Genomic DNA, 57671 nt, shown 5'->3' with positions numbered 1-57671 from the left:
GCGGTAAAATTTTCAAACGGATTTTGAATGACTTTTACCTTAGGGTTACTCTTTAAATATTCATAAGTGCCATCGGTACTAAAAGAATCAACTACAATAATTTCATCGACAAAAGAGATAGACTCTATACATTTTTTAATGTAACCAATTTCGTTATAGGTAATAATTAATGCGGTAAGTTGATTTTTTTTGGTAATCATACAATCCAATTTGATAGGTTTGCTCTAATCGGAGCGAACAAAGTTATAACAAAAAAAGAATTAAAAAATTGTGTTAAGAAGTAAATTTCTTACACAACGACTATCCTGTTAAGTACACTTCTTCTGGGTATAAGAGTTTATGTTTAAAAATGGTTGCGTTTAATTCCTAAAAAAAAGAAATAAAAAAACCTTTCTAAGGCATTTTAATTTATAAAATACCCTAGAAAGGAAATGGAGTGAAAATGAAGAGTTTTATACAGCTACATCATACTCTCTAAGTGCATCATTTAAAGATGTCTTTTTGTTCGTGCTTTCTTTTCTTTTTCCGATTATCAATGCACACGGTACTTGAAATTCACCTGCTGGGAATTTTTTAGTGTAGCTACCAGGTATTACTACTGAACGCGCGGGTACAACACCTTTTGTTTCAACTGGGGTTTCCCCTGTAACGTCGATGATCTTTGTGCTCATTGTTAAAACAACATTAGCACCCAGTACCGCTTCTTTTTCAACTCTAACACCTTCGACAACTATACAGCGAGAACCAATAAAGGCACCGTCTTCTATAATTACCGGTGAAGCTTGTAAGGGTTCTAGAACACCACCAATACCAACACCACCACTTAGGTGAACATTTTTACCTATCTGTGCACAGCTACCAACTGTTGCCCAAGTGTCTACCATGGTACCCTCATCTACATAGGCACCGATATTTACATAACTAGGCATTAAGATGGTACCTGCAGAAATATAGGCACCATGTCTTGCTACGGCATTTGGTACCACTCTAATTCCTTTTTCTTTATACCCTCTTTTTAACGGCATTTTGTCGTGGTACTCAAAAATACCAGCTTCTAATGTTTCCATTTTTTGAATAGGGAAATACATTACTACCGCTTTCTTCACCCATTCATTGATTTGCCATCCGTCTGCAGTTGGTTCGGCACACCTCAATTTTCCTAAGTCTAAAAGGTTTACCACCTCTTTAATACTATCTTGGGTAGCAGACTCTTTTAAAAGGTCTCTATTTTCCCATGCTTTTTCTATTTGTGCTCTTAATTCTGTCATTTTCATAAAATTTCCTCAAATATAAGTTGAAGTACAGTAATTACCCGAGCGCAAAGGCACATATAACAAATTATCCTTTATTTTTGCCAAAAATTAAGTTTGGGAAAAATTCTTGCAATTGATTATGGAGAAAAGCGTATTGGGCTAGCGGTAACCGATGATATGAAAATGATAGCATTCGGTTTAACTACGGTCAATACTTCAGAAATCTTCACCTATTTATCTGACTATATACCTCGTGAAAATGTGGATACCATTGTAGTAGGTGAGCCCAAGCAAATGAATAATACCGCTTCTGAATCTGAAGTACATATTGCACCATTTTTAGTAAAGATGGCAGAGACGTTCCCAAAAATTCCTATTAAAAGGCATGATGAGCGTTTTACATCTAAAATGGCTTTTCAGACCATGTTGGATAGCGGATTAAAAAAGAAACAAAGAAAGAACAAGGCACTGATCGATGAAATCAGCGCAACGATTATTTTACAAGACTTTTTAAAAACAGTATAAATGATTTTACCCATTATTGCATACGGTGACCCCGTATTAAGAAAGGTAGCGGATGATATCGATAAAGATTATCCAAAACTGAATGATTTGATCGCTAACATGTGGGAGACCATGTATAATGCCAGTGGTGTAGGTCTTGCTGCACCACAAATAGGACTACCAATTCGTATTTTCTTGGTAGATACTACGCCGTTTTCTGGTGATGAGGATTTAACTGAAGATGAGCAAAAACAGTTAGACGGATTTAAACGAGTTTTTATCAATGCCACCATTGAAGAAGAAACTGGTGATGAATGGGCTTTTAACGAAGGCTGCCTTAGCATACCCGATGTTCGCGAAGATGTAAGTAGAAAAGATACTATTAAAATCACTTATTTAGATGAAAATTTTAAAGAGCACCAAGAAACCTTTGATGGTCTCTTAGCTCGTGTTATTCAACACGAATATGATCATATAGAGGGAGTGTTATTTACCGATAAACTATCTTCTTTAAAGAAGAGAATGTTAAAGAGTAGATTGACCAATATTTCTAAAGGAAAAATCAATGTAGAGTATCGTATGAAATTTCCTGCTATGAAAAAAGGACGTTAAAATGCCATTATAATTAATAGAAAAGTGTAATATTTGTCTACTGAAAATTTAAAATAGTATATGGGGTTAGAGAAAATTTTATCCGTTGCGGGAAAACCAGGTTTATATAAATTGATTACCCAAACCAGAACAGGTTTTGTAGCAGAGTCTTTGTTAGATGGAAAAAGAATAACGGTAAGTTTGCGTAGTAGTGTTAGTGTGTTGTCTGAAATAGCTATTTATACTCTAGAGGAGGAAGTGCCTTTAAGAGACGTATTCAAGAAAATGCATGAAAAGGAAAATGGTGGTAAAACATCTATCGGTCACAAAGAAGAAAAAATAAAATTAGAAGAGTATTTCTTTGAAGTATTACCTAATTATGATGAAGATCGTGTTTACGTTAGTGATATTAAAAAAGTTATACAATGGTATAATATTTTAATTGAAAATAAGATAACCGACTTCAATAGTCTAGAAAACGAAGAAGCAGAAACTGCTGAAGAAGAGTAAATTATAGTATTTTATTGAATAGGGCGTTAATTCTTGAAAAATAGAGTTAGCGCCCTTTTTCGTTTACAACCTTTTAGATATTACTATTTATAAAGTCTTTGATTATCGTTCGTCTATAGTAAACGTTTATTCGTCTTGAGAAAACAACCTGCCGTCTTCTGATCATATAAGTTTTGTTCGTGTTATTACATCTTTGCCTAGAAATACAATACAATTTTCAAAAAAAATGGATAACGTAATAACAAATTTAAGCAGCGAAATAAAGGGTGCCTTTTTCGATAATTCATATTCCCCTTTTGTTATCCTTGATAAGAATCTCATATTCGTTGATATAAATTTGGCTGCTGAAACCAAACTAGGTATATCTAGGGAAAAAATGATCGGCAAAAGTTTATTGGATATTTTTCCTTATCTAAAAAATAGTGAAAGATATGCAGCTTACAAAAATGTTTTAGTGACCGGTGTGCCTATAGGTTTTGATGAACTAACGTTCAGTAATGGAGTTAGTGAGCATAAATTTATGATAAGAGCCTTTAAAGTAGGTGAATATTTAGGTTTTACTTCTTTAGATGTAACCAACCTTATAACTACGGTAGAGAAACTCAGGGAAACTAAAGATGATTTAAAGAACGTAAACGCAAACCTTAAACGTAAAAATCAAGAATTAGAAGAATTCTCTTATGTTGCGGCACATGATTTAAGGGCACCATTAACCAATATTAAAAGTTTGTTAATGATGATTTCGAACAGCAATGCTTTACCATTAGAACTTGAACCGATTTTTACAAAACTCAATGAGGCAGGACAAAGTATGTGCGATAAGGTTAGAGCATTAAATACGATAATTTCGGTAAAATCTAACTTTGGTGGTGAAGTTGAGAAAGTAAGCTTTTCTAAGCTATTGGATAAGATTAAAAATGATCATTCACAGGTAATCATCAAGAATAGAATCATTATTAAACAAAATTTCAGCAATTGCCAACAAGTAGAGTATAACCGAGATCAATTGAATTTGATATTAGAAAATTTAATTTCAAATGCCATTAAATTCAGGTGTGAGAAGCGAAAATTAATCATAAAAGTGGGTATCAAAGAAATTGAAGGTAAATGCCACATTGAAATAGCTGATAACGGTATCGGTTTCGATAGTTGTAACAACAAAGAAAAGATATTTGGTCTTTTTAAAAGAATGCATGACCATGTAGATGGTCTTGGAATAGGTCTCTACTTAGTAAATAGTATTATTAGGGAAAATGGTGGTAGTATTTCTGTAGAGAGTAAAGTTAATCAAGGTAGCACCTTCAAAATAATTTTATAATGAACTATAATTTTAATAAAATGATATATTTAAATAATATTTTAATTGTCGATGATGACGATATTACCAATTTCATCACCAAATCTCATTTGGGAAAATTAGGGTTTAAAAACTTTAAATCTGTTTCAAATGGCAGAGAAGCCATTGAGTATATAACGACAAACCAAGATCCAGATATTATTCTGCTAGACCTTAACATGCCGGTTATGGACGGGTGGGAATTTCTAGAGGAAAGAAAGCGACTTAATTTATGTCCTAATGCTAAAATTTATTTGGTAACCTCATCAGGTAGAACCGAAGACAGGATGAAAGCTGCACAATATGATAATGTAAAAGATTATGTTGAAAAACCATTAAATTGTGATCAATTAAGCCAAACATTTATCAAGATAAACAGTTGCCTTGAAGATTGATCAAGGCAACTTGTTTAAAGTTTTGATTAATCTTTTGTTATGGTTTTATAACTATAATCGCTTTTTTTCCAGTCTATTAAATTAGATTGGTAGTACTTTACATCCATTCTATCAAGAAATGGAGCTTGGTCTGCCAACCTTACTTTGTAATTTTCCCAGTCTCTATTTTCTTTAATACTCCAGCTTAATTCAGAATACCCAATTATTCTTGGGAAAGCCAAATACTCAAGTTCATCAATATTGCTGATGGTTTCTGACCAAAGTGGGGCTTCGACCCCAAGTATATTCTTCATTGGTACGCCGTACTCTTCGGGTGTCCAATTATAAGCGGTGTCTACAGGTATATATGCTGCCCAATGAAGTCCAAATTTAGATAAGGTGTCGTACTCCATGTCTAAATATGCCTTCTTAGCCGGAGAAACAATAATTTGCATTCCCTTATCAACTGCTTTTTGGGCATTCTCTTCACTTGCCCACCATTGAGAAATTGATGTAGCGTCTATATCGGCAATGGCAACTTCGTCCCAACCGATCATGCGTTTGCCATGTTTTTGAACTATTTTTTCAACTTTATTGATAAAGTATATGTAGTCTTTCTTTTTGGTGACATGACTTTCATCACCGCCCACATGAAAATACGGGCCGGGCGTAATGGCTGCTATTTCTTCTACTACATCGTCTATAAATGCATACACCGTATCTTTCCTTGTGTCAAAAGTGCTAAAACCGACACGCATACCCTCATATAATTTAGGGGTTTTTCCGTTGCCATTCAAGAATGGGTACGAAACAGACGCTGCATTGGTATGACCGGGCATATCGATCTCAGGGATAATGGTCATATACCTTTCTGCTGCGTAACGTACTATTTCTTTATAATCTTCTTGTGTATAGAACCCGCCAGATTCTCCACCAACTTCTGTGCTACCACCAACTTCCGTTAACTTGGGCCATGATTTAATTTCAATTCTCCAACCTTGGTCGTCACTTAGGTGCAAGTGAAGCATATTTATTTTGTAATATGATAACAGGTCAATATACTTTTTAACATCATCAACGCTAAAAAAATGTCGAGCCACATCTAACATCGAGCCTCTATATTCAAAATTAGGACTGTCGATAATTTTACCCGAAGGTACTGGCCATATTTTTTGAGGTGCTAAGGTGTCATTACTTTTCAATGGCACTAATTGTCTTAGGGTTTGTATACCTCTAAACGCTCCTTCGGCCGTATTGGAGTTAATGATGATAGAATCTTGATTAATGTACAGTTGATATGCTTCAGTTGAGGCTAAATCCGTACTATCGCTCTGGTTGATATAAATTACTCTTTCTACCGTATTGGCACCTTGACTATTTACCGGAATGGTAAGATTAATTTTATCTTTTATTTTGCTGGCTAAAAATGTACCTACTTCTTCAAAACCAGTAGCATTTTTAGAAGTGTAGATAGCTGTAAACTGATCTAAAGCAAACGCAGAGTTGGTTGGTATCGTTTTTAAAGGTTTTGGTATTAGGCTTTCATCAGACAAATCTGTAATGGGCATTACAATGCGTTCTTTCTTTTCTTCGGTACATGCTATTAAAAGTAGGGTCAAGCTTGCAAAAAATAGACTTCGAATGCAAAAGGTCTTCATCATGTAATTTAATTAAGGTTGGTTTACTAAATCTTTCATGGCATCGTACCAAATATCATAGCCTTTTTGGTTCATATGCAAACCGTCTTCAATAAATATATCGGTTTTTAGTTTTCTTTTGTTCAACATAGGCTTCCAGACGTCTACGTAAAATAGGGTTGGGTCACTTTTTGCAAAACGATTCATTTTTCTATTTAACCTTCTATATTTATTTCTGATTTTCCATCGGCTGATACTTGGTTTTGCCGATATTAAAATAACTTGTGTAGACGCATTTTTTGCTTTTATTCGACGGATGATCTCTGTGGTGGTATTAAGAACGTCAGTAGGACTTTTTTTTGCCCATAAATCATTATCACCTTCGTAGATAAATACTTTTTTAGGATTGTAGGATAATATTAATTCATCTATAAAAAACAACAGATCTGATGCTTGCGAACCCCCAAAACCACTATTTACAATTTGATGTTCGGGGAATTTTTCTTTTAGATCTCCCCATAGCCGTACACTAGAACTACCGGTAAAAACAATGGTCTCTTTATTGGAGTCCCAAATACTGTCATATTTAACGGTGATATCTTTTACCTCATTTGTAAATACATTTTCCGTTTGGGCAAAGCTTTGTAGCGAAGCTATTAATGCAAAAATGGTAAGTATTTTAATTTTTTTGATGCTATTGAAAAGAGGTGTTGTCATAAGCATGTTTATTGTGTTTTAACTACGGTAAACCCTTCCGTCAATGCCCATTCGTGAAATCTTGCTATCCAATTGTCCGATGCCAGGTTTTGAACCTTCATTCCAAATCCGTGTCCGCCTTTAGAGTACATGTGCATTCCTGTATTTTTTCCGTTTGTTAACCAGGCAGAATATAAATCGGTACTTGGCTTAGCTAACCCTAGTGGATCATCAGATGCACAAATCACTAACATTGGCGGTGCATCTTGGGGTACGGTATATTCAGATATTACCGTCATCCAAGGATATATTGGTACTATGAAATTAGGTTTATTAGCTTCGGTATAATTAAAGGTTACCCCCATTGTTACCGCTCCACCAGCAGAGAAACCCATAAACCCTATTTTGTTAGGGTCTAATTTCATTTTGGTAGCATTTGTTCTCACATACGTAATTGCAGCAAGCCCATCTGCTATAGATAATGGTAAAACTGGTGTAACCCGCTCACCGATCTTAGCTGGGTTCGTTTCAGCTTCATTCGAAATTTCTTGAATACCATCAACACCGGTTGGCACTAATCTATATTTTAGTACAAAAGCGGTAATACCATGTTTGTTCAGCCATTTAGCGACAGCTCTACCTTCACTTTCAATGCTTAAGCCGTAAAGTCCGCCACCTGGCGCTATAATAACGCTGGTACCATTTGGCGTGTCTGCCTCAGAAACTTCTAATCTAGGTACCGAAACATTGGTAATAACTTCATTTTCCCAAATGTCAGAGTAATACTCCCTTTCTGCTGTAGACCATTTTACAGTGGGACTTTCTTCATAAGGCAGGTCTACCGTTTTTTGGGCAAGTACATTCATAGATATAAAAATACAGGTAAGTAGTATAAAATGCTTCATTTTCTTTAATTTATTGCATGGTTTCGATAAACATGTATAATAGTGCAGCCAATACTCCGCCAATGATAGGACCAACAATTGGCACCCATGCATAGCCCCAGTTACTATTACCTTTATTTTTTATAGGAAGAATAGCATGTAATAATCGCGGACCAAAATCACGTGCAGGATTAATAGCGTAACCCGTAGGTCCGCCCAGACCAAAGCCAATTCCCATTACTAATAGTGCAACCGGTAAGGCATCTAATGACCCTAATGATACTGCACTGTCACCCATGCTTCCTCCGGCAATATAAAACACTCCAAAAACAAGGGCAAAAGCGCCAATGATTTCGGTAACCAAGTTCCAAAACGGACTTTTAATTGCTGGTGAAGTGGAGAAGGTGGCTAAAATTGCATCGGTATCTTCTGTAGCTTCATATTGTTTTTTGTAATTGAACCATACTAAAAGGTTACCCATCATGGCTCCTAAAATTTGGGCAACAACATAGCCAGGTACCAATGTCCATGAAAATTTTCCGGCAACGGCAAGCGCAACGGTAACCGCAGGGTTCAAATGAGCACCGCTGGCATCGGCAGAAATAAAGACACCAATGAACACCGCAATACCCCAGGCAAGTGAAATACCTGTCCATCCGGCATCAGCTCCTTTTGTTCCTTTTAAAACGAGGTTGGCAACTATGCCATTTCCTATTAGAATTAACATTGCGGTGCCAATAAATTCAAAAATATACGTAATCATAATTTGGTTGGATTTTAAGTCGTTTAAGATAATTAAAATCGAGGAATTATGAATATTTAAATGTGTTTGTTGCGTAATTAACAATTTACAACCCCGAATTGTGTGAATATCAATGATTCATGATTTGTTTTCCTTCAATTGAGGCCTTTAAAAACGTGATTTAAGAATTTTTCGAGTCAATGAAAAAGACTTTTATAGGGTATTTTCAATACCTGACCCCATGAACATTCATTGGTAAGGTATAAATGGCTCCCATTGCGGTAATGAATAATATATTTTGATTTTTACCGCCAAAAGTTATGTTAGCTGTCCAATTCTCATTTATGGGTATATTCTTCAGTAATTTTCCTTCAGAATTAAAAACCGTAACACCTTTTCCGGTTAAATAAACATTTCCTTTATTATCGATAGTCATACCATCTGAGCCCATGTTTGTAAAAAGTTTGCGATCGCTTAATTCACCATCTTCAAGAATGGCGTAGGAGTAGATTTTTTTATCGCCAATATCTGCAATATAAAGTGTTTTTCCGTCGGCAGTGCCAATTATTCCGTTAGGCTGAACAAAACCGGTGGCAATTACTGAAACTTCTTTTGTATTTGGAGATATATAGTATACGTTTTTTTCTGTTAGATCAGCTTTGGTTCTTGACCAATATTCCCTTTGGTAGTAAGGGTCTGTAAAATATATGCCTCCTTTTAAGTCTACCCAAATATCATTAGGTCCGTTTAATTTTTTGCCTTTATAAGTTGTAATCAAGGTGTCGACGTTTCCATTTTTATCAATACGCCATAATTCATTTTTTTCATCGGCAGCCGCCAACAAATGGCCATTATGGTCAAAGTACAATCCATTTGCCCTACCTGCCGGTTCTTTGAATACGGTAAATGAATTGTCAGTGGCGTTCCATTTTATAATTTTATCATTAGGTTGATCTGTAAAGTATACATTTCCGTCCTTATCAGCAGCAGGGCCTTCTGTAAAGCTATATTCATTAGAGATTCGAACCGGTTTTGCATTGTTTTGTATTAAAGGCAATTGTTGCGATTTGCAAGAGAATGTTAATATTGCTAAGCTGATTATATTCAAAAATTTATAGTTGCTTTTCATTATTCTAGCTTATATGTTGTTTAAATATTTCATATTATACTGCATACTTTTAAATGGGTTATTTGCATATTCTTCTTGTTCAATATAAATATGCTTTACGCCAGATAATTCTTTGTTTTTCAGCATTAAGTCAATATCAAGAATACCTTTGCCAAATTCTGTACTTACCTTTTCATGCATATTCATATCCTTCAAATGCCATAAGGGAAATCTACCTGGATATTTTTTGAAGTAGTATAAAGGATCTTTTTCTGCCACTACCACCCAGCCCAAATCTAGCTCCATATGCACTAAATCCTCTTGTGTATTATCCATAAGAACATCGTAAAGTACTTCTCCATTTTCAGATTCAAATTCATACTCATGGTTATGATAACCAAATTTCAATCCTCGCTTTTTACAAGCTTCGCCGGCAATATTAAACTGCTCTGCTACGCTTTTGTAATTATCTATTGTTTGCCCTTCTGTTGGCAATGATGAACATATTAAATATTCTTGTCCAGAGGCTACGGCGTCTTCCATTGTTTGTTCAAATTTATCATCTAAATGTACATGGCCACTAGTTAGAGACATTCCTAATTGCTTACATGTTGATGCCATTTCAGAAGGTGTAAGTCCGTAGTAATACCCTTTTGATGAACCTGCACTTTCTATCTCTTTAAAGCCTAAACTTGCAATTTGCTCTAAAGTTTTTTTGGGGTCTGCTAGCATGCCATCTCTAAAAGAATAAAGTTGCACACCATAACCTGATTTTTTGGTCGTGGCTAAACCGATTTGTGGCATTAAAAGCGTGGCGGTACTAAATAACCATAGGTTTTTTAAAAAATCTCTACGTGTCTTCATTCTTGTTGTGTTGTTAGTTGTTGTACTTTAAAAAGATAATTTAAAATATGATGGCTGCCTGAGTAGGGCAAATTGTCAAATAAATTATATGTTTTTAAATGTACGAAAACAAAACAGGATTTTTAGCGAGTCGATCTATGGTTATGTACTTTTGTGAAAAGCACATTTATGAATAGCAGAAAGGAACAATTAGAGGCAATAGATAGGTTGTTGACCATTATGGACGAGTTACGAGAGCAGTGCCCGTGGGATAAAAAGCAGACCATGCAATCTTTACGACATTTAACTATTGAAGAAACCTATGAATTGGGAGATGCTATTTTAGATAACGACCTCAATGGGGTAAAGATGGAACTGGGTGATGTACTTTTACATATCATTTTCTATGCTAAAATCGGCTCTGAAACCAATGATTTCGATATTGCCGATGTGGCTAACGCCATTTGTGATAAACTTGTAAATAGACACCCACATATTTATGGCGATGTAAAGGTTATAGATGCTGAAGACGTAAAACGAAACTGGGAACAGATTAAATTAAAGGAAGGCAAAAAAAGTGTTCTAGAAGGGGTGCCCAAAAGTTTGCCTGCTTTGGTGAAAGCCAATAGAATACAAGATAAAGTTTCTGGTGTTGGGTTTGATTGGGAAGAGCCACAACAAGTTTTTGAAAAAGTACAAGAAGAACTTGGTGAGCTGCAAATTGAGGTAGCGGCCGGTAATAAGGAGAAAATCGAGGCCGAGTTTGGCGACGTGCTTTTCTCTATGATCAATTATGCCAGATTTTTGGGTGTTAACCCAGAGAACGCTTTGGAGCGCACCAATAAAAAATTTATAAAACGTTTTCAATACCTTGAAACTAAGGCAAAAGAAAATGGAAAGGAAATGAATGATATGTCATTGGAAGAAATGGATGTGTATTGGAACGAGGCGAAAGCTAAAGAGTAATAATTGCTATTTTAGTTCTACTTTCATGATTCTTGCCAAATCTTTATATTTTATAGGTTTAATGAAATAATCGGTTATTTCCGTATAAGATTTAGCATGTTCAACATCTTCGGTATTTATCGATGAGGTAAGCATGACGATATTAATTTTTTTTCCAATTTTATCTGCAAGTATTTTATAGTCTTCAATAAAATCAAAGCCATTAAGAATGGGCATATGCAGATCTAAGAAAATGATATCGGGTAATTTATCTACTGAGCTGTAGTTATCTTGAATTAACTTTAGCGGTTGAACTGAATCTGGAAAATCGATAACATTCGTTATCGATAACTGATTAAGATATCGCTTCATTACATATTTAGATATATCGTCATCATCGATAATCCAAACCATGGGATCAAGGTTCATAATACTTATAATTAATGGTAGTTGATATTTATAACGACTAGCTACAAGGTATTAGTATTTATTTAACTAATAGATTAATGATTAATTGTGTTTTCAAAAATATTTAGTGAGATTAACCTTATGGTCTTCTACACAATTATTCGTTTTCAATGTGCCAACTGGTACTTTGGAGTGGAAGCTTGCAATTAGTAAAATGATTTGTTTTCACTGCTCAACAGCTAATTTTAAAAATACTATATCGTAAGTTTTATAACGCATAATTCGTACAAATAACGGTACCTTTGACAAAATTTTTGTTTAGGTTTTGTTTAAAAATTACACTAAAGAATTTCGTTATAATGTTAAGCTCTCGGTTCCTGTTATTTTAGGAATGTTGGGTCATACTTTTGTGCAGTTGGCAGATAATATTATGGTGGGGCAATTAGGCACGGCCGAATTGGCAGCGGTATCATTAGGCAATAGTTTTGTTTTTATAGCGATGTCTTTGGGTATTGGTTTTTCAACTGCAATTACACCTTTAGTGGCTGAAGCGGATGGAGCAGGAAATAAGGAAAATGCAAAAAGCGCTTTAAAGCATGGTCTAGTTTTATGTACTGTGCTAGGGTTAACCCTGTTTGGGCTTATTTTACTGGCAAAGCCAATTATGTATGCCATGAAACAGCCTTTAGAAGTTGTAGAACTGGCATTGCCCTATTTGGATCTAGTTGCTTTTTCATTAGTACCGTTAATCATATTTCAAGCATTTAAGCAGTTTTCTGAAGGGTTGTCTCAGACCAAATACCCGATGTATGCTACCGTTGTGGCTAATATCATTAATATTATCTTAAACTATCTTTTGATTTTCGGTAATTTCGGATTTCCAGAAATGGGAATTGTTGGTGCCGCCATAGGTACTTTTGTCTCTAGATTTTTTATGGTAATATACCTTTGGTTCATTTTAAAAACTAAAGAGAAGTTCAAGTATTACGTTACCGGTTTCAATTTTTCTAGAATCGAAAAAGCCGTAATGAAGAAGATTATTGAACTTGGTTTCCCCTCTGCTTTGCAAATGTTTTTTGAAGTCGGTATTTTTACCTCGGCAATTTGGTTAAGTGGTGTTTTAGGTAAGAATGCACAAGCCGCAAACCAAATTGCACTGAATTTGAGTAGTATGACCTTTATGTTCGGTATGGGTCTAGGGGTTACCGCCATGATCAGGGTGGGGAACCAGAAAGGATTGGCTAATTTTAAAGAATTAAGGCGAATTGCGCAATCTATATTTTTCTTGACTTTTTTATTGGAAATAATTTTTGCAGCTTTATTCTTGATCGGTAGACATTGGTTTCCGTCCTTATATTTGGACATTGAAGATATGACCAATTTGACCGATAATACAGAAGTATTGGTAATTGCAGCAGAATTGTTGTTAGTAGCCGCATTTTTTCAAATTTCTGACGGAGTACAAGTGGTTGTATTAGGTGCTTTACGTGGTTTACAAGATGTTAAAATACCTACTCTGATAACTTTTATTTCATATTGGCTTATCGGTTTTCCTGTTAGCTATTATTTATGTCTACATACAGATTTAAAAAGTACTGGAATTTGGATTGGTTTGCTCACAGGACTAACGGCATCGGCTATTATGTTGTATATTCGATTTGATTATTTAACTAAAAAACTAATTGCCGCATAAGGGTGTTTGTATCATTGGCGGGAATGAATTTTCAATTAATAGATTATAATTTTTATGGAATTTCCAAAATTTTTATTGGGTGATAATACAGATTATCCTACTGCAATATTTGTAGTGCATACAGAGTTCCCAAGGTTTATTATCAACCTTGAAGATGATGAAGTTGAATGGCTCGAAGAATTTTCTAAGGAAGATGAAAAAGAATTGGAAGAAGAGGCAGAAAACTTAATAAAAGCGGCCACCGCTTTTTATGATCGTGAGGTGTCTAGATACGAAGATTAACTATTATGCTTGAAGAGCTATTACAGTTAGATAAAGACTTTTTTTTATATCTCAACGGGCTAGGTACGCCGCAATGGGATAATTTTTTTCAATTCGTATCCCATAAATTTAGTGCCATACCATTGTATCTTTTTTTACTGATACTTTCGTTTCAGAAATATGGTGCTAAAAAGACCTTATTGCTCTTAGTTTCTGTTGCTTTAATGATAACTGTAACGGATCAATTAGGAAATTTTTTTAAGTACGGAGTTGCTCGATTAAGACCTTGTCATGATTCAGAAGTTGAACCCTATATGAGATTGGTGAAAAGTTATTGTGGGGGTAAATTTGGTTACTTTTCTGCGCATGCATCAAACTCCTTTGCGCTGGCTGTATTTTTTGGTAGCATTTTAAAATCTAAAATGAAATACATAGGCTTCTTTTTAGTGCTTTGGGCAGCATTGGTTGCCTATAGTCGGGTTTACATTGGGGTACACTTTCCACTAGATATAATTACCGGTGCGGTTATAGGCTCGTTATTCGGTTGGTTGTTTGTAAAGTTATTTATATTTGCACTTCGCAAATTCTCCCTATGATATCTAATCTAAGGTACTGGTTTTTAATAGCTTTGATTTTTTTGGTATACGTCGCAGGTATGTTCGTGACGTTATTTGAAAATGATTCTGCACAGTTTTCCGTAATGGCCATGAGAATGGTTCAGGAAAATGATTTTTTTAGTCTTTTTAAAGGACCTGAAGAGTATTTGGATAAGCCGCATATGCATTACTGGTTGGCAGCCTTATCTTATAAAATATTCGGTATTCATGATTGGTCTTATCGTATTCCCGGAATACTAGCTACGTTATTGGCTGCATATAGTTGTTATGGATTAGGTAGTCTGCTATATAACAAACATGTTGGTAAACTTTCGGCATTAATTTTTATGACCGCCCAAACCATTGTATTGGGTGCAATAGACGTTCGTACCGATGCCGTACTAACGGGGTTCAGTATTTTAGCTATTTGGCAACTTGCAAAGTATATTGAAAAGGGTAGTGTATCGGCAATTGTTATAGGAGCTTTTGCAGCCGGTATAGCATTCTCTACCAAAGGGCAGATTGCTCTTTTGGTTATAGGTCTGCCTATTTTATGTCATTTATTCTATACAGGAAAATGGAAATCGTTTTTAAGTTGGAAAGTGCTATTGGCACTTTTGGTATTTGCAGTGACGATTACTCCTATGTTATATGCCTATTACTTGCAATTTGACTTACATCCAGAAAAGGTAATTCGTGGCAAGGACAATCGTAGTGGTATATTCTTTATTTTTTGGGAGCAAAGTTTTGAACGTTTAAGTGGTGAAGGTATTGGAAAAAATAGTAGCGATTACTTTTTCTTTTTTCATACGTTTATTTGGGTATTTCTACCTTGGACAATATTGGGTATTGCCGCATTTTACACTAAAATACAGGCATTTATAAAACATAAATTTAAAAACGTTCAAGAATCGGAATTCTTAACCGTTGGTGGTATAACATTAATATTCATAATCATCAGTTTTGCGCAGTTTAAATTACCACATTATCTAAATATTACTATTCCTCTTTTTGCAATTATCACTGCAGCATATGTTTATAATTTATATGCTAACAGTAAGTTGCAAACTGTAAAGAGATTAATGATTGGGCAATATTTTGTATTAAGTATTGTATTTATTGCTTCTGCCTTAATTTGCTTTTATGTTTTTAAATTACATAGTGTTTTGGCTTACATCTGTTTGGTTGTTGCGGCAATAATGGTGGTATACTATGCTTTAAAGCAGGAAAATGTATATGCAAAACTAATAACGATATCAGTTTGTGCATCCTTACTTTTAAACGCTGTTTTAAATCTCCACTTTTATCCAAATCTTTTGGATTACCAAGGGGGGTCTTCAATGTCTAAAGTTATCGCTGAGAAAGATATTCCGGTAGAGCGTATTTACAAAGTAGGTAGTGATCATACATGGTCTTTAGATTTCTATAATCAATTTCCAGTTCAAATTACTACACCAGAGGTCTTAAAGAATAAAAAAGATGTTTGGGTATATGTGAACGATGATGAGATGGCTATGCTAGAGAAAAAAGGTTTTGATTGGGATTCCCAACTCTCCGTAGATCAATTTAGAATTACACGTTTGCAAGGCAAATTCTTAAACCCTAATACCCGAAAGAAGGTGACACGTAAAATGCACCTACTGCATATTTACTAAAAGCGCTATTCTGTGGAGTCAGTAGTTATTTGCGCTAGTTCCAATTTAATAGTCTTAAAGTGGTAAATTACTCCCAATAGAGAAACTAAAGCGGTTATTAAAAAGAAAAGGACACTTACCCCAACCGATACATTTTGGTCTAACCCCAAAAATTGGGCTCCATAAAAAAAGGTTACTTCGCGACTTCCAATTCCTCCTAAAGTTAAGGGAACAACTGCTACAATCGATGAAATTAAAAATATGATGAGGTACGAAACCTGATTAGTTTCAATATTCAACGCTAATAATATAAACCAAATACTTGCCAGTTGTGCTAATTGTACCAATGCGGATAGTGCCGTAGTTTTCCAAAAAATGGGAAGTACATAATTAAAGAATTTCTTGTTCAATAACCAAAAGACGATTACTGACAAGGGTATGGCTGTAATAAACAACCAACGGTATCCATTTAATATTTCTAATTCAATAAAAGCAAGTAGGGTACAAGCGTAAATGAACAATAGTAACAAACCACCTAAACGATCTAATACCAGAACACTTACCATTCTTTTGGTTTTGACATCAAAGGTTTTCTTTAAAATATAACCTTTGTAGGCATCGCCACCAATACCACCTGGCAAGAATAGGTTGTAGAACATACCTAGTAAATACAACTTAAAATTGCTTTTATGCGTAAGCATAATAGTAAGTTGGTGAAAATAGAGATTAAGGCGAATAGCCCCAATGAACTTAGATAGTATGAAGAATATGGCTGCTAATATCAAGTAAAACGGATTACTGGTAATCAGTATGTCTTTTATCTCACTTACATTTATTTTTGTAAAAATGAAATAAATTAAAACGGCACTGATCAGTACTTTTAATCCGGTGGTTACTTTCTTATTTAACTTCGCCACCTACACTTACTTTTTTAATGCGGTAAGGTCTTTTGTTCTGAGATTCATAATAAGTACGTATTAATAATTCCATTACAATACCAATTGTGAATAATTGAATACCTGCAAAAATAAACATCATACCAACCGTTAATAAAGGTCTTGTGCCAATATCTTCGCCTAAACCAAACTTCACTATCATTAGATAAATGTTGATAAAAATACCTACAAGTATCATTAAAGAGCCGGAAATACCGAATAGGTGAATTGGGCGTTGAAAGTATTTGCGAATAAAGAGTAATAGCATCATATCTGCAACTACTTTAAAGACACGTTCCAATCCGTATTTAGAAACCCCAGCATGGCGTGCATGGTGTTTTACGGGAACTTGCTTTATTTGTCCGCCTTCTAGAAATGCTAGCAGGGTTATAAATCGGTGCATTTCTCCATATAGATTTAAATCTTTGGCAATATCTTTTGTAAAAACCTTTAATGCACACCCATTATCTTTAATATCTAATTTAGTCACGCGGCGTACCAAAAAATTAGCGATTTTAGAAGGTATTTTTTTTACAAGAGAATCTTTTCGCTTTTGACGAATACCGGTTACAACATCATACTCACCGCTAACGGCATAGGTCAGCATTTGTGGAATATCGGACGGGTCGTTCTGCAAATCGCCATCCATGGTAATAATATATTCTCCTTCAGCATAATCAAGGCCTGCAGCCAAGGCTAAACTCTGACCGTAATTTTTCTTTAATTCAATTAAATGAACCTTATCATCTTTTAAATCTTTAACCACCTTTTTAGTCCTATCCTTAGAAAAATCATCTATATAAATGATTTGATAATCATAGCCTACCAAGCTTTCGTGGATTTTTTGTGTCAAAAGAGTCACATTATCTTCCTCGTTATATAAAGGGACAACGACCGAAAGAAGGGAAGTGGTAACAGGTTGCATTGAGTTGTTTTTTACAATCGCTGCAAAGTTATGTTTTTTATCCTTAAGATAATCTACATGTACAGTAGTATCATCTTAAAGCGTTTACTACTCTTTTAAAGCCTTCAACAGCTTTTCTGCAGCTAAAAAAGGAGAGGTATTACCGCTAATTACTTCCTTTTTTAATTGTGGTAACATTTCTTTAGTTTTTGGATGATGGTAGAATTCAGACAATAGCTCCTGTTCTAAGTATTGAATCAACCAATTTTCATTTTGTTGTTGTCTGTTGGTAGTAAAGAATTCGGATGATTGCATGTTTTTGCAATACTTATCAATCAATTCCCATACCTTATTTAATCCTCTATTTTCTATGGCAGAACAAGTTAAAACTTCTGGAGTCCAACCATTTTCTTTGGGCGGAAACATATGTAATGCCCGTGCAAATTCCATTTTGGCAAGCTTTGTACGTTGAATATTATCACCGTCCGCTTTTGTGATAACAATGGCATCTGCCATTTCAATGATACCTCTTTTTATACCTTGTAATTCATCTCCCGCACCCGCCAATTTTAATAATAGAAAGAAATCTACCATATCGTGAACAGCAGTTTCACTTTGCCCCACACCAATAGTTTCGATTAAAATGCAGTTGAAACCCGCCGCTTCTAATATGACGATACTCTCTCTTGTTTTACGGGTTACGCCACCTAATGAAGAACCAGAAGCTGATGGTCTTATGTATGCATTTGGGTTTTTAACCAATTCTTCCATACGGGTCTTATCGCCTAGTATGCTTCCTTTAGTTCTACTGCTAGAAGGGTCTACGGTAAGAACGGCAACCTTTTTACCAAGTTTGGTAAGCATACCGCCAAATTGTTCTATAAATGTGCTTTTACCAGCCCCTGGGACTCCTGTAATGCCAATTCTAATTGATTCCTGTTTCTTTGAAATACAACCTGATATGATCTCATTAGCAATAATACGATGCTCTGGTTTTGTACTTTCTACAATGGTAATAGCTTTACTTACTATGGCAACATTATTTGCAAAGATGCCTTCAAGAAATTCTGATGTGGTAAGATTGGCTAAATTCATGTCAATTACTTAAATCAATTTAAGTGATATAAAGATACTATTTGTGGATAGGAACAATAATTTTAGCAGTATTTCATACTATAATTAGCTTTTAGAATCAATATCGAATTTAAAGATAGATATGTTATTATAGATATCCCCAGGTCTTAAAACACTTTTGGGAAAATCTGGTTGATTGGGAGCATCTGGGTAATTCTGTGCTTCAAAACAAATACTGGGAAAATCTGGCGGAGTGTACACTACTAATGCTGGTTGATTAGTATATACTTTCATGTTAATCCCAGATGTTTTTGAGTATAACTCCGCAACTTTTTCATTGCCAATATCCTTAATGTAAATGGTATCGAACCTTTGTAATCCTATTTTTTTAGGCAAAAGAAAATCGAATTCTGTTTTACGAACCGGCATGATATCTCCTGTTGGTAACAAGTTTTCTTTAGTTTCTAATCGGTACGGACAATTTAATTGCAAATCATACTCATCTATATACGGATTGTCATCTAATTTAAAATAGGCATGGTTAGTAAGGTTAATGACCGTACTTCTATCTGTCATTCCCTCATAAATTACCTGCAAAGCGTTGTTCATTAATTTATAAGTAACGCTCACGGTTAAATTACCTGGGTACCCTTCTTCTAAATGCTTACTGGTATAGCTTAGTTTTATAAAAGGTTTGTCACTATTATCTACCTCATCAATAGTCCAATATTTTTGATGAAATCCTTCTTTGCCACCATGTAAATGCACCCCGTCTTCTTGGTACAAATGATATCTTTCTCGATCTAAAACAAATCCGCCTTCAGATATTCTCCCTGCGTAACGTCCTATACTTGCACCTAAAGCATTGTCATCTAATCTATATCTACTTGGGTGGTTGTACCCAACAACGACATTGGTATATTCACCATCTTCACCTTTTACAAGTAATTTTTGAATGGTAGCGCCATAATCAAGCACCATAAGGGTTAAATAGGCATTGGAAATTGTAACTTGTTTCAAAGGCAAAATTTAATAGTGTAGTGTAAAAATAAAAATTTTTGCAACATTCTAATTTTTATGTCGTCCTTATTATAACAACAAACTAAAACCAATCAATTTAACCGATGTTTCAAAGCAATGTCGTAGAGAAATGTAAAGCAAACGACCGGGCTGCCCAGTTGCAGTTGTATAGGAAGTATTGCGACGGAATGTACATTGTTGCAATGCGATTTGTGAAAAATGCAGATGATGCCGAAGACATTTTACAAGAATCTTTCATAAAGGCATTTGAAAAACTTCATCAATTTAAAGGCGATGTCACTTTTGGTGCTTGGTTAAAAAGAATAGTGGTGAATAAGAGTATCGATTTTCTGAAATCTAAAAAAGATAAAGAGGTTTCGTTAGATGATAGTTATATGCAGGTTGTTGCAGAAAATGATAATTGGAATGTACCGGCAACAATTACAATAGAACAAGTAAGATCTGCCATTAATGAATTACAGGATAAATATAAATACGTGGTACTCATGTTTTTAGTAGAAGGGTATGATCACCAAGAAATTGCTGAGGTTTTAGATATTTCTGCATCTGCCTGTAGAACCAGATTGTCTAGAGGAAAAGTACATTTAAAAGAACTATTAAAAGGAAAAAATTATGGAACAGGATCTTAGGGAAATGTTCAAAAAAGATAGGGAAAAGCAAAAGCATACCATTAAAAATGGTCATGAAGAACGCTTTTTAAAAAAACTGGAAGAAGCCATGCCAGTAGAGCATAATCCCGTGGGAGGTTGGTTGAAGATCGCAGCTTCTGTAGCAGTAATTATGTGTTTAGGAATGGGGTTCCTATACTTTAATAATAATGATGGTAATACACAAACTGTGGTTGATGCCGACACTATTGAGGAACAGAAATCTGAATTTACTTTCGGTGATCTTTCACCAGATTTAAAAAAGGTAGAGAATTATTACGTTGCCCATATTAATATGGAATTGGCAAAGCTAGAAGTATCACCAGACACCAAAGAGTTGGTAGACAGTTTTATGGAGCAGCTTAATAATTTGAATATAGAATACAAGATGTTGAATACAGAGTTAAAAGAATTAGGTCCTAATGATCAAACCATTACGGCACTGATAGAGAATTTACAATTGCGATTACAATTATTACAGAAATTAAAAAGAAAGTTAAACGAATTAAAATTATCAAAAAATGAACAGATCATGGACAACAGTATCTAAGCAACTCATCATTGCATTAGGTCTATTAACTTCTACGTCGTTTTTGGCGCAAGAAGAAAGCAAAACATTTCAAGAACGATTTATTGTGGCAGAAGATGCTGTGGTAAATATCAATACCAGCTATGCCGATATTGAATTTGAAACTTGGGATAAGGATGAGGTGGCCATTTTGGCCACTATCACCCTAGAAGGTGCAACTAAAGAGGAAGCTGAAAATTACTTTAAAAATAGCCCTATTGAAATATTAGGCAATAGTAAGGAAATTAAGATTTCTTCCAAGTCAAAGAATAACGACTTTTTTGCCAGTTTTGATTCAGATCACGTTTTTGATCATGGCGGTATGCGCATAGAGGTTCCGGAGATTGCATCATTTGTGGTAACTGTTCCAGAGATAGCTCCCTTTCCAGAAATGCCACCGCTGCCATTAACGGATGCCTTTACATTTGATTATGAAGCATATCAAAAAGATGGTGATGACTACATGAAAAAATGGCAAAAGAAATTTGAAAAGAGTTTTGATAAAAAACATCAAAAGCGATTAGAGGAATGGGCGGAGCGTATGGAGGAATATGCAAATAAGGGAGAAAAAACAATTGAGAGGCTTAATGAACAGCGAGCTGAATTAGTAGAGAAGAAATCCGAATTACTTGAAAAACGTCATGAAGATTTACAACATCGATTAGAAGAGTTGGAAGAGAAACGTGCTCATGCAGAGAAAAAAAAAGATGAGCTTCGGTCTTTTATTAGTACTTCTAGAGTAAACGGAGCGGATGTACCGAATATATTTTATTACGCTAACGAAGGCGAACAAAAGAATTTTAAGATTAAGAAAACCATTAAAATTAGCTTACCTAAATCCACTAGAATTAAGATGGACGTACGCCATGGTGAGGTTAAATTAGCTGAAAATACCAAAAACTTGAATGCGAACCTTTCGCATTCAAGCCTTTGGGCAGTTACAATTGATGGAGAAGAAACGACTGTTTCTGCAGCATATACACCAGTTAGTGTTCAAAAATGGAACTATGGGCAGTTAAGTACTTCGTACTCGGAAGAAATTTCATTGTCAGAAGTAGTTCAATTACAATTGCAGGCAACATCATCTGATGTTACTATAGAAAAATTGTTCAACAAAGCATTTATAAAAAATGATTTTGGTGCTGTACACGTTCTTGAATTGGGTAACGATTTTAAAGAGTTGGATGTTAGTGTGAAAAATGGCGAGTTGAATGTTACCGTACCAAAAGTAGCTACCAATATTTATGTAAAAGGTAATGCTTCAACATTAAAGATGCCAGAAGGTTTACAGATGATAGAAACTAAAAATGGAAACACTACAATCTATAAGGGGCATCAATTAAAAAGTAATAGTAATAAATCTATTATAATAACATCAGATTATAGCGAAGTAGTACTGCAGTAGTTATTTTACCAATTGTAGAGTCCCAAAAACATTTGCATCTATCCACCCCATATTTTTATTTTCTCCTGCTACAAATACGGATCCTATAAGATTCTCACGTTCTTCGCTACTATCGTTATCTGCATAAGCTAGGGCAAAACCAATTTTCTTATTTTCTTTAAGCACAACCGGCTTTATGTTAGGCTCATCATTATAGATACCAGGGTAGACCTTTACAAACATTTCCCAATAGGAAGTATTACCCTCCGTTAGGTGTTTAGAAGTAATATGATTATTGTACAAAGTAGGTTTTTCATCAACTCCTAAATCTACAACATTCCCATCTAAAGCTACATAGTAAGTAAATGCATTATGATTAAATCTATGCTGACCTCCAGAGTTATCTTCATCTACGTAAACAATAACACAGTCATCGTTCCACCAAAGTGTTAATGGATCTTTCGTTTTGTCTAAAATGGTATCATCAACGATTTCCAATAAAATATAGAGTCCGTTTTCGTTCCATGCAATCTTGTATCTACCGTTGTAATCGTCATGGTCAAAAGGACCGCCAATCCAATTTTGATCTATGGGTTTCCAATCCAATAAATTCCAATAGTTTTCTATAGCTCTACCATCTAGGGTAGGAGAATCATTAATATAAGAGACCGGCGTTACTTGAGAATTTTTCTTACTATTCCCCTCTTTACAAGACGCTAGGCTTAAAAGAAGTAAAAGATAAATAGTCCATTTCATAATAAATAGTTGGTATCTATGATGTAAACACACTATTTTCTTAAATATTGTAAGATTAATAGTACTTCGTTTCAGGGAACAAGATATGATAAAATTAAAACAAGCATGTAATTACTGTATTGACCAATAGAATGTGTGATTTATAAAATTGACCGGTGCATAAAAAAAGCGCCCCTTTTGGGGCGCTTGTCTATAGAAATTTCTTGGGAGATCTTTTAATGGGCACTCTTCTTCAGATAATCTCCAAAGTTTGCTTTAAATCGATTTAATCTCGGTATAGATACATTTCTTATATATGAGTTGTTAGGATTGTTCTTTTCATAATCCTGATGATATGACTCGGCTTTATAAAATACAGTATAAGGTACAACTTCTGTGGTAATTGGATCGTTATCGTACACTTTATTATCTGTAAGTGCCTTCATATAACTTTCAATAATCTGTTTTTGCTCATCGTTCTTATAAAAAGCAATAGAGCGGTATTGCCTACCACGATCTGGACCTTGTCTATTTAATTGTGTAGGATCATGAGAACCAAAAAATACTTGCACCAATTGAGTAAAAGATATTTCATTGGGATCATAGTAAACTTCTACAGCTTCTGCATGATCTGTTTTTCCATAACCAACTTCTTCATATGTGGGGTTCTTTTGTTCACCACCGGCATAGCCAGAGATTACTTCTTTTACTCCTTTCACACTTTCAAAAATAGCCTCAACGCACCAAAAACAGCCACTGGCAAAATAGGCCGTTTCATATTTGCTTAATTGTTGCGGACTCAATTTTACCTCTTCTTCTATTTCTTCATGTTCGGTTTCCATAACTTCCGAGTTTTCAGAAATGGTATTTTTCTTGACTTTAGACTGGCAACTGGTGGCAATAAAGGTCGCGCAGGCCAATAAAGTGATTTGTAATAATTTCATAACAATTTTCTTTTAGCAATTTGTAGGTAATTTACAAAGACCTTACGAGGAAAACGGTTAAAAAATGTTAACGCCATTAAAGGAAATTATATTTTTGATATATGAACACATTACTTCACGCTCTTGAATCTTACTCGACAGAAACTATCTGTATTTTAGATGCTGCTATTCCTGCAGACGCCTACGTGACTCTTGATCTTTCTAAACAGAACAAAGATTTGTCGGATTTAGATATTACCGATTATACTATTTGTCAAAATTATATAGACAATGTGCTTACAAACAAAAAAGGTGTTATTGCCTACGGCGGATATTTAGAACATAGAAACCTATATAGTGATAAAGAAGGTTTTACTTCTAGTAGTAAACCTATAAGAAATATTCATTTGGGTATGGACTTCTGGTGTGCTACGGGTACAAAGGTATTGGTGCCTATAGATGGAAAAGTTCATAGTTTTAAAAATAATGCTACTGTTGGTGATTATGGACCAACTATTATTCTAGAACATGTTTTAAATGATATTACTTTCTATTCTTTATACGGTCACTTAGCCGTGGATTCCTTATTAGGACTATATATAGGAAAAGACTTTAAAGCTGGAGAAGTACTTGCAACTTTAGGTACTCCAGATATTAATGTGAACTATGCCCCACATTTGCATTTTCAAATTATAAAAGATTTAGAAAGTATCGAAGGTGACTACCCGGGTGTATGTGCAGAAGCAAGATTATCTTTTTATAAAGAGAATTGCCCTGATCCTAATGTGTTATTGAAGTTAGATTTAAGTAGGGAGTAATTAGTTTTAAGTACAGAGTACAGAGTACAGAGTACAGAGTACAAAGTACAAAGTACGAAGTACGAAGTCTGAAGTCTGAAATATAGAGAATAGAAAATAGAAAATAGAGAATAGACTTTTTTCGGTATTGTTATTGAAGAAAATTTAGCGAAGCTAAATTTATCTTCAACCAACAACCAACAACCAACAACCAACAACCAACAACCAACAACCAACAACCAACAACCAACAACCAACAACCAACAACCAACAACCAACAACCAACAACCAACAACCAACAACCAACAACCAACAACCAACAACCAACAACCAACAACCAACAACCAACAACCAACAACCAACAACCAACAACCAACAACCAGCAACCAACAACCAACAACCAACAACCAACAACCAACAACCAGCAACCAACCTCTATATTCTCTATTCTTTACTCTCTTTTCTATTTTTTAAAAGTCAAATTCTCGGTTAACGACACCTAATATCGATAAGGTGATTTTGGGGCTTGTGTCATTTATCGATGCGATTTTACACTTAAACCGAACTTGTGTCAACTAACGAGAATTAGGGGTTTTTCAGCGATTCATCACCTAGTAAAACAAGGCCTGCCGCGTTCTATTATTGTAACAAACGCAAGTCATGAAAACAATAATCGCAACAATCTTCATCATCTTTTTAAGCTTCACCGCTCAAGCACAGAACTCTACTGAAGAAGTAAAGGTTGAAACTATTGAAATGAGCATTGTTACTGATACAGCATTTGAAGTAAAAGCAAATACAAATACTGAAGTAGCTAGATTGTACAAATTCAAAAACTCAAGAATTAAAAGAGATTTGAATTTCTTAACGAAAGCGAACAAACCTAAAATGGCTTAAAATTTTAGTATTAAGTATTAAGTACAAAGTAAAAGGTTGAAAGTTATAGGTGGCAAAATAGGTCATTGGGTTTAAATGATAAGTACAATAAAAATTTAGCGAAGCTAAATTTTTATTGTTTCTAACAACTAACAACTAACAACTAACAACTAACAACTAACAACTAACAACTAACAACTAACAACTAACAACTAACAACTAACAACTAACAACTAACAACTAACAACTAACAACTAACAACTAAAGTCAATTGTCATTTTTGAACTCACCTCTTGTAGTCCTATTATAGGATACAAATTTTTTTTGTAGGAAAAAGCTTATTAAGTCGGTGAACTGCACAAATTCGGTGTCTAATGGAAGAAAATTTTGTAGGAAAACGGACTACAAAAATTGGTAATACATCGAAAAGCAAACTTTTCATCGTAAAAACTGTACCTCTTGTCGAATTCGAAATACGTTTACTTACGAGTAGCTGGTTATCTATAAACCAAATTTACCTACTTTATTATGCGTACAATTATTTTTTTATTCCTTGTTATCTGTTTGGGAACCAAGTCCCAAGCACAATCGAAGTCACCAGACACGAAAGTACAGACCATTGTTATGCCCATGGCAGATGTAACAATTAAGTCTAACATAAACACTCATGGTTTCCAAACAGCTGCAAGGTTTTACAAAGTCAAAAATGCAAGGATTAAACGTGCCTTACTTTTTAAGGTAAGGGTAAGAACTGTTTCTTTCGCCTGGTTAATTCTTCTACAAGTTTTTCGGTTACCTCCATTCCCCCTTGAGGTAAAACGATAGTTTTTAAAACCTCCCATACATTTTCAGTAACTATTTTCTGTCCTTCTGCAGTTGGGTGAATTCCATCTTCTAAGTTCAATTCAGAAATACCGGCTACACCTTCCAATAAAAAGGGAATCAACGCTATATCATTAGATTTAGCTAATGCAGGGTACATCATCTTAAATTGCGAAGCATAATCTGCACCCATATTTGGTGGTATTTGCATACCTGCCAATATAATTTGCGTTTCAGGATTTTTTTCTTTGACCATATCGATCATCGATTGTAAATTATTCATCGATTCTGTAATCGGTATACCTCGCAATCCGTCATTAGCGCCTAACTCCAATACAAAAATATCTACTGGCTGATTTAGTACCCAATCCAAACGGTTTAATCCTCCAGAGGTGGTTTCTCCGCTTAATCCGGAGTTAATTACTTTATAATCTAGACCCAAAGAATCTAGTTTTAATTGTATTCTATTTGGGAACCCTTCCTTGGTATCTAAGCCATACGCAGCGGTAAGACTGTTTCCGTAGAACAAAATCACTTTGTCATCGGCAGAAATTGCTTCTTTTTCCGGGCTACTAACTTCTTCGGTTTGGGTGTTAGTTTGCTTTTTTTCTGGTGTTTCTCCACAACCAACGAACAACAACACCAATAAAAAATAACGAAACTTTAATACTTTCAACATAGTCTTAACTTATTAGATTCCAAATCATTTGTTTATTTTGTTGTCTTGTACCAAAATGATTTATGACAAAGATATTAAACGTACGTAATCTAAAGAAAACGTATACCAGCGGATCTAAGAATTTGACAGTTATTGATGATATTTCTTTTTCAATAGAAGAAGGTGACACTTTTGCAATAGTTGGTCCGTCTGGTAGTGGAAAAACCACTCTTCTAGGACTATGCGCCGGATTAGATGAAATAAACGAAGGAACCATAGAATTATGTGGGGAAGATTTAAGTGCTCTAAATGAGGATCAACGTGCACTCTTAAGAAATGAAAAGGTAGGATTCATTTTTCAAGACTTTCAATTGCTACCCACTTTAACGGCTTTAGAAAATGTTAGTGTTCCTTTAGAATTACAAGGGGCTGCCAATGCTTCTAAAGATGCAATGGAACTTTTAAACAAGGTTGGTTTGGGTGATCGTCATGATCATTATCCATCTCAATTATCTGGCGGTGAACAGCAACGAGTTGCTTTGGCAAGGGCATTTTCAAACAAACCTTCTATACTTTTTGCTGATGAACCTACAGGTAACTTAGATGAAGAAACCGGGGAAAAGGTCATTAAGCTTTTATTTGATTTGAATAAAGAAATGGGCACTACCTTGGTTATTGTTACCCATGATTTAGAGTTGGCTAATCTAAATAAACATGTATTGCGACTTAAAGGTGGTAAAATAGTAATCAACGAAACCACGGCAAAATCTTGAGTACAACATATAGAACATCAAAGGCACCATTCAATTGGTTATTAAAAATGGCTTGGCGCGATGGAAAAGCTAGCGGTAAACGTTTGCTATTATTCATGGCTTCCATAATTCTTGGTATTGCCGCTGTGGTGTCAATTCAATCTTTTAGTGATAACCTAAAAGATAATATTGGTCTACAGTCTAAAGCACTTATGGGTGCAGATTTTCTTATCGATAGCAATCAGCCGGCAAATGCAAAAGTAATGGAATTGATGGATTCTTTAGGTGGATATAATGCACGAGAAGTCAATTTTGCTTCCATGGCGGCTTTCCCTAAAAGTCTGACAACAAAATTGGTTCAGGTGCGTGCCATTGAGGGCGCTTTTCCTTTTTATGGAGCTTTAGAAACAGAACCGCTCACGGCTGCACAAGAATATTTGGAAAAAGGTGGGGCGCTTGTTGATGCTACTGCAATGTTGCAATACAATTTAAAACCTGGCGATAGTGTAAAACTTGGTAATGTTACTTTCCCTATTGTTGGCTCATTAATTACCGCTCCAGGAAGTACAGGCATTGGTGCCACTGCTGCGCCACCCATCATAGTCCCTTTTCGTTTTATGGAACAAAGCGGACTCTTACAACGTGGTAGTCGTTTAAAGTATAATTATTACTTTAATAATGATAAAGCGGATTTAGAGGCTTTAAGTAAAGATGTTGATCCGTTATTAGATGCTGAAAATGCAGATATGGATACCCATACAGATACTAGCGAGCGCTTGGGTCGTAGGTATGATAATGTAGGTCGTTTTCTAAACCTAGTAGCATTTATAGCACTTCTCTTAGGCTGCGTTGGGATAGCCAGCTCTGTACATATTTATATTAAAGAGAAATTAAAAGCGGTAGCAGTGCTAAAATGTTTGGGTGCTACAAGAAAACAAACCTTTTTAATATACCTGATTCAAATTGCAGGTATGGGATTGTTGGGCGGACTCATAGGTACTATTATAGGATTGTTGTTGCAACAGACCTTTCCACTTATATTACAAGAGTTTTTACCTTTTCAAGTTGAGATATCTACCTCATTTCAAGCCATATTCGTTGGGTTGTTACTTGGTGTTTGTATGTCCGTATTATTTGCTTTATCACCATTAATACATACTTGGTTTGTATCTCCATTACAAGTGTTACGTGTGCAAGAAGATACTGGTAAGAAAGCTAGACCTTACCAAATTTGGGTAATCGTTGCTGTAGTCCTTTTTATATTTTTATTCGCCTTTTGGTTATTGGGTAGATGGGTGTTTGCATTGAGTTTTGTTGCGGGTATATTGGTGACATTTTCAATTTTGGCGGGAGTGTCGGTTCTATTTATGCGATTGATAAAACGCTACTTTCCTAAATCTTGGAGTTTTGCCGCAAGACAAAGTTTGTTGAATTTATACCGACCAAATAATCAGACCGTAGTGTTGATTTTAGCCATTGGTATTGGAACATTTTTAATTAGTACTTTATACTTTACGAAAGATTTTCTACTTGCCAAAACCTCTTTTGAGGCAAGTGCAGAAAGTCCGAATTTAATTTTGTTCGATGTACAAACTGATCAGCGTGATGCCGTAGCGAACACCATAACACCCAAGGGGCTTCCTGTAATAGATAATATTCCTATTGTTACCATGCGAATGGAACGTATTAAAGATAGGAATGTAAATGATATACGATTAGATACCACCACCCGAATGAACAAATGGATTTTAAACCATGAGTTTAGAACTACTTATAGGGATTCTATGATTGGTTCTGAGAAATTATTGGAAGGGGAGTGGATACCTTCTGTGGATCCTGATGCAAAGGTAATTCCTATTTCATTGGCAGATAATGTGGCAAATGATGCTTTAGTCACTATTGGTGATACACTGGTATTTAATGTGCAAGGGAAACTTATGACTACTGTTGTGGGTAATATTCGCCAAGTAGATTGGGCACGTATGCAGCTCAATTTCTCTATTGTATTCCCAAAGGGAGTTTTAGAGAATGCACCACAGTTTCATGTGGTAACTACCAATGCCCCAGATAAAAAATCATCCGCAGGTTTACAGCGAGAGTTGGTAAAGAAATTCCCTAATGTTTCTATCATAGATTTAAGACAGGTAGTAACCTTGGTAGAGGATATTTTAGATAAAATTTCATGGGTCATATCTTTTATGGCCTTCTTTAGTATTCTTACCGGTATCATTGTTTTGATTGGATCTGTCCGAAACAGTAAATACCAGCGTATTCGTGAAAGTGTTTTACTAAGAACACTTGGTGCCCAAAGTAAACAAATATTGAAAATTAATGCACTAGAGTACCTATTCTTAGGTGTTTTAGGAAGCGGAGTAGGAGTACTACTTTCGTTAGTGAGTAGCTTTTTACTGGCATATTTTATTTTCGATACGCCATTTGTGCCTTCATGGGTGCCATTTTTGGTTGTATTACCGGGTATTACATTTCTAGTCTTGGCAATCGGTTTAATGAATAGTAGAGGAGTATTAAATAGTCCGCCACTGCAGGTGTTACGAAAAGAAGGGAATTAATAATATATAATTGTTAGCAGAAATGCGAACAAATACATTTTTACTTTTCTACCTTTAATAGCATGAAAAAGCAACTATTCCTTTTGTTGGTTAATGTTATACTTGTTTGCTCTTGTAGTAACAATAATGTAAAAGCAGATTTAATAATTACCAATGCTAATATTTGGACGGGAGATACTGATGCTCCAAAAGCCGAGGCTATGGTCATTAGGGCAGATACTATTTTGGCTATTGGCTCTTTAGATGATATTGAAAAGTTTAAAGGCTCAGCTACTGAGGTTAAAGATGTAGCTGGAAAGTTTATTACACCAGGGTTTATTGATACTCATGTGCACCTGTTAATGGGCGGTAATAGCCTTTTAAGTGTGCAATTAAGAGACGCCAGTACAAAGCAAGAATTTATTGATAGAATTTCCGCCTTTACTAAAGAAATTGAACCGGGTCAATGGATAGTTGAGGGGAATTGGGATCATACCTTGTGGGGAGGTGAATTACCCAATAAAGATTGGATAGATGAATATACGGGTGATAACCCTTTGGCTATTTATAGAATGGACGGGCATATGATCTTAGCCAATTCTGCAGCTCTCAAAATTGCAGGTATAGATGAAAATAGTCCTGATGTAGAAAATGGGGAAATTGTTAAAAATCTTGATGGAACGCCAACCGGTATTCTTAAAAGTGAAGCCATGTACTTGGTGCTTAATAAAATTTCAGAATTAACAAAAGCAGAAAAGGAAAAGGCAATTGGTGCTGCTCAAGATTATTTGGTTTCTCAAGGGGTAACTACGATACATGATGTAGATAGTTTGGGTGGTAATGAGATTTTGGAAAACATGAATTCCAAGAACCAACTCAAGGTAAGAGTATATACTGCCGATCCCTTGAAGTATTGGAAAACAGTAGCTAAAGATGAGAATGACTCCAAATGGTTAAAGAATGGACTTATGAAAGGTTTTGTAGATGGATCTTTAGGTTCGCACACTGCAGCCTTTAAAGAACCGTATTTAGATAAGCCTACCGATAAGGGTTTGTTCATTGTTGATAAGGATAGTTTAAAAAATTGGATATTAAACGCCGATAAAAAGCAACTGCAGATTACCGTTCACGCCATAGGTGATTTGGCGAACAGCACCATATTAAATCTTTTTGATAGTGTCCTAGTCAAAAATGGCAAAAGGGACAGACGACTAAGAATTGAACATGCCCAACACTTGGCTGTTGAAGACATTGAAAGATTTTCTAAACTTGACGTTATTACAAGTATGCAACCGTACCATGCTATTGATGATGGTAGGTGGGCAGAAGAACTTATTGGTCATAACCGTATAAAGACCACGTACGCTTTTAAATCTATTTTAGACGCTAATACCACCTTGGTGTTCAGTAGTGATTGGCCAGTGGCGCCAGCTTCCCCTTTGTATGGTATATATGCAGCTGTTACCAGAAGAACTTTAGATGGTGAAAACCCTAATGGATGGGTGCCTGAACAAAAGATAAATGTTGAGCAAGCATTAATTGCGTATACAAAAGATGCTGCTTATAGCTCTTTTGATGAAAAGATGAAGGGAACTTTAGAAGTAGGGAAGTTGGCAGACTTCGTTATTTTGAATGATGATCTTTTTCAGATTGATCCTAAAACTATTAAAGATGTAAAAGTTTTGGAGACTTATGTTGGTGGTAAGAGGATGTTCGTAAATAATGTAACTTCTTATTAGTAGTTAATTATTTTATATTCTTTTTGAATTTTTAGTTTTTTTTACTGTGATTAAGTATTAGGATACTGTTTTGGTTATAATCGGTAATAGAATTGAAAGGTGTTTACATTTATCACCAGAAAATACTATTTAAAATATACTATTTTATATGTTTTTAATTTTTATAACTTTAAGAAATACGTAATTTTTATAAATCAGGCAATCATGAATATACCAGCAGATTTTTCATTTACATTAGGTTTTTGGCAAACTTTTTTAACTGCAGCGCTGTTTGTTTGGGTGTATTGTTTAGTTGATATTGCGCGTCATGAATTTAAGAATGACGGTAAAATCACATGGTTGCTAATTGTACTATTTCTACCCATTTTAGGTTCGGTTCTTTATTTATCCACAGGAAAAAGTAGACGTATTTTAAAAGTCTAACTTTAAACTCCTTTAATATTTTCAGCTTTCATAGTTACTTTTGACTTAATTACCGATAAATCTCTCACTATACGTAATTTGTCAACTAATCAACATAGCTTTGCATTTGAAATACAAAAGTGATTGTTATGCCGTTGTTTACCGATTTAAAAATATCTAGAAACTTAGAAAAAGCTCTTGATGATTTAGGTTTTGAAAATACTACTCCCATTCAAGAAAAAGCTTTTCCTATTGTAATGAGTGGTAGTGATGTTGTTGGTATTGCACAGACAGGTACGGGTAAAACTTTTGCTTATTTGCTTCCTATTTTAAATACACTGAAGTTTTCTAAAGATATTCACCCTAAGGTTATTATTCTAGTACCTACACGTGAGTTGGTAGTACAAGTAGTGGAAGAGGCGGAGAAGTTAGCTAAATATGCAGGTATTCGCATTCTTGGTGTATTTGGCGGTAAGAGTATGTTGCGTCAAAAAGAGGCTTTGGCCTTGGGTACGGATGTTCTCGTAGCAACACCTGCAAGATTGTATGATTTAATTCTTACCAAAGCAGTTCAATTAAAACAAGTGAAGAAGCTTGTAATTGATGAGGTCGATGTCATGCTTGATTTGGGCTTTAGGTTTCAGCTTGTAAATATTTTCGAACTATTACCACAGAAGAGACAGAATATTATGTTTTCTGCCACGATGACCGATGATATTGAATTGTTCATTACCGATTTCTTTACAGGCGTTCAAAAAATTGCCATTGCCGTTAGTGGAACTCCATTAGAGAATATTACCCAATATGGCTACGCTACACCTAACTTTTATACAAAAGTAAATTTGTTGGTCAACTTGTTACAAGATGAAGAAACCTACCATAAGGTTTTGGTATTTGTTTCAAGTAAGCGAAGTGCCGATTTATTGTTTAAAGAATTGGCAGAATTTTTTAGCGAAGAAATCTGTATTATACACTCCAACAAAACGCAGAATTATAGACTACGTTCCATAAATCAGTTCGACGAGGGTAAGAACCGTATTTTGGTAACTACTGATGTTATGGCACGTGGATTGGATTTACAAGAGATATCTCACGTAATTAATTTTGATACGCCAACATACCCAGAAAATTACATGCACCGAATTGGTAGAACGGGTAGGGCAGAGAAAGAAGGTACTTCAATTTTAATGTTTACGCCAAAAGAAGAAAAAGCAAAAGACGCTATTGAAGAGTTGATGTCGCATAAGGTAAATCTACAACCTTTGCCTGACGGCGTTGAAATTGCCACTCAACTTACTTTTGATGAGCAACCAAAGCATAGAGAGCGTGAAAACCCTCTTAATATAAATGAAGAGGAACGTGGAGCAAGTTTTCATGAAAAATCCGATAAGAATAAGAAAGAAAATCAAGGTGGTTCTTATAAGCGCATTATTAAAAAGAAATACTCCAAACCAAAGACCCGCGGAGATAAGAACTATGGTAAACGTGGTAGAAACAAAAAATAGGAATATTTACTTCCTTATTATGAATTCTGTTTTCCACTTCTATAATAGCTTTTAGAGCATAATTATAGAGGTGTTGTTAATTTCACTTACTTTAAAATATCGATTAAATACACTTCAAATCGGTGTGTTGTTTTTAGACCAAAAACCATTCGTCGACACTTTTTGTCTATTCATCATAGATTTATACGCTAGCCGAAAATTATAGCAGTTTGGCGAGGGTAAGAGGCATTATCCTTGACCTGAAACTACTTTTATATTGTTCAATGATTACAATATGAAAGCATTATTTACCTTACTGACAGTTATTTTCGCCGGAGCATTAGCTTTGGCACAAACTCCCCGAACAGATGATAAAATTAACACTAATGAAGTGGGTGTTGTTTTGGCTGATAGCTCTAACGATACTAGCAACGAAAAAAAGATTGAAATCACTGATGAAACGTCAGTAGTGCGTTTATACAGATATAAAAATGCAAGGGTTAATAAAGAATTAGCATTTATTACAGCTAAGGATTACGGTAAGTTGGCATAATCTTTGCCATATATTAAAAGGTGCAATGAAGCACCTTGTAAATTTTAAATTATGATGATACTTTCAATTTTAATACCAGCACTTATTGTTATTGCAACTATTGCTTTTACTTCAAAAAACGAAAAAAAAGTACGTCCAATTAAAGTACCTGTTAACAAACGTAAATTTTAATTTTTAATAGCCAGGCTGCTTAATAGTATAGTTGCTTTTAGCTTTAGCTTCATCTACTTGGCGCTTTACTTCTGCCAGTAGTGCTTTGGAATCATAAATGATTCCGTCCTTTACGGTGTATTTTACACCACCAACCCGAACCACCTCATTGTCCTCGGTAAGTTTTATAGCTCCCGTACCATATAATACTTTGAAATTTTGTAGCGGATTTTCCTCAACAATGACAAAGTCTGCCAATTTGCCTATGGTTACCGAACCTAATTTATCATCCATACCTAATGCCTCTGCACCTTTTAACGTTGCAGATTGTATAATTTCTAAAGGGTGAAATCCAGCTTCTCGCATTAATTCCAGTTCTCTTATATAAGCGAAACCATATAACTGAAAAATGAATCCGGAATCTGATCCCGTGGTTACTCTACCACCTCTGTTTTTATATTCATTGATAAAGGTCATCCAAAGTTTATAATTTTTTCTCCAGGCAACTTCTTGTTCTGTTCCCCAATCATGCCAGTACGATCCATGAGATACTTTGCTAGGCTGATAAAACTCCCATAAAGATGGTAATGTATAATCTTCATGCCATTCAGCTCTTCTTGCGCGCTGTAAATCTCTACTTGCCTCATAGATGTTGAAAGTTGGGTCCAAGGTGAAATCAAGTTCCAATAGTTCGTTCATTACATTGTTCCAATGCTCAGAATAGGGTGGTGCGGCTTGTTGCCATAATTTACCTGCATTTTCAAAGCGATCTTGTTCGTTTTGGTAATTATAGTCTAACGGAAAATCTTGTACCGTTCTATCGTCGAACAAAGCTTCTGGAAGTCCGTACCAATGCTCCATAGAGGTTAACCCTGCTCTGGCGGAATGTAAAACATTCCAACGGGCAACGCTCATTTGCGCATGGTGGCAAGCAGATCCTAGTCCTAATTTTTTGTTCTCGTCTAGTGCCGCTGCCATAATTGCCGGTTCTGCTCCAAAAAACTTGATGCCATCAGCACCTTTTTTTGCATTGGCACGTACCCATTCCCTCGCTTGCTCAGGGGTAGATATCGGAATATCATTTAACGGATTAAAAGATTTACTAGTTTGCCCAAAGGCTGTGTAGGATATAATACGCGGAGCTATAATTTCATTTTTTTCACTTTTGCGTTTTAAGTCTAGGGTGACATCAATACTTCTACCGGCAACTTCACGCGCGGTAGTAACACCATGAGCCATCCAAAGTTTAAAAACATAATCTGGATCTGCACCTTGGGCATCACCGCCAATATGTGTGTGCATATCAATAAAACCGGGCATTAAATACATGCCGGTACAATCAAGTTCCTTACCGCCCGTTTTTAATTGGGGTCTTTTAGAATCATCGATTGCTACACCAGGGTAGCCAACAACTTTTACGTCTTTAATAATATTGTTTTCTACCACTATGTCTATAGGGCCTTGTGGTGGTGCACCGTTGCCGTTAATAAGCATAACGCCTCGAATAATCAATTGCGAATGTGGACCATCGCCTTCTAAGGATTGGGCGTTGACGGAAAGCAAGACAGCGAAGGTCATTGCGGTTGCAAGTAGTAATTTGCGGAACATAAAGAGGTTGTTTGAGTTAGTTACCTTAAATATAACTAAAGCCTCAGAAATTATGTGTGACTATAAACCAAACTTTTAATTCATTAGATATGTAATAAGGTTAATTCTGTGAATATTGAGAGGGTAAGCAGAAATATGAAAAGCTATTATTGAGATAATTAAATCAGGTTAATTCTTAGACTTCTATAATAATCATAACAAAAATCAACAATTCTTTATATTATAATTATAAGAGGGATATTAATCTTAATTCTTATGGTTCTTTAAAATGTATGTGAAGATTTAAGCTAAAGCTTATTGCCTGCCGGCAGGCAAGTATACACAGAACTTTAAATTTTGCCCTACAGTCCGTATTAAATTTATGTTTTGTTGAAAAAAGTTTTATTGGATTATAAGTTTTCGCTTAAACAAATAGCTCCCTTATTGATTGCCTTTACTTTCCTCTTTGTTTTTCCTTTAGCTTCTAAGTCAACATATCCTTCATTATCGGTTTCAGGAATTCTAATTATCTCAATTTGTGATTCCGCCAATTTGATTATCTCCTCAGGAGTTAGAGTAAAAGTGAAACTATAACTAGTGAAATTTTCCGTAGTTGAAGAAGTGCCACCTGCTCCAAATCTGGGGAATAAAACAGACGCACTTGAAGATGTTACATTTTCAATTTTTGGAGAAGATTTTCTAATTGTTTTTAATTCCAGTTTTGTTCCATTTTCAAGTTTAAACAGTAGTTCTGTTCTTTCCATAAATTCATAATCTCTTTCACCCCAATAACTGAAAATCACCTCAAAGACTATTTTTTTTTCTTTAATCTCAAAATAAACCGACTTTTGATTAAAATCAAATGAAATAACTTGTTCGTTTGTAAATGGGTCAATAGAGTTCTCACATTTTTGAGAAAAAGCTTGTGTTGAAAAGGTGATAATAAAAATAATAGTGAAAATGTTTTTAATCATATTTAAATTTTCTAAATGATTTACAATGTTTTAGCTAGTTCTTGTCAGCTAGTAAGGAAATTTTTTGTTTCTGTCTGCGAACGAAGATAAAGCTTATTATCAAGTTTTAATTCTTCTTGTTTAAAGCTAAATCCATTCACGATAGCTACCGAGATTAGAGGCTTTATAAACCTGCCTGCCGGCAGGAAGGTATACACGGATCTTTCGGTTTTACCCTAAGGTCAGTATTACGTTTAGTTAACATACATTTTTATTCTACAACAAATTTTACGTAGTTGCTACGTATGTATTCAATTCTTCGCTTTTCAAGTCCTTCTAGGTCATAAAACTCATCATCGAGAGGATTAAAGTTCGGATTCCTTTTCTTTTGATATTCCTCACTTTGTTTTTTAAATACCTCAATCGCTTTTTCACTTACCGACAAATAATTATCTGCTGCAATTCTTCTAAGTCCATTCGCAGCATTATAACCGTATTCAAGCCCATTATTATGAAAAAATTGGTCAAATCCACCGTTGTGAACTTCCGATTCCAAAACCCAAGTCGCTAGTAAATCACTCATTGCAGAATCTGCTTTATCCAAACTTTCTCCAAAAGTTTCCAAATATAATTCCGTTGCTTTATCGTAAACCAAGGAAATTAATTCTTCATCGCTGGAATTTTGTAAATCGGAAATTGAATATTTGACTTTTTGTATCATTTTTTGATTAAATGCAAGGTAACAACTGCATAAGATATCAAATTATTATATCTATCTTATATACATACCAATTTAACACAAATCATCATCTTTTATTAGTGATGGTTTTTCATATCAAACAAATTTTAGGACTAAGTTCTACCTTTTAGGTGTTAGTGGTAAATATCGTATAGAGCTTTAAGCAACTGGTGATAGTTGCTGCTTGATTTCTTGGAACTTGATGATGTAGTTAGTCCCTTTTTTAGAATTATCACGTTCTATAGTTCCACGTAATTGACGTGTAAGATTGTGAATCAGTTTTAAACCTAAAGACTTGGTGGTTTTATGATTGATAGTTTCAGGGAAACCTATACCGTTATCACCAATTTCTAGAATATAACAGTTTTCTTTTTCGGTATCTTGTCTAAGCTTAATACTGATTTCTCCTTCATTATCACTTTCGATGCCATACTTTAAGGCATTGGTCAAAGTTTCATTAATTAAAAGTCCTAACGGAATGGCCGTATCTATACCTAATTTTATATTTGGGATATCAATTTTTAAGTCAACATTATTATCATTTCCTTTTATAGAACGAATTAAATATTCACCTAATTCTAGCACGTAAGATTTGTATTCAATATGGCTAATATCATTACGCATGTACAACATTTCATGAACCATTGCCATGGCAATTACCCTATTCTGAGTGCCTTTTAAAAGACCTTTCATTGGTCCGGTTTCTATATTTCTAGATTGTAAGCTTAATAAACTGGAAACTGTTTGTAGATTGTTTTTTACTCTGTGATGTACTTCTTTTAAAAGATTTTCTTTTTCGAGTACTTGATTTGCCAATGCCTTTTTAGAACTGTACATGGCATTATAGGTTTTTAGAAGTGTTTTGCCTAAGGTGTTTCCTAAAATAAATACAGCGAATAAAACGGAAACCAAACTAAAGACCGAGCTTGATTCTTCTGGAATTACATTTTCTGTAATGGTTAATTCAGGTATACTTTGTGTAAAAACCAATAGAATAAGAATAGTTATAATATTAAAATATACCCTACCATACTTAGTACTGTTTACAAACCCACCAAAGGCAACTAGCGGAATCATGAATATAAACGGACTATGAATACCGCCACTATATACGGTTACTACTACAGCGGTAATTAAACCTATAATAGATGAAAAATTAAAGGTTGGGACTATTTTTTTATGAGACCTGAAGTAAAGTAAATTGATAATGTTTAAAATAGCAAAGCCAGCAAGTGCAAAGGGTATAACTTGTGTTATGTTCAAAAAGAAATAGCATAAAGCTCCAAAAAGTATGGAGATGATGCTTGTGGTATAATTTACCCTTAAAAATAGTTTGGTTTTATCCTGTAGACGTTCTTTGTCAATGGTAAATCCGGGCATAGATATTATTTATGTACTAGAAAACATACGAATTACGTAATGTAAATCTAATTATGTTTTTATCATTATACTAGTATTTTCGACTTTAGTATGATAAAAACGGTTATTATTTTTCTGAAAAACATAATTTTTTGCCTAAATAATGGTTAAAAATATGAAATGAACTGTTAATTGTACATTTCAATACAAAATCAAGAAAAAATATTCAACTGCAACTTAATTTCTATTTCGTTTATTTATAGCGTGTTATAAACAGTACATAAAAAAGGCATCCATTTGGATGCCTTTTTTAAACTTAATATGTTATCTAAATTAATCTTGAGTCAAAACCCATGATCCATTTTGTAAAAGTGGTTCTGCTTGTTTGAACTTTACCGTTTTACTCTCGCCACTCATTACATTTTTAATGGTAACGCGCTCATTTCTTCCAATTTTTGGTTGTTCCCTAGTAATAGTTTCGGTAACTGCAGGACGTTCAGCCTGATTTTGACTAACCGCTCTACTACGTGCCGCTAATTCATCACTATTAGGAATTTCCTCTTTTGTCGTCTGTAAATTCTCTTTACGTTGCACATTTCTTTCCTCTTGAATAGCACTGGCATTTTCAGAAGGTAATTCTCCTTTGAACAAGAAAGAAACAACATCTTTATTCACTTTCTCTATCATGGATTTAAAAAGTTCAAATGCTTCGAACTTATAAATCAATAAAGGATCCTTTTGTTCGTGAACCGCTAATTGAACCGATTGCTTTAACTCATCCATTTTACGTAAATGCGTTTTCCAAGAATCATCTATAATAGCCAATGAGATGTTTTTCTCAAAATCCGTAATCAATTGCTTACCATTGGTATCATAAGCTTCTTGAAGGTTGGTAACTACATTCAAACTTTTAATACCATCAGTAAAAGGAACTACAATACGCTCAAAATTATTGGCATTATCTTCATGTACCTTTTTAATTACCGGGAAAGCTGCTGCAGCATTACGCTCCATCTTATCATTATAATGCTCGTATGCAGCCTTGTAAATTTTACCTGTAATTTCTTGAGCAGATAGTTTGTTAAATTCAGCCTCGTCAACCGGAGCTGTAATAGAGAAGTACTTGATCAATTCAAATTCTAAATTCTTATAATCACTAGCAGCTTTATTGCTTTCTACGATAACTTCACAGGTATCATAGACCATATTAGCGATATCTAGCTTTAAACGCTCTCCTTGTAATGCGTGGCGTCTTCTTTTGTAAACAACTTCACGTTGCGCGTTCATAACATCATCATACTCCAATAAACGCTTACGTACACCAAAGTTGTTTTCTTCCACTTTTTTCTGAGCACGTTCAATAGATTTGGTCATCATGCTATGCTGAATAACTTCACCATCTTCCAAGCCCATTTTATCCATCATCTTGGCAACCCTGTCCGATCCAAATAAACGCATTAGGTTATCTTCTAATGAAACATAGAATTGAGAGCTTCCTGGATCTCCTTGACGACCTGAACGACCACGTAACTGTCTATCTACACGACGAGAATCATGCCTTTCCGTACCAATAATCGCCAGTCCGCCTGCCTTCTTAACAGCGTCAGACAATTTAATATCCGTACCACGACCTGCCATGTTGGTTGCAATGGTTACTACACCGGCATTACCTGCCTCTGCAACTACATCTGCCTCTTTCTTATGAAGTTTAGCGTTCAGTACATTATGTGGTACTTTACGAACACTCAATAATTTAGATAATAATTCTGATATCTCTACAGAAGTTGTACCAATAAGAACAGGTCTGCCTGCGTTACTTATTTTGGTTACTTCTTCAATTATGGCATTATATTTTTCTCTTTTTGTCTTATAGATAAGGTCATTTTTATCTTCTCTGGCAATAGGTCTGTTGGTTGGTATTTCCATTACATCTAACTTGTAGATTTCCCAGAATTCACCAGCTTCGGTAACCGCCGTACCTGTCATACCTGCAAGCTTACTGTACATTCTAAAGTAGTTCTGTAAAGTAACCGTTGCAAAAGTTTGTGTCAATGCTTCAATTTTTACGTTTTCTTTCGCTTCTATTGCTTGGTGTAATCCGTCAGAATATCTACGACCGTCCATAATACGACCGGTCTGTTCATCAACGATCATTACCTTATTATCCATTACCACATATTCGGTATCTTTTTCGAATAGGGTATAAGCCTTTAATAATTGGCTCATGGTATGTATACGTTCGCTCTTAATAGTGAAATCTTTAAAAAGCTCTTCTTTTAATTCTGCCTCTTTTTCAATCTCAAGATTTTGACTTTCAATTTTTGCAATCTCTCCACCAATATCTGGCATCACAAAGAAATCTTTATCCTGCTCGCCAGAAATATAATTAACCCCTTTATCGGTCAATTCTATTTGGTTGTTCTTCTCGTCGATTACAAACAATAAATCTTCATCAACAACCGGCATTTCCCTGTTGTTGTCTTGCATGTAATAATTCTCAGTTTTTTGAAGTAATTGCTTAACACCCTCTTCACTCAAGAATTTAATTAATGCCTTGTTCTTTGGTAGACCACGGTAAACTCTTAATAATAAGAATCCGCCTTCTTTAGTGTCACCTTCCGCAATCAATTTTTTAGCCTCTGCCAAAACTCCCGTTAAATGCTGACGTTGCTTTCTAACGATCTCGTCTACCTTTGGTTTTAGTTCATTGAATTCATGACGGTCACCCTCTGGTACCGGACCAGATATAATCAATGGTGTACGGGCATCATCTACTAAAACAGAATCGACCTCATCTACCATGGCATAATTATGTGGGCGTTGTACCAAATCTTTTGGAGTATGCGCCATATTATCCCTTAAGTAATCAAAACCGAATTCATTATTGGTACCGTAGGTTATATCTGCATTGTAAGCTGCACGTCTACCATCAGAATTTGGTCTGTGGTAATCGATACAATCTACAGAAAGTCCATGAAATTGAAATATAGGTGCCATCCAAGCACTATCTCTTTTTGCTAAGTAATCATTTACGGTTACCAAATGGGCACCGTTACCACTTAAAGCATTTAAGTATAAGGGTAGCGTTGCAACTAGGGTTTTACCTTCACCCGTTTGCATCTCTGCAATTTTACCTTGGTGCATGGCAATACCACCAATTAGCTGTACATCATAATGCACCATGTCCCAAGTAACTTCTTTACCGGCAGCATCCCAAGAATTTTTCCAAACTGCATTGGTGCCTTCTAGAGTAACATAGTCTTTAGTACCTGACAAAGTTCTGTCATATTCTGATGCTGTCACCTCTAGGGTTTCGTTATTGGCGAAACGCTTGGCAGTTTCCTTTACAACGGCAAAAGCTTCAGGTAATATCTTATTTAAAGTCTCTTCAGAAATGGTATAAGCTTCTTCTTTTAGCTTGTCTATTTCTGTATAAATGTCTTCATTTTTATCAATGTCGGTAGAGTTCTTTACCTCTTCTTCCAAAGCACTGATCTGATCGGTTTTTTCTTTGATAGATTCTTGAATAGCCTTCTTGAAATCTATTGTTTTCTGTCTAAGTTCGTCATGACTAAGACTTTCTAATTTTGATTCGAACGACTTTATCTGGTCTACTAAAGGCTGTAATTCCTTTACATCTTTTTGTGATTTATCACCAACGAATGCCTTTAGGATGGAATTAATGAAACTCATATATTTTAATCTATTAGAATTGAAGCTTTTCTGACCAATAAACTAGCTAGAATAGCTTTCAAAATATTTTATAATCGACAATTGTAATCGAAGCTGTTAAAGAGCAAAAGGTATTCCAGTCTTGATTTTTCGACCAAATTACCTAAGAACCTGTCAAAATTACATAAAAAAAAAGCCTCCGAGGAGACTTTTTAGTAGTTATTATGATATCGAATATTAATATTCGTCCTCGTTCCAGAGGTAGTCTTCTTCCGTTGGATAGTCAGGCCAGATCTCTTCGATAGATTCATATATTTCGCCACCTTCTTCTTCCATAGATTGTAAATTTTCTACAACTTCAAGGGGGGCTCCAGTTCTGATGGAGTAATCTATTAACTCATCTTTACTTGCCGGCCAAGGTGCATCACTTAAATAAGATGCTAATTCTAATGTCCAATACATAGTAATTTTTTGATTTTAATTTTTTGCAAAAGTAATTTTTAAATTGAAACAGTAAAATAAATAGTAATAAATTTCAGCTTATCATTATCTTTTTCTGCATTTATTAATTGATAACGAATAAATTACGGATTTATTAGTCCTTTTTTTTAGGAACCCATTTTATTTCATTTGCTTGTAAATCATAAGACAATTTTCGTGCCAATACAAAGAGATAATCTGAAAGTCTATTTATAAAAGATAAGACATTTTTATCGAACGGTTCGTTTTCATGTAATAAAGTTGAAATACGCTCAGCCCTTCTGCATACGGTACGGGCGATATGACAGTATGACACGGTTGAGTGACCACCAGGTAGAATAAAATGGGTCATTTGCGGTAATTGCGAATCCATTTGATCAATAGCGTCCTCCAAAAAGCTGATTTCAGCAGTACCTACTTTAGTTATTTTTAAACGCTCTGTACCATTTTTAAGCATTTCTTTTTCTGGGCTGGTAGCTAAAATAGCACCAACGGTAAACAAATGTTCTTGTATTGCAATGAGTTGGTGCTGATAAATAGGATCAATTTCTTGGTCTCTAATAAGTCCGATCCAAGAATTTAGCTCATCTACGGTACCATAACTGTCAATTCGTATATGATGTTTTGGTACACGTGTGCCACCAAATAGTCCGGTAGTTCCGTCATCGCCTGTTTTAGTATATATTTTCATTGAAAGTGAGTGTTAGAAAGAAGTAAGGATTAAACTGTGGTTAACATGAATGTTTAAAATAATAGCTTGACTTTTATTCTTTGCCACCTTTATTTTTTCTTTCATAATCACCCATAAACTTTCTTGATTTGCGGTCTTTAGATTTTCCTTTACTGGTAATACGTATAGCTAAGTAGATAGCGAAAACGACACCAAGGGTAATGTAAATAGTATTACTGCTCATTAAGATTTGCTTTAGTCTAAAATTACAGGTTTATATTCGTATTTTAAAATGTTCCTTTACTTGTTCTCTTCTAAAAAATACGGCGCCACAATAAAACATATCTATTGTGACCTTAACATTATTTTCTGTTTTAAGATTTTTCCAAATTTCTAGATTTTTTTTGTTTTTATGTATTCCGTCTAAAAGAAGCATGCAGTCGTTAGATAGCGTATTTAGATTTATACTTTTTAAATCATTGATGTTTGCAAGAATAATATCTGGATTATTTTCAACGGTAGATATGTTAGAACAATGTTGTTTAATGAGTTCTTTGGATGTTTTATAATCGCCCACGAGAAAAATTGATTTGTACTTAAAATAATTTATACTTTTTACAAAGACTGTTAGAGTTTTATTAAGTTTTATATTTTTTTGATGATAGAGACATTTGGTGATATAATCGTACACAAAAGGCGAGTGAATACCATGTTGGTTATTTGAGGTAAATAGAAATTTAATAAATGAAATAAAACGGAACACTAATTGGCTTTTCTGATTTTATCAAAAGTAAATAAAGTGGTTAAACAAAGCGTTGAAATCTTAATTCACTAGTTGGTTTCTATGTCTTTTCTATATTAGAATATAAAATTTCTGAGCTACAAAATGGTTAACCTTCCATCAATGCAGAAAGCTCAAACCAACGTTCTGTCTTACTATCTATAGCATCTGTTACTTCTTTAAGCTCAATAGAAAGGTTCTTGATATCATCGCCACTTAAAGAGCTATCAGTGAATTTTTCTTGCAATACTACTTTAGATTTTTCCAATTTTTGAATCTCTCTTTCTAACTTCTTATACTCTTGCTGTTCTGCATATGAGATTTTTGGCGAAGCAACCGGTTCTTTCCAACTGGTCTTGGTAGTTGTTTGTGCTTCTTTTTGTTCTCTCTTTTCTAAAATCTGACTGTCTTCATATGCTCTATAGTCGGAATAGTTGCCAGGAAAATCTTCAACAACCGCATCACCTCTAAATACAAATAAGTGATCTACAATCTTATCCATAAAGTAACGGTCGTGAGAAACTACCATTAAACATCCTTGGAAATCCATTAAAAAGCTTTCTAATACATTCAAGGTAACGATATCTAAATCGTTGGTAGGCTCATCTAATATTAAGAAATTAGGATTCTGTATCAATATGGTACATAGGTACAACCGTTTACGCTCACCACCACTTAGCTTATCAACAAAATCATACTGCTTTTTTCTGTCAAATAGAAAACGCTCCAATAACTGCTGTGCAGAAATCTGCCTGCCTTTCATTAGTGGGATGTAATCACCGAATTCACGAATAACATCGATTACTTTCTGACCTTCTTTTATTTCAATACCTTTTTGAGTGTAATACCCAAATTTGATGGTTTCTCCCACAACTACTTTACCGCTGTCCGGTTGGTCGCGTCCACTTAAAATATTTAAGAAGGTAGATTTACCGGTACCGTTCTTACCAATAATGCCAATACGTTCTCCTTTTTGAAATACATATTCAAACTTATCAAGAATCGGTTTATTTGGAAAAGACTTTGAAATCTTGTGTAGTTCAAGAATTTTGCTTCCCATACGCTCCATGTTCAATTCTAACTGAACTTGGTGGTCTTTTCTACGTTGACTTGCTTTGTCTTTAATAACGGCAAAATCATCTATTCTAGATTTAGACTTAGTGGTACGTGCTTTTGGTTGCCTGCGCATCCAATCCAATTCCTTCTTAAAGAGAAGCTCTGTTTTATGCTGTTCTACCGCCTCTTGCTCTATACGCGCTTCTTTCTTTTCTAAATAGTAACTGTAATTCCCTTTATATGGATATAGTTTTCCGTTTTCTAGTTCAATGATTTCATTACAAACACGTTCCAAAAAATAACGGTCGTGCGTTACCATAAACAAGGTCATGTTTTCTTTCGCAAAGAACTCTTCTAACCATTCGATCATTTCTAAATCTAAATGGTTGGTAGGTTCATCTAAGACTAAAAGGTCTGGTTTGTTTATTAGGGCATTAGCCAATGCCAAACGCTTCTTTTGTCCACCAGATAGTTTGCCGACCTTGGCATTTAAATCATCTAGCTTTAACTTAAATAGAATCTGCTTATACTGAGTTTCAAAATCCCAAGCTTCAAAGCGGTCCATTGCTTCAAATGCTTTTTGGTAGGCATCTGCCTCTTCAATATTTAAAAGCGCTTTTTCATAGTTTTTGATAACTTGTAACACCTCATTGTCAGATGCAAAAATAGTTTCTTCTACAGTTAAGTTTGGGTCCATAACCGGCTCTTGTGCCAAAAAGGAAACCCGTGTAGATTTACGGTAATTTACCTGACCAGAATCGGGAGTATCTGCACCCGATAGAATATTAAGAATCGATGTTTTTCCTGTACCGTTTTTAGCGATCAAGGCAATTTTTTGGTCTTTGTTGATACCAAAAGAGAGGTTGTCAAAAAGAACATGTTCGCCATAGGCTTTGGAAATATTTTCAACGGTAAGTAGATTCATGTAGGGTAACTTAATTTTATTTTTTACCTAGTTGTTTACTCTTAAAATAATATATAAGGTAAACGTAGCGAATAGCCAATGCTAGTAAAACGATGATTAATAATATGGAAAACACTTGAATTTTAAACATCCACAGTATACAAGTAATACCCAATAATATGGTTAAAAATATGATGTAAGTAATCATCCATGTTGGAATCTGCTTTTTTACCACTATAAATGCTATGATAATGTTCGGTGCAAATGCCCAAAGGGAATTGAAATTGGCTTTGGTTGCTAAATGATCTGTTGCAAACCACAGAAATAATATAAGTACACCTGCTAGTCCGGTAACAATAAATAACCCGAAGTCTAACCATTTATTTCTGCGAAGATTTTTATAATCCGTATACGTAATGTAACAGACCAAAAGCAATACTATGCTTAGCCAGAATAAAGGGGTTAAAAATAGGGGAGACCTATCTTCTTGTTCTGGTATGTCTAATAATACAGTTTCCTTTTTAACAATAGGTTTGCCATCTAAAGTGGTGTGCTTCATTTGCTCATACACATAAATAGGTAAGAACAAATGCTCGTAAGGCGATGCCTCTCTATCAATTACAGAGCCTAAAGCTAAATCAATACCAAAATTGGACCACGAATTCGGATTCAATTTTAAACGAATCAACTCTCTAAATGTTAATTGCTCTTCTAAGTGGTTATAATCGAATTTAAAGGTATTGCCCAAAGTTTTTTCAAATACCATAGGTATTCTAGTAGCACAATTATCGAACAAAAAGTCATACTTATACTTCTTATTCTCAGGGAGTAAGTTGTGCTCTAAAAAGGTGATAATGTTTTTGCGCTGTTCTAAATTGACATCTAGCTCTTGTTCCCTTATCCAACGTTTTTCTTGTTGGTAAGAGTATTCAAAATACTTGAACGGAATTCTAGAAATGGTGTATGATAGTTTACCACGTGTAAAGTTCAGATAGAAATTAGGGTCTTCAAAATCGTAAGTTCCGTAACCGTAAACTTCGTCAATACCTAGAGAGGGGTCTTGCAGTCTTATAGCGCTATGCCCAAATTTGGCTGCTAAATCTTCACCTGTACCAACGGTCAATAAGCTAATTTTTGATAATGGTGATAGTTGTGCATTTTGAGAAAGACCCAAAAATGCAGTAAAAAAGAGTATTAAAAGAAATGCGATTTTTCTGAACATACCTTTACTAGTTCATAGCAGCTGCAAAGATGCAAATAATAACAGACTTGAAGTAGGTTGTATTTTTTAAATTTTTGTGAAAGACTGTGATGACATGGTTGTAGGGTCTAATAAAACAAAAGCCACCTAAAATAGGCGGCTTTAAGAATAAGTGCTAAAAAAGTACTACTGAACTTATGAAATGGTTACCACCAGATCGTCTTGCTTTACCATACTACCTTCTTTTAAACTTATTGATGCTACTTTACCAGATTTAAATGCGGTTACAGTAGTTTCCATTTTCATGGCTTCAATAACAAATAATGGGTCGTTCTCTTTTACTTCTTGGCCTTTCTTGACCAAAACTTTATATAGAGACCCTTGTAATGGCGCTCCAATCTGATCATCATTTGCTGGGTCTATTTTTTCGTTTTCTTCAATTTTTAAATTCAAAGAAGTATCCAGAACATCAACGAATCTATTTTCCCCGTTTACCTGAAAGAATACGGTTCTCATGCCTAACTCATTCGGTATACCTACAGAAAGTAATCTTACGATTACCGTCTTACCTGGTTCTAATTCTATTAAGGTTTCTTCACGAAGTTTCATGCCATAGAAGAAATGTTTTGTTTGTACCAATGCTAGGTTACCGTATAGTTTATAATTTTCATGTGCTTTTTCAAACACTTTTGGGTATAGGGTATACGAAAGAAAATCTTCCATTTCTATAGCACGTGTAAATCCTTTTTGAAACTTCTTTTTAAAGGCTTTGAATTCCTTGTCAAAATCAGTTGGTGCTAAATGTGCATTCGGTCTATTTGTATATGGCTTCTTGTTTTTAAGAATAATTTTCTGAAGCTTTTTAGGAAATCCGCCAACGGGCTGACCTAAATCTCCCATAAAGAAACTAATAACAGAATCTGGGAACGATATTTCCTCACCACGGGTCATTACGTCTTCTGTAGTAAGTTCGTTCGTAACCAAAAATATGGCCATATCGCCAACAACTTTTGAACTTGGAGTTACCTTAATTAGGTTTCCAAAAAGTTTATTGACATCTGCATACATTTTCTTTACTTCATCAAATCTATCGCCAAGACCCAATGCTGTAGCTTGTGGACGTAAGTTTGAATACTGTCCGCCAGGTATTTCATGACCATAAACTTCCGCAGTACCAGATTTTAATCCCGATTCAAAGGGGTAGTATAACTCTCTTGTATCTTCCCAGTAGTTAGAAAACTGATTCAGCTTCGGCATATCGAATTCATGTGCCCTTGGCTGACCCTTCATCATTTCAACTACCGAATTAAAGTTGGGCTGAGATGTTAATCCGGATAATCCGCCCAATGCAACATCAACCACATCAACGCCTGCTTCAATTGCTTTTAAGTAGGTAGTTGTTTGTAGTGAAGAAGTATCATGTGTATGTAAATGAATAGGAAGCTTTACCGTGTCTTTTAACGCGGTTACCAATTCCGTAGCAGCATAGGGCTTTAAAAGTCCTGCCATATCTTTTATGGCAATCATATGCGCACCGGCATTTTCTAGGTCTTTTGCAAGCTGCGTGTAATATTTTAAGTTGTATTTGGTTTCGTTTACATCAAGAATATCACCCGTATAACTTAACGCAGCTTCGGCAATACCGCCAGTTTTGTTTCGTACGTAGTTAATACTGGGTTCCATAGCTTTCACCCAATTGAGCGAATCAAAAATTCTGAATATATCTACGCCGTTTTCCCAAGATTTCTCAACGAATTTTTCAATCAAATTATCTGGGTATGCTTTGTAACCAACTCCGTTAGAGCCTCTAAGAAGCATTTGAAATAATATATTTGGTATAGCCTTACGTAGTTCACGTAATCTTGTCCACGGACTCTCATGTAAGAATCGCATACTCACATCAAAAGTAGCACCGCCCCAAACTTCCATACTAAATGTGTTTGGGTGATTTTTGGCATAACTCTCCGCAACGCGCAACATATCATACGTACGCATTCTTGTTGCCAATAAAGATTGATGGGCATCGCGCATGGTGGTGTCCGTATAATGAATCTTCTTTTCATCCATTAACCAAGCACAAAATTTCTCTGGACCCATTTCGGTCAGCATATCTTTTGTACCCTTCGGATGAGCTTCTAACGGATTGAATTTTGGAACCTTAGCGTTTCTAAAGACTTTGTTTTCGTCTATATATTTAACATCAGAATTACCATTGACAATAACCTCTGCCAAAAAGTTCACCACCTTAGAGGTTCTGTCTTGAGAAAGTTTTATATCAAATAGGGCAGGGGTGTTCTGTATAAAGTTTACCGTAACCTTACCATCCTTAAAAGTAGGATGCTGAATTACGTTCTGTAAGAAATGAATATTGGTTTCAACACCTCTAATTCTAAACTCCTTTAGTGCACGTACCATTTTACGGGTGGCGCCATCTAGTGTTCTACCGTGCGAGGAAACTTTTACCAACATGGAATCAAAAAACGGACTCACTTGATACCCTTGGTAAATACTACCTGCATCTAAACGAATACCCATACCAGAGGCACTTCTATACGTAGTCACTGTGCCGTAATCTGGGGTAAAATTATTAACCGGGTCTTCAGTAGTTAATCTACATTGAAGGGCAAAGCCATAAGTAGCAATGGTTTCTTGACCGTATATTTTTATTTGCTGGCTATCTAATGTATAGTTGCCGGCAACGAAAATCTGTGTCTTTACCAAATCAATACCGGTAACCATTTCTGTAACCGTATGTTCAACTTGTATTCTTGGGTTTACTTCAATAAAATATATGTTGTCATCAGGATCTACTAAAAACTCTACCGTTCCAATATTGTTATAGTTGACCTCTTTGGCAATATCAACGGCATATTTGTAAAGATTCTGTTTTACTTCTTCACTAACATTATGCGAAGGTGCAATTTCTACCACTTTTTGGTGACGGCGCTGAACTGAACAGTCACGTTCATGCAAGTGGCGAATATTACCATGGTTATCGGCTACGATCTGTACTTCTATATGCTTAGGGTCTTCAACATATTTTTCAAGAAACATAGTATCATCGCCAAAAGCGTTTAATGCTTCGTTACGGGCAGAATCGAAATTCATTTCAAGATCTTCATCTTTTCTAATGATCCGCATACCACGCCCACCACCACCGGAGGCAGCTTTTAGCATTATCGGGTATCCTATGGTTGCGGCTTCAGCTAATGCTACTTTTAAAGATGTCAGTTTCTTTTTATTGCTTTCAATAATGGGAACATTACATTTTACAGCAACTTTTTTGGCGGTAATTTTATCCCCAAGAGCATCCATCACTTTTGGATCCGGACCAATGAAAATAATATCATTGGCGGCACATTGTCTTGCAAATTCTGAGTTTTCAGATAAGAAGCCGTATCCTGGGTGAATGGCGTCTACATTTTTAGCCTTTGCCAAAGCTATAATCTGCGGAATGTCCAAATAAGGTTTTAATGGCTGATTGTCTTCACCTATTTGGTAAGATTCATCGGCTTTGTTTCGGTGTTGAGAATAGCGGTCTTCATAAGTATAAATGGCAACTGTTTTAATGTTTAGCTCTGTACAGGCACGTAATACACGAATTGCAATTTCACTTCTGTTGGCTACTAAAACCTTTTTGATTTTCATTTTTTGGCAATGTATTTAATGGTTAGTATTTATAAATATTTGTTATAAAACTTCAATTTTCTTCTGAAATTGTTACAAAGGCTATAATTTAATTCTAAAATATCAACTAAACAATACTATGCATGCATAATATTTTTCATTTGAGAACTAATTTGTGATATGACCCTTTAAAAGGTAGTTTATATTTTAATACCATGTGCTTAAGTGATTGTAAATTTGATTGTTGTACTTCCCTAATTTTAATAAGTAGCATCTAAAGCGTTACAGAATATTAATGGTCTAAGAGCTTTTTAACTCAGAATACCAATACCACCATATAATTATATTAATTTAGAGCAATAATTGAGATAAGGTTTTCTGCCTTTTTGAGATTGTGATTATAGACCGACGATTATGAAAAAACATATACCCAATTTTATTACTCTTTTGAACGTGTTCTGTGGCTGTGTGGCTACTATGTTCGCTGTCATGAATAAATTAGAACTTGCAGCTATATTTGTTGCACTAGGTATTTTCTTTGATTTTTTTGACGGATTGGCTGCGCGTGTTTTAGATGTAAAAAGTGAACTGGGTTTACAGTTAGATTCTCTGGCGGATATGATTACGAGCGGACTTGTGCCTGGTGTTGTCATGTTCCAATTACTGGCAATGTCTCAAACCAGCGGATGGGGAGATGGTGCTCACTTTTTTATGGAGGCTGGTAAATTTCAATACATTCATTTGATCCCGTTTTTTGGATTTATAGTGACAATGGCTTCTGGATACCGATTGGCAAAATTTAATATCGATGAAAATCAGACGTCTTCTTTTATAGGTTTGCCAACTCCTGCAAATGCACTTTTAATTTTGTCACTACCATTAATTCTTCTGTATCAAAACAATGATTTTTTAAATAGTCTTATTCTTAATCAATGGTTCTTAATCATCTTAACTTTGGTAAGTGCCTATCTGTTAAATGCTAATTTGCCGCTTTTTGCTTTAAAATTCAAGAATACTAGCTTTAAGGATAATGCTATGCGTTATATCTTTTTGATAATTAGTTTAGTGCTTATCGTTACCATGAAGTTCATGGCAATTCCTTTAATTATTCTGTTTTACGTAGTAAGTTCTGCTATACAGGAGAGACTTTAAAAATAGAATTATTTAGGAAGTTTGATTATGGAAAATGAAGAATATGAATTTTGGTTAAGTGGACCTATTCAAGACGTGCCAGATTTGTTGCAACCAGCCGCACATGCTTTATTGCAATCTGAAAGAGAGCTTAAAAAATATACTCAAGATTTTCCAAAAGAATTACTTTGGGCTAAAGCTGCAGGTAGAGCTTCTGTTGGTTTTCATATGAATCATATTACAGGCGTTTTGGACAGAATGTTAACGTATGCCAAAGGTGAATCGTTATCTGAGGAGCAGTTTCAGTTTCTAAAAGCAGAAGGTTCTTTTAATTTAAGCACTGAAGTAGCCGATTTGCAAGAACAATTCTCAGTAAAGGTTGCCGAAGCTTTAGCATATTTTAAAACGTTACCAGAATCTTCACTTTCTGAAAAAAGAACGGTGGGTAGAAAGAAATTGCCATCTACCGTAATCGGTCTCTTATATCACGCTGCGGAGCATAGCCAAAGGCATATTGGTCAGTTATTGGTAACCGTTAGCGTACTCCAATCAAAGCTTTGATGATTTTTTTACCAAATGAGTGTAAAAATTAACAATGTCAGTTCGAGTGCTTCATTTTACAATATTTTCATTGAAAAATTAAGTGTATCGAGAACCTTTCTGCCTAAAAGGTTCTCGATACAATTTATGTTCCTAAAAAGGGAACAAAATCACTCGAACTGACAATATAATTAGGTGCTCAACAAATTTGGCAATAGCTATTTTATCATTTATTTTAATTAGAATAACTTAACAACATGAATACATCGGTAGTAATTATCGGCGCAGGATTATCGGGTTTGTTAGCTGCGTATCGGTTACAAGAACTTGGCTTTGATGTTAAAGTATTAGAGGCACGAGATAGGATTGGTGGTAGAATACATACCTTACAATCTGGGAATACTAAAGTTGAAATGGGAGCTACCTGGTTTAATCAGGCTCATTACCATTTGGCAGATGTTATAGAGGAATTTAAAGTTCCTTATTTCGAACAATTTATGACCGGTACATCTTATTTTCAAACATTTTCAAATGTACCACCACAAGAAATAGCGGTTCCAAATGATAGTCCTAGTTACCGATTTAAAAACGGAACTATTGATTTACTCATTTCAATAGCTGCTAAAATAAAACCAAATACTATCTTTTTAAGTGAAGAGGTCAATGAGGTAAATGTGATTGATGATAATGTTGAAGTGAAAACCAATTCTCGCACATTAAATGCAAATATTGTTATCACTACATTGCCACCGGCAGCGTTAATAGATCAAATAACATTTACGCCTCAGTTGCCAAATGAATTGGTTTCATTGGCAGAGCAGACTCACACTTGGATGCAAGATTCCATTAAAGTGTCCCTAACCTATAAAAAGCCGTTTTGGAGAGCGCAAGGTAAGTCGGGTACGATATTTAGTAATGTTGGTCCGCTTACCGAGTTTTACGATCAATCTAATCTAGAAAATGAGTCGTACGCCTTAGTTGGTTTTGCTTCTGGTAGCTGTGCTCGTTTTTCTAAAGAACAACGAATTGAAAAAATCGAGGCACAATTGAAATTGGTTTTTGGTGATGATGCCTTAAATTATGAATTTTATCATGAAACGGCTTGGTATAATGAAGAGTTTACCAAATCTCATAGACAAGCAGATAATTTGTTTCCGCATCAAAACGGAGGTCATGCACTGTATCAAGTACCCTTATTTGATAATAAATTGTTTATTTCTGGTGCAGAAACATCAAAACATCACTCTGGTTACATGGAAGGCGCTATTTTTGCAGCTGAATCTGTTGTTGCAAAACTGAAAGGTTTGCATCAAACCCAGTAATTTATACATGTCAATTACCTTATTATCCTCCCCATTACAGGGCTTTACCGATTTTAGATTCCGAAATGCATTCCATAAGTATTTTGGAGGTGTCGATACCTTTTATGCGCCATACATTCGCTTAAACGGTAAAATGGTGATTAAGAATTCGTATCAGAAAGATTTACAGCCAGAGAATAATACCACCTTAGAAGTAATACCACAGGTAATGACCGGTGATGCCGATGAATTTCTGTTTGTGGTAAAATATATTCAGAGTTTAGGCTACAAGGAATTGAACTGGAATTTAGGTTGCCCTTACCCAATGGTAACGAAGCAGGGTATGGGTAGCGGACTCATTTGTAATCCCGAAAAAATAGATCATATTTTAAAACGAGCTCATGAAGAAACCGATGTGGTGGTTTCAATGAAAATGAGAATGGGGTATGAAAATGCAGAAGAGATATTAGATGTTTTTCCTATTCTAGATACCTACCCGTTAAAGAATATTGCTATTCACGCACGTATTGGAAAGCAATTGTATAAGGGTGGAGTAGATCTTGATGCTTTTCAGAAGTGTGTTGATAGTACCAAACATATATTATATTATAACGGCGATATTACTACAGTAGCGAAGTTTCAGGAAATGAAAGAGCGCTTCCCCACAATTGAAAACTTTATGATGGGAAGAGGTTTAATTGCCGACCCATTTCTGCCAAGTATGATTAAAAACAATACGACGGAATATCCAAAAGACCGTTGGAAGATTTTTTCGGAATTTCACGACACCATCTATCAACAATATGATGAAGCATTGTCAGGGCCAACACCTATAAAAATGAAAATGCGTGGTTTCTGGGAATACTTTGCACTTTCAACTTCTAATCCACATAAGGCATTCAAAAAGATAAAAAAGGCTAATAATCCAAGAGCATATCAGCAGGCGGTGCGCGAGATATTGAATAATGAAAAATAATTAATTGTTATATTAGTAGTGTTAACTCATTAAAATTCAATAGTATGGAAAATAAAACGATTAAGTTCGTATTGAAAATTTTAATAATCTTTCCAAATATTTTTTTTATTACTTACGTATTGAATGGATTTGACTTAAAGTTTTGGGTTTTTGAGATTATTAGCAGTTTCATGATATCTTTTGGTATTGTTTTTTGGCAATTATTTGATTATGAAAAGTATAATCAAATTTCTTATGAAGATTTTTTAGAATCTAAGCATAGTTTAAGTTTGGAAAATAGTGAAGAAAATTGGGGCCAGTTTAATGAAATGGTAAAAAATCCTTTGTTGGAATTAAAAATTATAGAGAAAACAGATAATATATTGAAGGTTCAAATCGGAAGAAAATTTATCGATTCTATACTTACAGTAAACAGAACAACAGATATAATTATAGTCGATATTGAAAGAAAGTTCTTTTCGTTTTTGCCAGATCGTGCAGAAAATTACCGTACTCTGCATAAGATTGCAAAAAGAAGTCAACATTCTAAGAGCATATCAGCAGGCGGTGCGTGAGATATTGAATAATGAATGAGGTAACTGTTATCTTTGCAGCATTGTTCTAAAATAACTTTGTGAAAGACCTTCTTTTAATAACACCACCTTTTACCCAATTAAACACTCCGTATCCGGCAACGGCTTACATTAAAGGTTTTTTGAATACAAAGAGTATTTCTTCTTTTCAGTCAGATTTAGGGATTGAGGTAATTCTAGAACTCTTTAATAAAGATACATTTCAGCAACTTTTTAACATGGCTTTTTCTTCGGATGCCATAGTGACTGAAAATTGCCAAAGAATTTATGCCTTACGTAATGATTACTTGAAAACCTTGGATGCTGTCATTTTTTTTTTACAAGGAAAAAATGACACCTTGGCTAGACAATTATGTACCTATAATTTTTTACCACAAGCTTCTAGATTTCAGCAATTGGACGATTTAGAATGGGCTTTTGGTAATATGGGTATGCAAGATAAAGCCAAACATTTGGCTACGTTATACCTTGAAGATTTATCAGATTTTATTGTGGAATGTATCGACCCAAATTTCGGATTCAGTAGGTATGCAGAACGATTAGGGCGCAGTGCCAATTCATTCGATGAGCTTTATAATCATCTTAACGAAGAACCCACTTTTATTGATGAGTTAACGCTAAAGATTTTAAAAGAACAGTTAGAAGAAGTACAACCAAAATTGGTGTGCTTTTCGGTTCCTTTTCCGGGTAATTTATACAGTGCTTTTCGTTGTGCCCAATTTATTAAAGCTAATTATCCTGATGTAAAAATTGCCATGGGTGGCGGATTCCCGAATACAGAACTACGCAGCCTTACTGATGTTCGTGTATTTGAATTCTTCGATTTTATTACCTTAGACGATGGTGAGCTTCCTTTAGAATTGGTACATCAATATGTGGTCAATGGGGAAGGGGAGTTAAAGCGTGCTTTTGTTTTAGAGGATGGTAAAGTTGTTTATAAAAACGATAGTTTAAGGCAAGATTACAAACAGCAAGATGTTGGCACACCAGATTATGCTGACCTACAATTAGGCAATTACATTTCGGTCATTGAAATTGCCAACCCCATGCACAGTTTGTGGAGCGATGGTCGTTGGAATAAACTGACTATGGCTCATGGTTGCTATTGGGGTAA

The 57671-nt window shown here is 35.0% G+C and carries 56 protein-coding genes (2 of these 56 cut by a window edge); 27 read left to right on the top strand and 29 right to left on the bottom strand.

The window, feature by feature from the left end; translation table 11 throughout:
- Together SJY30_RS08490 and SJY30_RS08485 are read right to left on the bottom strand one after the other, a co-directional pair.
- On the bottom strand, positions 1 to 200 hold the beginning of the coding sequence (locus SJY30_RS08490; RefSeq protein ID WP_396635121.1) for a glycosyltransferase family 2 protein. The gene continues 637 nt to the left of window position 1, outside the view; 200 of the gene's 837 nt are visible here — the first part of the coding sequence; it begins with the start codon at positions 198 to 200; its stop codon lies beyond the left edge, outside the window.
- Between the two features lie 252 nt (positions 201 to 452).
- The gene (locus SJY30_RS08485; protein WP_396635120.1) at positions 453 to 1268 is read right to left on the bottom strand and encodes a 2,3,4,5-tetrahydropyridine-2,6-dicarboxylate N-succinyltransferase; all 816 of its coding nucleotides are present in this window, start codon (positions 1266 to 1268) and stop codon (positions 453 to 455) included.
- Positions 1269 to 1367: 99 nt separating this feature from the next.
- Here SJY30_RS08485 and ruvX point away from each other — a divergent pair, with 99 nt between their 5' ends.
- The 5 genes from ruvX to SJY30_RS08460 all read left to right on the top strand — a co-directional run bounded on the left by ruvX (position 1368) and on the right by SJY30_RS08460 (position 4589).
- On the top strand, positions 1368 to 1778 hold the full coding sequence (ruvX, locus tag SJY30_RS08480; RefSeq protein WP_396635119.1) for a Holliday junction resolvase RuvX: 411 nt from the start codon (positions 1368 to 1370) through the stop codon (positions 1776 to 1778).
- Positions 1779 to 2369, top strand: a complete 591-nt coding sequence (def, locus tag SJY30_RS08475; RefSeq protein ID WP_396635118.1) for a peptide deformylase — start codon at positions 1779 to 1781, stop codon at positions 2367 to 2369.
- A 60-nt stretch (positions 2370 to 2429) separates the two neighbouring features.
- Complete coding sequence (locus tag SJY30_RS08470; protein ID WP_396635117.1) at positions 2430 to 2858, top strand: DUF5606 domain-containing protein; 429 nt, start codon at positions 2430 to 2432, stop codon at positions 2856 to 2858.
- Positions 2859 to 3084: 226 nt separating this feature from the next.
- A complete protein-coding gene (locus SJY30_RS08465) occupies positions 3085 to 4176 on the top strand; it encodes an ATP-binding protein (RefSeq protein WP_396635116.1) in 1092 nt (363 codons plus the stop codon).
- A complete protein-coding gene (locus tag SJY30_RS08460) occupies positions 4176 to 4589 on the top strand; it encodes a response regulator (protein WP_396635115.1) in 414 nt (137 codons plus the stop codon). Before SJY30_RS08465 ends, SJY30_RS08460 begins: the two co-directional genes overlap by 1 nt.
- Positions 4590 to 4615: 26 nt before the next feature.
- Here SJY30_RS08460 and SJY30_RS08455 read toward each other — a convergent pair whose 3' ends face one another.
- From SJY30_RS08455 to SJY30_RS08430, 6 genes are all read right to left on the bottom strand, one after another.
- A complete protein-coding gene (locus SJY30_RS08455; RefSeq protein ID WP_396635114.1) occupies positions 4616 to 6229 on the bottom strand; it encodes a family 20 glycosylhydrolase in 1614 nt (537 codons plus the stop codon).
- A 9-nt stretch (positions 6230 to 6238) separates the two neighbouring features.
- Entirely contained in the window at positions 6239 to 6922 is a 684-nt protein-coding gene (locus SJY30_RS08450; protein ID WP_396635113.1) for a GDSL-type esterase/lipase family protein, read from the bottom strand.
- An 8-nt stretch (positions 6923 to 6930) separates the two neighbouring features.
- The gene (locus tag SJY30_RS08445) at positions 6931 to 7806 is read right to left on the bottom strand and encodes an alpha/beta hydrolase (RefSeq protein WP_396635112.1); all 876 of its coding nucleotides are present in this window, start codon (positions 7804 to 7806) and stop codon (positions 6931 to 6933) included.
- Between the two features lie 10 nt (positions 7807 to 7816).
- Positions 7817 to 8551 carry an MIP/aquaporin family protein gene (locus SJY30_RS08440; protein ID WP_396635318.1) on the bottom strand — a complete coding sequence of 245 codons (735 nt, stop codon included), beginning with the start codon at positions 8549 to 8551 and terminating at the stop codon, positions 7817 to 7819.
- Positions 8552 to 8753: 202 nt separating this feature from the next.
- Complete coding sequence (locus SJY30_RS08435) at positions 8754 to 9584, bottom strand: SMP-30/gluconolactonase/LRE family protein (RefSeq protein WP_396635111.1); 831 nt, start codon at positions 9582 to 9584, stop codon at positions 8754 to 8756.
- Between the two features lie 81 nt (positions 9585 to 9665).
- A complete protein-coding gene (locus SJY30_RS08430; protein WP_396635110.1) occupies positions 9666 to 10499 on the bottom strand; it encodes a sugar phosphate isomerase/epimerase family protein in 834 nt (277 codons plus the stop codon).
- 168 nt (positions 10500 to 10667) lie between these two features.
- On the opposite strand from SJY30_RS08430, the gene mazG reads away from it, so the two are divergent.
- Entirely contained in the window at positions 10668 to 11444 is a 777-nt protein-coding gene (gene mazG / locus SJY30_RS08425) for a nucleoside triphosphate pyrophosphohydrolase (protein WP_396635109.1), read from the top strand.
- A gap of 6 nt (positions 11445 to 11450) precedes the next feature.
- Here mazG and SJY30_RS08420 read toward each other — a convergent pair whose 3' ends face one another.
- Complete coding sequence (locus SJY30_RS08420) at positions 11451 to 11852, bottom strand: response regulator (RefSeq protein ID WP_396635108.1); 402 nt, start codon at positions 11850 to 11852, stop codon at positions 11451 to 11453.
- Between the two features lie 304 nt (positions 11853 to 12156).
- Between SJY30_RS08420 and SJY30_RS08415 the strand changes: the two genes are divergently transcribed.
- From SJY30_RS08415 to SJY30_RS08400, 4 genes are read left to right on the top strand one after another with little or no spacing between them, the layout of a single operon-like run.
- Complete coding sequence (locus SJY30_RS08415; protein WP_396635107.1) at positions 12157 to 13524, top strand: MATE family efflux transporter; 1368 nt, start codon at positions 12157 to 12159, stop codon at positions 13522 to 13524.
- Positions 13525 to 13578: 54 nt separating this feature from the next.
- Positions 13579 to 13806, top strand: a complete 228-nt coding sequence (locus SJY30_RS08410) for a hypothetical protein (RefSeq protein ID WP_036152971.1) — start codon at positions 13579 to 13581, stop codon at positions 13804 to 13806.
- A 5-nt stretch (positions 13807 to 13811) separates the two neighbouring features.
- Positions 13812 to 14381 carry a phosphatase PAP2 family protein gene (locus SJY30_RS08405; protein ID WP_396635106.1) on the top strand — a complete coding sequence of 190 codons (570 nt, stop codon included), beginning with the start codon at positions 13812 to 13814 and terminating at the stop codon, positions 14379 to 14381.
- Positions 14378 to 16036 carry an ArnT family glycosyltransferase gene (locus tag SJY30_RS08400; RefSeq protein WP_396635105.1) on the top strand — a complete coding sequence of 553 codons (1659 nt, stop codon included), beginning with the start codon at positions 14378 to 14380 and terminating at the stop codon, positions 16034 to 16036. The genes SJY30_RS08405 and SJY30_RS08400 overlap by 4 nt, the downstream gene beginning before the upstream one ends.
- 5 nt (positions 16037 to 16041) lie before the next feature.
- Here SJY30_RS08400 and SJY30_RS08395 read toward each other — a convergent pair whose 3' ends face one another.
- The 4 genes from SJY30_RS08395 to SJY30_RS08380 form a co-directional block, all read right to left on the bottom strand.
- Positions 16042 to 16932, bottom strand: a complete 891-nt coding sequence (locus tag SJY30_RS08395; RefSeq protein ID WP_396635104.1) for a lysylphosphatidylglycerol synthase transmembrane domain-containing protein — start codon at positions 16930 to 16932, stop codon at positions 16042 to 16044.
- Positions 16916 to 17875 (bottom strand): glycosyltransferase family 2 protein, encoded by a 960-nt coding sequence (locus tag SJY30_RS08390; RefSeq protein WP_396635103.1) that lies wholly within the window; start codon positions 17873 to 17875, stop codon positions 16916 to 16918. The genes SJY30_RS08395 and SJY30_RS08390 overlap by 17 nt, the downstream gene beginning before the upstream one ends.
- Positions 17876 to 17962: 87 nt before the next feature.
- A complete protein-coding gene (meaB, locus tag SJY30_RS08385) occupies positions 17963 to 18949 on the bottom strand; it encodes a methylmalonyl Co-A mutase-associated GTPase MeaB (protein WP_396635102.1) in 987 nt (328 codons plus the stop codon).
- Positions 18950 to 19033: 84 nt separating this feature from the next.
- Positions 19034 to 19948 (bottom strand): aldose epimerase family protein, encoded by a 915-nt coding sequence (locus SJY30_RS08380; protein WP_396635101.1) that lies wholly within the window; start codon positions 19946 to 19948, stop codon positions 19034 to 19036.
- Between the two features lie 104 nt (positions 19949 to 20052).
- Between SJY30_RS08380 and SJY30_RS08375 the strand changes: the two genes are divergently transcribed.
- The 3 genes from SJY30_RS08375 to SJY30_RS08365 are packed head-to-tail and all read left to right on the top strand — an operon-like array spanning position 20053 to position 22589.
- Positions 20053 to 20598 (top strand): RNA polymerase sigma factor, encoded by a 546-nt coding sequence (locus SJY30_RS08375; RefSeq protein WP_396635100.1) that lies wholly within the window; start codon positions 20053 to 20055, stop codon positions 20596 to 20598.
- The gene (locus SJY30_RS08370) at positions 20582 to 21166 is read left to right on the top strand and encodes a hypothetical protein (protein ID WP_396635099.1); all 585 of its coding nucleotides are present in this window, start codon (positions 20582 to 20584) and stop codon (positions 21164 to 21166) included. Before SJY30_RS08375 ends, SJY30_RS08370 begins: the two co-directional genes overlap by 17 nt.
- Positions 21138 to 22589: a hypothetical protein gene (locus SJY30_RS08365; RefSeq protein ID WP_396635098.1), complete on the top strand. Its 1452-nt coding sequence runs from the start codon at positions 21138 to 21140 to the stop codon at positions 22587 to 22589. Before SJY30_RS08370 ends, SJY30_RS08365 begins: the two co-directional genes overlap by 29 nt.
- On the opposite strand, the gene SJY30_RS08360 is transcribed toward SJY30_RS08365, so the two are convergent.
- On the bottom strand, positions 22590 to 23324 hold the full coding sequence (locus tag SJY30_RS08360; RefSeq protein WP_396635097.1) for a sugar-binding protein: 735 nt from the start codon (positions 23322 to 23324) through the stop codon (positions 22590 to 22592). It lies immediately after the preceding gene.
- A 215-nt stretch (positions 23325 to 23539) separates the two neighbouring features.
- Positions 23540 to 24247 (bottom strand): peptide-methionine (S)-S-oxide reductase MsrA, encoded by a 708-nt coding sequence (msrA, locus tag SJY30_RS08355; protein ID WP_396635096.1) that lies wholly within the window; start codon positions 24245 to 24247, stop codon positions 23540 to 23542.
- Between the two features lie 101 nt (positions 24248 to 24348).
- On the opposite strand from msrA, the gene SJY30_RS08350 reads away from it, so the two are divergent.
- Positions 24349 to 25044 (top strand): peptidoglycan DD-metalloendopeptidase family protein, encoded by a 696-nt coding sequence (locus SJY30_RS08350; protein WP_396635095.1) that lies wholly within the window; start codon positions 24349 to 24351, stop codon positions 25042 to 25044.
- A gap of 165 nt (positions 25045 to 25209) precedes the next feature.
- Here SJY30_RS08350 and SJY30_RS08345 read toward each other — a convergent pair whose 3' ends face one another.
- Entirely contained in the window at positions 25210 to 25455 is a 246-nt protein-coding gene (locus SJY30_RS08345; RefSeq protein ID WP_396635094.1) for a hypothetical protein, read from the bottom strand.
- Between the two features lie 228 nt (positions 25456 to 25683).
- Between SJY30_RS08345 and SJY30_RS08340 the strand changes: the two genes are divergently transcribed.
- Positions 25684 to 25920, top strand: a complete 237-nt coding sequence (locus SJY30_RS08340; protein ID WP_396635093.1) for a hypothetical protein — start codon at positions 25684 to 25686, stop codon at positions 25918 to 25920.
- A gap of 712 nt (positions 25921 to 26632) precedes the next feature.
- Here SJY30_RS08340 and SJY30_RS08335 read toward each other — a convergent pair.
- The gene (locus SJY30_RS08335) at positions 26633 to 27400 is read right to left on the bottom strand and encodes an arylesterase (protein WP_396635092.1); all 768 of its coding nucleotides are present in this window, start codon (positions 27398 to 27400) and stop codon (positions 26633 to 26635) included.
- A 62-nt stretch (positions 27401 to 27462) separates the two neighbouring features.
- Between SJY30_RS08335 and SJY30_RS08330 the strand changes: the two genes are divergently transcribed.
- From SJY30_RS08330 to SJY30_RS08305, 6 genes are all read left to right on the top strand, one after another.
- On the top strand, positions 27463 to 28152 hold the full coding sequence (locus SJY30_RS08330; RefSeq protein WP_396635091.1) for an ABC transporter ATP-binding protein: 690 nt from the start codon (positions 27463 to 27465) through the stop codon (positions 28150 to 28152).
- Between the two features lie 47 nt (positions 28153 to 28199).
- A complete protein-coding gene (locus SJY30_RS08325; protein ID WP_396635317.1) occupies positions 28200 to 30701 on the top strand; it encodes an ABC transporter permease in 2502 nt (833 codons plus the stop codon).
- 62 nt (positions 30702 to 30763) lie between these two features.
- Positions 30764 to 32419: an amidohydrolase gene (locus tag SJY30_RS08320; RefSeq protein WP_396635090.1), complete on the top strand. Its 1656-nt coding sequence runs from the start codon at positions 30764 to 30766 to the stop codon at positions 32417 to 32419.
- Between the two features lie 204 nt (positions 32420 to 32623).
- The gene (locus tag SJY30_RS08315) at positions 32624 to 32842 is read left to right on the top strand and encodes a PLDc N-terminal domain-containing protein (RefSeq protein WP_396635089.1); all 219 of its coding nucleotides are present in this window, start codon (positions 32624 to 32626) and stop codon (positions 32840 to 32842) included.
- Positions 32843 to 32970: 128 nt separating this feature from the next.
- Positions 32971 to 34326, top strand: coding sequence for a DEAD/DEAH box helicase (locus SJY30_RS08310; RefSeq protein WP_396635088.1), 1356 nt, complete (start codon positions 32971 to 32973; stop codon positions 34324 to 34326).
- Positions 34327 to 34600: 274 nt separating this feature from the next.
- Positions 34601 to 34858, top strand: coding sequence for a hypothetical protein (locus SJY30_RS08305; RefSeq protein ID WP_396635087.1), 258 nt, complete (start codon positions 34601 to 34603; stop codon positions 34856 to 34858).
- 174 nt (positions 34859 to 35032) lie between these two features.
- Here the strand turns inward: SJY30_RS08305 and SJY30_RS08300 are convergent, their stop codons facing one another.
- The 12 genes from SJY30_RS08300 to SJY30_RS08245 form a co-directional block, all read right to left on the bottom strand.
- The gene (locus SJY30_RS08300) at positions 35033 to 36586 is read right to left on the bottom strand and encodes an amidohydrolase family protein (protein ID WP_396635316.1); all 1554 of its coding nucleotides are present in this window, start codon (positions 36584 to 36586) and stop codon (positions 35033 to 35035) included.
- A gap of 419 nt (positions 36587 to 37005) precedes the next feature.
- Positions 37006 to 37569 (bottom strand): hypothetical protein, encoded by a 564-nt coding sequence (locus SJY30_RS08295; protein ID WP_396635086.1) that lies wholly within the window; start codon positions 37567 to 37569, stop codon positions 37006 to 37008.
- Between the two features lie 250 nt (positions 37570 to 37819).
- Positions 37820 to 38269, bottom strand: a complete 450-nt coding sequence (locus SJY30_RS08290; protein ID WP_396635085.1) for a DUF4375 domain-containing protein — start codon at positions 38267 to 38269, stop codon at positions 37820 to 37822.
- Between the two features lie 177 nt (positions 38270 to 38446).
- A complete protein-coding gene (locus SJY30_RS08285; RefSeq protein ID WP_396635084.1) occupies positions 38447 to 39667 on the bottom strand; it encodes a sensor histidine kinase in 1221 nt (406 codons plus the stop codon).
- 312 nt (positions 39668 to 39979) lie between these two features.
- Positions 39980 to 43339 carry a preprotein translocase subunit SecA gene (gene secA / locus SJY30_RS08280; RefSeq protein ID WP_396635083.1) on the bottom strand — a complete coding sequence of 1120 codons (3360 nt, stop codon included), beginning with the start codon at positions 43337 to 43339 and terminating at the stop codon, positions 39980 to 39982.
- A gap of 216 nt (positions 43340 to 43555) precedes the next feature.
- Positions 43556 to 43780 (bottom strand): DUF2795 domain-containing protein, encoded by a 225-nt coding sequence (locus SJY30_RS08275; protein ID WP_027064442.1) that lies wholly within the window; start codon positions 43778 to 43780, stop codon positions 43556 to 43558.
- Positions 43781 to 43913: 133 nt separating this feature from the next.
- Positions 43914 to 44489, bottom strand: coding sequence for a cob(I)yrinic acid a,c-diamide adenosyltransferase (locus SJY30_RS08270; RefSeq protein WP_396635082.1), 576 nt, complete (start codon positions 44487 to 44489; stop codon positions 43914 to 43916).
- Positions 44490 to 44562: 73 nt separating this feature from the next.
- Complete coding sequence (locus SJY30_RS08265) at positions 44563 to 44712, bottom strand: hypothetical protein (RefSeq protein ID WP_396635081.1); 150 nt, start codon at positions 44710 to 44712, stop codon at positions 44563 to 44565.
- Positions 44713 to 44742: 30 nt separating this feature from the next.
- Positions 44743 to 45045, bottom strand: a complete 303-nt coding sequence (locus SJY30_RS08260; protein WP_396635080.1) for a hypothetical protein — start codon at positions 45043 to 45045, stop codon at positions 44743 to 44745.
- A 313-nt stretch (positions 45046 to 45358) separates the two neighbouring features.
- Positions 45359 to 47230 (bottom strand): ABC-F family ATP-binding cassette domain-containing protein, encoded by a 1872-nt coding sequence (locus SJY30_RS08255; RefSeq protein ID WP_396635079.1) that lies wholly within the window; start codon positions 47228 to 47230, stop codon positions 45359 to 45361.
- A gap of 16 nt (positions 47231 to 47246) precedes the next feature.
- Complete coding sequence (locus tag SJY30_RS08250) at positions 47247 to 48431, bottom strand: DUF4105 domain-containing protein (protein WP_396635078.1); 1185 nt, start codon at positions 48429 to 48431, stop codon at positions 47247 to 47249.
- 174 nt (positions 48432 to 48605) lie between these two features.
- Complete coding sequence (locus tag SJY30_RS08245; RefSeq protein ID WP_396635077.1) at positions 48606 to 52058, bottom strand: pyruvate carboxylase; 3453 nt, start codon at positions 52056 to 52058, stop codon at positions 48606 to 48608.
- A 393-nt stretch (positions 52059 to 52451) separates the two neighbouring features.
- On the opposite strand from SJY30_RS08245, the gene SJY30_RS08240 reads away from it, so the two are divergent.
- The 6 genes from SJY30_RS08240 to SJY30_RS08215 all read left to right on the top strand — a co-directional run.
- A complete protein-coding gene (locus tag SJY30_RS08240; RefSeq protein WP_396635076.1) occupies positions 52452 to 53189 on the top strand; it encodes a CDP-alcohol phosphatidyltransferase family protein in 738 nt (245 codons plus the stop codon).
- Positions 53190 to 53216: 27 nt separating this feature from the next.
- Positions 53217 to 53729 (top strand): DinB family protein, encoded by a 513-nt coding sequence (locus SJY30_RS08235; RefSeq protein ID WP_396635075.1) that lies wholly within the window; start codon positions 53217 to 53219, stop codon positions 53727 to 53729.
- Positions 53730 to 53965: 236 nt separating this feature from the next.
- Entirely contained in the window at positions 53966 to 55030 is a 1065-nt protein-coding gene (locus SJY30_RS08230; RefSeq protein WP_396635074.1) for a flavin monoamine oxidase family protein, read from the top strand.
- A 7-nt stretch (positions 55031 to 55037) separates the two neighbouring features.
- Positions 55038 to 55985 carry a tRNA dihydrouridine synthase gene (locus tag SJY30_RS08225; protein WP_396635073.1) on the top strand — a complete coding sequence of 316 codons (948 nt, stop codon included), beginning with the start codon at positions 55038 to 55040 and terminating at the stop codon, positions 55983 to 55985.
- Between the two features lie 44 nt (positions 55986 to 56029).
- Positions 56030 to 56539, top strand: a complete 510-nt coding sequence (locus SJY30_RS08220) for a hypothetical protein (RefSeq protein ID WP_396635072.1) — start codon at positions 56030 to 56032, stop codon at positions 56537 to 56539.
- A gap of 59 nt (positions 56540 to 56598) precedes the next feature.
- A protein-coding gene (locus SJY30_RS08215) for a B12-binding domain-containing radical SAM protein (RefSeq protein WP_396635071.1) crosses the window boundary here: on the top strand, positions 56599 to 57671 show its beginning. 1108 nt of this gene lie beyond the right edge of the window; 1073 of the gene's 2181 nt are visible here — the first part of the coding sequence; the start codon lies at positions 56599 to 56601; its stop codon lies off the right edge, out of view.

Source organism: Maribacter sp. R86514, from assembly GCF_044597005.1.
Taxonomy (GTDB): domain Bacteria; phylum Bacteroidota; class Bacteroidia; order Flavobacteriales; family Flavobacteriaceae; genus Maribacter.
This window is presented reverse-complemented; position numbering and strand designations above follow the sequence as displayed.

What these genes read in the sequence shown, in the direction of transcription:
- SJY30_RS08485 (WP_396635120.1), bottom strand. Translation starts at nt 1,268, where the DNA reads ATGACAGAATTAAGAGCACAAATAGAAAAAGCATGGGAAAATAGAGAC.
- def (WP_396635118.1), top strand. Translation starts at nt 1,779, where the DNA reads ATGATTTTACCCATTATTGCATACGGTGACCCCGTATTAAGAAAGGTA.
- SJY30_RS08470 (WP_396635117.1), top strand. Translation starts at nt 2,430, where the DNA reads ATGGGGTTAGAGAAAATTTTATCCGTTGCGGGAAAACCAGGTTTATAT.
- SJY30_RS08465 (WP_396635116.1), top strand. Translation starts at nt 3,085, where the DNA reads ATGGATAACGTAATAACAAATTTAAGCAGCGAAATAAAGGGTGCCTTT.
- SJY30_RS08460 (WP_396635115.1), top strand. Translation starts at nt 4,176, where the DNA reads ATGAACTATAATTTTAATAAAATGATATATTTAAATAATATTTTAATT.
- SJY30_RS08455 (WP_396635114.1), bottom strand. Translation starts at nt 6,229, where the DNA reads ATGATGAAGACCTTTTGCATTCGAAGTCTATTTTTTGCAAGCTTGACC.
- SJY30_RS08450 (WP_396635113.1), bottom strand. Translation starts at nt 6,922, where the DNA reads ATGACAACACCTCTTTTCAATAGCATCAAAAAAATTAAAATACTTACC.
- SJY30_RS08445 (WP_396635112.1), bottom strand. Translation starts at nt 7,806, where the DNA reads ATGAAGCATTTTATACTACTTACCTGTATTTTTATATCTATGAATGTA.
- SJY30_RS08430 (WP_396635110.1), bottom strand. Translation starts at nt 10,499, where the DNA reads ATGAAGACACGTAGAGATTTTTTAAAAAACCTATGGTTATTTAGTACC.
- mazG (WP_396635109.1), top strand. Translation starts at nt 10,668, where the DNA reads ATGAATAGCAGAAAGGAACAATTAGAGGCAATAGATAGGTTGTTGACC.
- SJY30_RS08420 (WP_396635108.1), bottom strand. Translation starts at nt 11,852, where the DNA reads ATGAACCTTGATCCCATGGTTTGGATTATCGATGATGACGATATATCT.
- SJY30_RS08410 (WP_036152971.1), top strand. Translation starts at nt 13,579, where the DNA reads ATGGAATTTCCAAAATTTTTATTGGGTGATAATACAGATTATCCTACT.
- SJY30_RS08405 (WP_396635106.1), top strand. Translation starts at nt 13,812, where the DNA reads ATGCTTGAAGAGCTATTACAGTTAGATAAAGACTTTTTTTTATATCTC.
- SJY30_RS08400 (WP_396635105.1), top strand. Translation starts at nt 14,378, where the DNA reads ATGATATCTAATCTAAGGTACTGGTTTTTAATAGCTTTGATTTTTTTG.
- SJY30_RS08390 (WP_396635103.1), bottom strand. Translation starts at nt 17,875, where the DNA reads ATGCAACCTGTTACCACTTCCCTTCTTTCGGTCGTTGTCCCTTTATAT.
- meaB (WP_396635102.1), bottom strand. Translation starts at nt 18,949, where the DNA reads ATGAATTTAGCCAATCTTACCACATCAGAATTTCTTGAAGGCATCTTT.
- SJY30_RS08375 (WP_396635100.1), top strand. Translation starts at nt 20,053, where the DNA reads ATGTTTCAAAGCAATGTCGTAGAGAAATGTAAAGCAAACGACCGGGCT.
- SJY30_RS08370 (WP_396635099.1), top strand. Translation starts at nt 20,582, where the DNA reads ATGGAACAGGATCTTAGGGAAATGTTCAAAAAAGATAGGGAAAAGCAA.
- SJY30_RS08365 (WP_396635098.1), top strand. Translation starts at nt 21,138, where the DNA reads ATGAACAGATCATGGACAACAGTATCTAAGCAACTCATCATTGCATTA.
- SJY30_RS08360 (WP_396635097.1), bottom strand. Translation starts at nt 23,324, where the DNA reads ATGAAATGGACTATTTATCTTTTACTTCTTTTAAGCCTAGCGTCTTGT.
- msrA (WP_396635096.1), bottom strand. Translation starts at nt 24,247, where the DNA reads ATGAAATTATTACAAATCACTTTATTGGCCTGCGCGACCTTTATTGCC.
- SJY30_RS08350 (WP_396635095.1), top strand. Translation starts at nt 24,349, where the DNA reads ATGAACACATTACTTCACGCTCTTGAATCTTACTCGACAGAAACTATC.
- SJY30_RS08340 (WP_396635093.1), top strand. Translation starts at nt 25,684, where the DNA reads ATGAAAACAATAATCGCAACAATCTTCATCATCTTTTTAAGCTTCACC.
- SJY30_RS08335 (WP_396635092.1), bottom strand. Translation starts at nt 27,400, where the DNA reads ATGTTGAAAGTATTAAAGTTTCGTTATTTTTTATTGGTGTTGTTGTTC.
- SJY30_RS08330 (WP_396635091.1), top strand. Translation starts at nt 27,463, where the DNA reads ATGACAAAGATATTAAACGTACGTAATCTAAAGAAAACGTATACCAGC.
- SJY30_RS08325 (WP_396635317.1), top strand. Translation starts at nt 28,200, where the DNA reads ATGGCTTGGCGCGATGGAAAAGCTAGCGGTAAACGTTTGCTATTATTC.
- SJY30_RS08320 (WP_396635090.1), top strand. Translation starts at nt 30,764, where the DNA reads ATGAAAAAGCAACTATTCCTTTTGTTGGTTAATGTTATACTTGTTTGC.
- SJY30_RS08315 (WP_396635089.1), top strand. Translation starts at nt 32,624, where the DNA reads ATGAATATACCAGCAGATTTTTCATTTACATTAGGTTTTTGGCAAACT.
- SJY30_RS08310 (WP_396635088.1), top strand. Translation starts at nt 32,971, where the DNA reads ATGCCGTTGTTTACCGATTTAAAAATATCTAGAAACTTAGAAAAAGCT.
- SJY30_RS08305 (WP_396635087.1), top strand. Translation starts at nt 34,601, where the DNA reads ATGAAAGCATTATTTACCTTACTGACAGTTATTTTCGCCGGAGCATTA.
- SJY30_RS08300 (WP_396635316.1), bottom strand. Translation starts at nt 36,586, where the DNA reads ATGACCTTCGCTGTCTTGCTTTCCGTCAACGCCCAATCCTTAGAAGGC.
- SJY30_RS08295 (WP_396635086.1), bottom strand. Translation starts at nt 37,569, where the DNA reads ATGATTAAAAACATTTTCACTATTATTTTTATTATCACCTTTTCAACA.
- SJY30_RS08290 (WP_396635085.1), bottom strand. Translation starts at nt 38,269, where the DNA reads ATGATACAAAAAGTCAAATATTCAATTTCCGATTTACAAAATTCCAGC.
- SJY30_RS08285 (WP_396635084.1), bottom strand. Translation starts at nt 39,667, where the DNA reads ATGCCCGGATTTACCATTGACAAAGAACGTCTACAGGATAAAACCAAA.
- secA (WP_396635083.1), bottom strand. Translation starts at nt 43,339, where the DNA reads ATGAGTTTCATTAATTCCATCCTAAAGGCATTCGTTGGTGATAAATCA.
- SJY30_RS08275 (WP_027064442.1), bottom strand. Translation starts at nt 43,780, where the DNA reads ATGTATTGGACATTAGAATTAGCATCTTATTTAAGTGATGCACCTTGG.
- SJY30_RS08270 (WP_396635082.1), bottom strand. Translation starts at nt 44,489, where the DNA reads ATGAAAATATATACTAAAACAGGCGATGACGGAACTACCGGACTATTT.
- SJY30_RS08265 (WP_396635081.1), bottom strand. Translation starts at nt 44,712, where the DNA reads ATGAGCAGTAATACTATTTACATTACCCTTGGTGTCGTTTTCGCTATC.
- SJY30_RS08255 (WP_396635079.1), bottom strand. Translation starts at nt 47,230, where the DNA reads ATGAATCTACTTACCGTTGAAAATATTTCCAAAGCCTATGGCGAACAT.
- SJY30_RS08250 (WP_396635078.1), bottom strand. Translation starts at nt 48,431, where the DNA reads ATGTTCAGAAAAATCGCATTTCTTTTAATACTCTTTTTTACTGCATTT.
- SJY30_RS08245 (WP_396635077.1), bottom strand. Translation starts at nt 52,058, where the DNA reads ATGAAAATCAAAAAGGTTTTAGTAGCCAACAGAAGTGAAATTGCAATT.
- SJY30_RS08240 (WP_396635076.1), top strand. Translation starts at nt 52,452, where the DNA reads ATGAAAAAACATATACCCAATTTTATTACTCTTTTGAACGTGTTCTGT.
- SJY30_RS08235 (WP_396635075.1), top strand. Translation starts at nt 53,217, where the DNA reads ATGGAAAATGAAGAATATGAATTTTGGTTAAGTGGACCTATTCAAGAC.
- SJY30_RS08230 (WP_396635074.1), top strand. Translation starts at nt 53,966, where the DNA reads ATGAATACATCGGTAGTAATTATCGGCGCAGGATTATCGGGTTTGTTA.
- SJY30_RS08225 (WP_396635073.1), top strand. Translation starts at nt 55,038, where the DNA reads ATGTCAATTACCTTATTATCCTCCCCATTACAGGGCTTTACCGATTTT.
- SJY30_RS08220 (WP_396635072.1), top strand. Translation starts at nt 56,030, where the DNA reads ATGGAAAATAAAACGATTAAGTTCGTATTGAAAATTTTAATAATCTTT.